At 46.5% G+C, this 57,671-nt stretch carries 54 protein-coding genes (2 of these 54 cut by a window edge); 7 read left to right on the top strand and 47 right to left on the bottom strand.

Annotation, left to right across the window (positions count from 1 at the left end):
- Window positions 1-2,146 carry the 3' portion of a DEAD/DEAH box helicase gene (locus AC6B99_RS16635; RefSeq protein WP_496663794.1) on the top strand. The gene continues 881 nt to the left of window position 1, outside the view, so the window shows 2,146 of its 3,027 coding nt (coding positions 882-3,027); its start codon lies off the left edge, out of view; its stop codon occupies window positions 2,144-2,146.
- Between the two features lie 218 nt (window positions 2,147-2,364).
- Window positions 2,365-3,237: a hypothetical protein gene (locus AC6B99_RS16630; RefSeq protein WP_056032272.1), complete on the top strand. Its 873-nt coding sequence runs from the start codon at window positions 2,365-2,367 to the stop codon at window positions 3,235-3,237.
- 97 nt (window positions 3,238-3,334) lie between these two features.
- On the opposite strand, the gene AC6B99_RS16625 is transcribed toward AC6B99_RS16630, so the two are convergent.
- Window positions 3,335-3,547 carry a TM2 domain-containing protein gene (locus tag AC6B99_RS16625; protein WP_056032274.1) on the bottom strand — a complete coding sequence of 71 codons (213 nt, stop codon included), beginning with the start codon at window positions 3,545-3,547 and terminating at the stop codon, window positions 3,335-3,337.
- A gap of 208 nt (window positions 3,548-3,755) precedes the next feature.
- Here AC6B99_RS16625 and AC6B99_RS16620 point away from each other — a divergent pair, with 208 nt between their 5' ends.
- Entirely contained in the window at window positions 3,756-4,367 is a 612-nt protein-coding gene (locus AC6B99_RS16620) for a TetR/AcrR family transcriptional regulator (RefSeq protein WP_056032277.1), read from the top strand.
- Window positions 4,368-4,407: 40 nt separating this feature from the next.
- A complete protein-coding gene (locus tag AC6B99_RS16615; protein WP_056032280.1) occupies window positions 4,408-5,637 on the top strand; it encodes an MFS transporter in 1,230 nt (409 codons plus the stop codon).
- Window positions 5,638-5,822: 185 nt separating this feature from the next.
- On the opposite strand, the gene AC6B99_RS16610 is transcribed toward AC6B99_RS16615, so the two are convergent.
- Window positions 5,823-6,770, bottom strand: coding sequence for an AraC family ligand binding domain-containing protein (locus AC6B99_RS16610; protein ID WP_496663793.1), 948 nt, complete (start codon window positions 6,768-6,770; stop codon window positions 5,823-5,825).
- 165 nt (window positions 6,771-6,935) lie between these two features.
- Between AC6B99_RS16610 and AC6B99_RS16605 the strand changes: the two genes are divergently transcribed.
- Window positions 6,936-8,234 (top strand): alpha-glucosidase/alpha-galactosidase, encoded by a 1,299-nt coding sequence (locus AC6B99_RS16605; RefSeq protein ID WP_496663792.1) that lies wholly within the window; start codon window positions 6,936-6,938, stop codon window positions 8,232-8,234.
- An 84-nt stretch (window positions 8,235-8,318) separates the two neighbouring features.
- Here AC6B99_RS16605 and AC6B99_RS16600 read toward each other — a convergent pair whose 3' ends face one another.
- The 6 genes from AC6B99_RS16600 to AC6B99_RS16575 all read right to left on the bottom strand — a co-directional run bounded on the left by AC6B99_RS16600 (window position 8,319) and on the right by AC6B99_RS16575 (window position 14,667).
- Window positions 8,319-9,176 carry a class II fructose-bisphosphate aldolase gene (locus AC6B99_RS16600; protein ID WP_056032285.1) on the bottom strand — a complete coding sequence of 286 codons (858 nt, stop codon included), beginning with the start codon at window positions 9,174-9,176 and terminating at the stop codon, window positions 8,319-8,321.
- A gap of 235 nt (window positions 9,177-9,411) precedes the next feature.
- Complete coding sequence (locus AC6B99_RS16595) at window positions 9,412-9,888, bottom strand: HPP family protein (RefSeq protein ID WP_056032287.1); 477 nt, start codon at window positions 9,886-9,888, stop codon at window positions 9,412-9,414.
- A gap of 261 nt (window positions 9,889-10,149) precedes the next feature.
- The gene (locus AC6B99_RS16590; protein ID WP_056032289.1) at window positions 10,150-10,941 is read right to left on the bottom strand and encodes a hypothetical protein; all 792 of its coding nucleotides are present in this window, start codon (window positions 10,939-10,941) and stop codon (window positions 10,150-10,152) included.
- Window positions 10,942-11,039: 98 nt separating this feature from the next.
- The gene (locus tag AC6B99_RS16585) at window positions 11,040-12,179 is read right to left on the bottom strand and encodes a toxic anion resistance protein (protein WP_056032291.1); all 1,140 of its coding nucleotides are present in this window, start codon (window positions 12,177-12,179) and stop codon (window positions 11,040-11,042) included.
- Window positions 12,180-12,218: 39 nt separating this feature from the next.
- On the bottom strand, window positions 12,219-13,907 hold the full coding sequence (locus AC6B99_RS16580; RefSeq protein WP_496663791.1) for a vWA domain-containing protein: 1,689 nt from the start codon (window positions 13,905-13,907) through the stop codon (window positions 12,219-12,221).
- 13 nt (window positions 13,908-13,920) lie between these two features.
- The gene (locus AC6B99_RS16575) at window positions 13,921-14,667 is read right to left on the bottom strand and encodes a hypothetical protein (protein WP_494882822.1); all 747 of its coding nucleotides are present in this window, start codon (window positions 14,665-14,667) and stop codon (window positions 13,921-13,923) included.
- Window positions 14,668-14,997: 330 nt separating this feature from the next.
- Here AC6B99_RS16575 and AC6B99_RS16570 point away from each other — a divergent pair, with 330 nt between their 5' ends.
- The gene (locus AC6B99_RS16570; RefSeq protein WP_056032300.1) at window positions 14,998-15,900 is read left to right on the top strand and encodes a class I SAM-dependent methyltransferase; all 903 of its coding nucleotides are present in this window, start codon (window positions 14,998-15,000) and stop codon (window positions 15,898-15,900) included.
- A 53-nt stretch (window positions 15,901-15,953) separates the two neighbouring features.
- On the opposite strand, the gene AC6B99_RS16565 is transcribed toward AC6B99_RS16570, so the two are convergent.
- From AC6B99_RS16565 to AC6B99_RS16390, 36 genes are all read right to left on the bottom strand, one after another.
- Window positions 15,954-17,105 (bottom strand): response regulator, encoded by a 1,152-nt coding sequence (locus tag AC6B99_RS16565; RefSeq protein ID WP_496663790.1) that lies wholly within the window; start codon window positions 17,103-17,105, stop codon window positions 15,954-15,956.
- Complete coding sequence (locus AC6B99_RS16560; RefSeq protein WP_496663789.1) at window positions 17,086-18,897, bottom strand: sensor histidine kinase; 1,812 nt, start codon at window positions 18,895-18,897, stop codon at window positions 17,086-17,088. Before AC6B99_RS16560 ends, AC6B99_RS16565 begins: the two co-directional genes overlap by 20 nt.
- 66 nt (window positions 18,898-18,963) lie before the next feature.
- Window positions 18,964-19,458, bottom strand: coding sequence for a phage holin family protein (locus tag AC6B99_RS16555; protein WP_496663788.1), 495 nt, complete (start codon window positions 19,456-19,458; stop codon window positions 18,964-18,966).
- A gap of 420 nt (window positions 19,459-19,878) precedes the next feature.
- The gene (locus tag AC6B99_RS16550; protein WP_496663787.1) at window positions 19,879-20,364 is read right to left on the bottom strand and encodes a hypothetical protein; all 486 of its coding nucleotides are present in this window, start codon (window positions 20,362-20,364) and stop codon (window positions 19,879-19,881) included.
- 32 nt (window positions 20,365-20,396) lie between these two features.
- A complete protein-coding gene (locus tag AC6B99_RS16545; RefSeq protein WP_496663786.1) occupies window positions 20,397-20,969 on the bottom strand; it encodes a hypothetical protein in 573 nt (190 codons plus the stop codon).
- Between the two features lie 209 nt (window positions 20,970-21,178).
- Window positions 21,179-22,312 (bottom strand): hypothetical protein, encoded by a 1,134-nt coding sequence (locus AC6B99_RS16540; protein ID WP_496663785.1) that lies wholly within the window; start codon window positions 22,310-22,312, stop codon window positions 21,179-21,181.
- A gap of 200 nt (window positions 22,313-22,512) precedes the next feature.
- On the bottom strand, window positions 22,513-22,758 hold the full coding sequence (locus AC6B99_RS16535) for a hypothetical protein (protein WP_496663784.1): 246 nt from the start codon (window positions 22,756-22,758) through the stop codon (window positions 22,513-22,515).
- Window positions 22,759-23,188: 430 nt separating this feature from the next.
- The gene (locus AC6B99_RS16530) at window positions 23,189-23,674 is read right to left on the bottom strand and encodes a hypothetical protein (protein ID WP_496663783.1); all 486 of its coding nucleotides are present in this window, start codon (window positions 23,672-23,674) and stop codon (window positions 23,189-23,191) included.
- Window positions 23,674-26,226 carry a hypothetical protein gene (locus AC6B99_RS16525; RefSeq protein ID WP_496663782.1) on the bottom strand — a complete coding sequence of 851 codons (2,553 nt, stop codon included), beginning with the start codon at window positions 26,224-26,226 and terminating at the stop codon, window positions 23,674-23,676. The genes AC6B99_RS16530 and AC6B99_RS16525 overlap by 1 nt, the downstream gene beginning before the upstream one ends.
- A gap of 458 nt (window positions 26,227-26,684) precedes the next feature.
- Window positions 26,685-26,954, bottom strand: coding sequence for a hypothetical protein (locus tag AC6B99_RS16520; protein ID WP_496663781.1), 270 nt, complete (start codon window positions 26,952-26,954; stop codon window positions 26,685-26,687).
- Between the two features lie 15 nt (window positions 26,955-26,969).
- On the bottom strand, window positions 26,970-29,504 hold the full coding sequence (locus AC6B99_RS16515; protein WP_496663780.1) for a hypothetical protein: 2,535 nt from the start codon (window positions 29,502-29,504) through the stop codon (window positions 26,970-26,972).
- Between the two features lie 463 nt (window positions 29,505-29,967).
- Window positions 29,968-30,258 carry a hypothetical protein gene (locus tag AC6B99_RS16510; RefSeq protein WP_496663779.1) on the bottom strand — a complete coding sequence of 97 codons (291 nt, stop codon included), beginning with the start codon at window positions 30,256-30,258 and terminating at the stop codon, window positions 29,968-29,970.
- A gap of 8 nt (window positions 30,259-30,266) precedes the next feature.
- Window positions 30,267-31,205, bottom strand: a complete 939-nt coding sequence (locus AC6B99_RS16505; protein WP_496663778.1) for a hypothetical protein — start codon at window positions 31,203-31,205, stop codon at window positions 30,267-30,269.
- A gap of 36 nt (window positions 31,206-31,241) precedes the next feature.
- Window positions 31,242-31,445, bottom strand: a complete 204-nt coding sequence (locus AC6B99_RS16500) for a hypothetical protein (protein ID WP_496663777.1) — start codon at window positions 31,443-31,445, stop codon at window positions 31,242-31,244.
- Window positions 31,445-31,603 (bottom strand): hypothetical protein, encoded by a 159-nt coding sequence (locus AC6B99_RS16495; protein ID WP_496663776.1) that lies wholly within the window; start codon window positions 31,601-31,603, stop codon window positions 31,445-31,447. The genes AC6B99_RS16500 and AC6B99_RS16495 overlap by 1 nt, the downstream gene beginning before the upstream one ends.
- Window positions 31,604-31,944: 341 nt before the next feature.
- Complete coding sequence (locus tag AC6B99_RS16490) at window positions 31,945-32,388, bottom strand: hypothetical protein (protein WP_496663775.1); 444 nt, start codon at window positions 32,386-32,388, stop codon at window positions 31,945-31,947.
- 259 nt (window positions 32,389-32,647) lie between these two features.
- Window positions 32,648-35,278: a hypothetical protein gene (locus AC6B99_RS16485; protein WP_496663774.1), complete on the bottom strand. Its 2,631-nt coding sequence runs from the start codon at window positions 35,276-35,278 to the stop codon at window positions 32,648-32,650.
- A gap of 2 nt (window positions 35,279-35,280) precedes the next feature.
- The gene (locus AC6B99_RS16480; RefSeq protein WP_496663773.1) at window positions 35,281-35,691 is read right to left on the bottom strand and encodes a lytic transglycosylase domain-containing protein; all 411 of its coding nucleotides are present in this window, start codon (window positions 35,689-35,691) and stop codon (window positions 35,281-35,283) included.
- A gap of 17 nt (window positions 35,692-35,708) precedes the next feature.
- A complete protein-coding gene (locus AC6B99_RS16475; RefSeq protein WP_496663772.1) occupies window positions 35,709-37,343 on the bottom strand; it encodes a hypothetical protein in 1,635 nt (544 codons plus the stop codon).
- A gap of 103 nt (window positions 37,344-37,446) precedes the next feature.
- Window positions 37,447-40,257, bottom strand: a complete 2,811-nt coding sequence (locus AC6B99_RS16470) for a hypothetical protein (protein WP_496663771.1) — start codon at window positions 40,255-40,257, stop codon at window positions 37,447-37,449.
- Window positions 40,257-41,153, bottom strand: a complete 897-nt coding sequence (locus AC6B99_RS16465) for a hypothetical protein (protein WP_496663770.1) — start codon at window positions 41,151-41,153, stop codon at window positions 40,257-40,259. Before AC6B99_RS16465 ends, AC6B99_RS16470 begins: the two co-directional genes overlap by 1 nt.
- A gap of 4 nt (window positions 41,154-41,157) precedes the next feature.
- The gene (locus AC6B99_RS16460; protein WP_056032329.1) at window positions 41,158-42,573 is read right to left on the bottom strand and encodes a hypothetical protein; all 1,416 of its coding nucleotides are present in this window, start codon (window positions 42,571-42,573) and stop codon (window positions 41,158-41,160) included.
- The gene (locus AC6B99_RS16455) at window positions 42,567-43,136 is read right to left on the bottom strand and encodes a phage adaptor protein (RefSeq protein WP_496663769.1); all 570 of its coding nucleotides are present in this window, start codon (window positions 43,134-43,136) and stop codon (window positions 42,567-42,569) included. Before AC6B99_RS16455 ends, AC6B99_RS16460 begins: the two co-directional genes overlap by 7 nt.
- On the bottom strand, window positions 43,133-43,519 hold the full coding sequence (locus tag AC6B99_RS16450; protein ID WP_056032335.1) for a hypothetical protein: 387 nt from the start codon (window positions 43,517-43,519) through the stop codon (window positions 43,133-43,135). The genes AC6B99_RS16455 and AC6B99_RS16450 overlap by 4 nt, the downstream gene beginning before the upstream one ends.
- A gap of 52 nt (window positions 43,520-43,571) precedes the next feature.
- Window positions 43,572-44,756 carry a phage major capsid protein gene (locus AC6B99_RS16445; RefSeq protein ID WP_056032338.1) on the bottom strand — a complete coding sequence of 395 codons (1,185 nt, stop codon included), beginning with the start codon at window positions 44,754-44,756 and terminating at the stop codon, window positions 43,572-43,574.
- Window positions 44,757-44,771: 15 nt separating this feature from the next.
- On the bottom strand, window positions 44,772-45,455 hold the full coding sequence (locus tag AC6B99_RS16440) for a hypothetical protein (protein ID WP_056032343.1): 684 nt from the start codon (window positions 45,453-45,455) through the stop codon (window positions 44,772-44,774).
- 204 nt (window positions 45,456-45,659) lie between these two features.
- The gene (locus AC6B99_RS16435) at window positions 45,660-45,782 is read right to left on the bottom strand and encodes a hypothetical protein (protein ID WP_268795410.1); all 123 of its coding nucleotides are present in this window, start codon (window positions 45,780-45,782) and stop codon (window positions 45,660-45,662) included.
- Between the two features lies 1 nt (window position 45,783).
- Window positions 45,784-46,374: a hypothetical protein gene (locus AC6B99_RS16430; protein ID WP_056032346.1), complete on the bottom strand. Its 591-nt coding sequence runs from the start codon at window positions 46,372-46,374 to the stop codon at window positions 45,784-45,786.
- On the bottom strand, window positions 46,374-46,601 hold the full coding sequence (locus AC6B99_RS16425; protein ID WP_056032349.1) for a spike base protein, RCAP_Rcc01079 family: 228 nt from the start codon (window positions 46,599-46,601) through the stop codon (window positions 46,374-46,376). The genes AC6B99_RS16430 and AC6B99_RS16425 overlap by 1 nt, the downstream gene beginning before the upstream one ends.
- A gap of 36 nt (window positions 46,602-46,637) precedes the next feature.
- The gene (locus tag AC6B99_RS16420; RefSeq protein ID WP_496663768.1) at window positions 46,638-48,683 is read right to left on the bottom strand and encodes a portal protein; all 2,046 of its coding nucleotides are present in this window, start codon (window positions 48,681-48,683) and stop codon (window positions 46,638-46,640) included.
- A 13-nt stretch (window positions 48,684-48,696) separates the two neighbouring features.
- Complete coding sequence (locus AC6B99_RS16415) at window positions 48,697-49,020, bottom strand: hypothetical protein (protein ID WP_496663767.1); 324 nt, start codon at window positions 49,018-49,020, stop codon at window positions 48,697-48,699.
- Window positions 49,021-49,035: 15 nt separating this feature from the next.
- Window positions 49,036-49,320 carry a hypothetical protein gene (locus AC6B99_RS16410; RefSeq protein ID WP_496663766.1) on the bottom strand — a complete coding sequence of 95 codons (285 nt, stop codon included), beginning with the start codon at window positions 49,318-49,320 and terminating at the stop codon, window positions 49,036-49,038.
- Window positions 49,317-50,801, bottom strand: a complete 1,485-nt coding sequence (terL, locus tag AC6B99_RS16405; protein WP_496663765.1) for a phage terminase large subunit — start codon at window positions 50,799-50,801, stop codon at window positions 49,317-49,319. Before terL ends, AC6B99_RS16410 begins: the two co-directional genes overlap by 4 nt.
- Window positions 50,764-51,315, bottom strand: coding sequence for a terminase small subunit (locus tag AC6B99_RS16400; protein WP_496663764.1), 552 nt, complete (start codon window positions 51,313-51,315; stop codon window positions 50,764-50,766). The genes terL and AC6B99_RS16400 overlap by 38 nt, the downstream gene beginning before the upstream one ends.
- 183 nt (window positions 51,316-51,498) lie before the next feature.
- Window positions 51,499-51,927, bottom strand: coding sequence for a DUF722 domain-containing protein (locus AC6B99_RS16395; protein WP_496663763.1), 429 nt, complete (start codon window positions 51,925-51,927; stop codon window positions 51,499-51,501).
- Between the two features lie 174 nt (window positions 51,928-52,101).
- Window positions 52,102-52,347, bottom strand: a complete 246-nt coding sequence (locus AC6B99_RS16390; protein ID WP_056032367.1) for a helix-turn-helix transcriptional regulator — start codon at window positions 52,345-52,347, stop codon at window positions 52,102-52,104.
- 108 nt (window positions 52,348-52,455) lie between these two features.
- Between AC6B99_RS16390 and AC6B99_RS16385 the strand changes: the two genes are divergently transcribed.
- Window positions 52,456-52,857, top strand: coding sequence for a helix-turn-helix domain-containing protein (locus AC6B99_RS16385; RefSeq protein WP_496663762.1), 402 nt, complete (start codon window positions 52,456-52,458; stop codon window positions 52,855-52,857).
- 133 nt (window positions 52,858-52,990) lie between these two features.
- Here AC6B99_RS16385 and AC6B99_RS16380 read toward each other — a convergent pair whose 3' ends face one another.
- From AC6B99_RS16380 to AC6B99_RS16370, 3 genes are all read right to left on the bottom strand, one after another.
- Complete coding sequence (locus tag AC6B99_RS16380) at window positions 52,991-55,789, bottom strand: glycoside hydrolase family 3 C-terminal domain-containing protein (protein WP_496663761.1); 2,799 nt, start codon at window positions 55,787-55,789, stop codon at window positions 52,991-52,993.
- 173 nt (window positions 55,790-55,962) lie between these two features.
- The gene (locus AC6B99_RS16375; RefSeq protein WP_496663760.1) at window positions 55,963-56,838 is read right to left on the bottom strand and encodes a sugar phosphate isomerase/epimerase family protein; all 876 of its coding nucleotides are present in this window, start codon (window positions 56,836-56,838) and stop codon (window positions 55,963-55,965) included.
- A gap of 3 nt (window positions 56,839-56,841) precedes the next feature.
- Window positions 56,842-57,671 carry the 3' portion of a glycoside hydrolase family 125 protein gene (locus AC6B99_RS16370; RefSeq protein ID WP_494863616.1) on the bottom strand. The gene runs 511 nt beyond the window's last position, so the window shows 830 of its 1,341 coding nt (coding positions 512-1,341); the start codon falls outside the window, past its right edge; its stop codon occupies window positions 56,842-56,844.

Here is a 57,671-nt window from a genome sequence, read left to right as displayed (position 1 = left end):
GCCTGACGAGCATTTGGCAGGCGAGAAATACGATGTGCTGAGAGTGCCGCTCAGCAGCGACTCCGTCTGGCGCTTCCTGACGGTGGGCAGCAACCGCCTGCTCGAAGCAGGCTGGCAGGTGCTGCTCCCCGCCTGGTGGGAAAGCGCCCGCCGCAAAAAGCCTAAACTGCGCGCCAAGGTCAAGGAAGAGGAAAATCCGGCGAAAGGCCGCTCCTTCTTCGGGCTGGACGCCATTATTGAATTCGATTGGCGCGTTTCCGTCGGCGATCTTACGCTCACGGAGGCGGAGTTTTCGGAGCTGCTCGCCCGTCAGGAGCGGCTGCTGCAATTCCGTGGGCAGTGGGTGACGCTCGATCCCGGCCTGCTGGAGCAAATCAGCAAGATGATGAAGGGCATGAACAGCGCCCAAGGACTCTCCTTCCAGGATGTGCTTCAGCTCCATCTGCTTTCGCGGAAAGACTACTTCGCCCGCAAGGATGAAGCAGCAGAAGACTCGGCGGATGAAGCTGAGGATGAAAATGAGCAGCTGCGGCTGGAAGTCGAGCTGAACAGCTATATGCAGGAGATGATGGACCAGCTCGTGCAGCAAAAAGAGGCGCCAGCGCTTCCCGTTCCTGCGGGCTTGCAGGCGACGCTGCGCGCTTATCAGCAGGAAGGCTACTCCTGGCTGGCTTTTATGCGCCAGCTGGGGCTTGGCGCTTGTCTTGCCGACGACATGGGCCTCGGCAAGACGGTGCAGCTCATCGCCTACCTGATGCAGATGAAGGAGACGGGAGGCACGGGCCGCGCCGCCGCTCTCATCATTTGCCCGACCTCGGTGCTCGGCAACTGGCAGAAGGAAATTAGCCGCTTCGCGCCATCACTGAACGTCATGCTGCATTACAGCAGCAAGCGGCTGACGGGCGACGCTTTCTACGAAGCCGCCAGTAAAGCGGATGTTATTCTCACTTCTTTCGCGACCTCCATGCTCGATCAGGAGCTGCTGCAAGGGCGCACATGGGAAGCGATTTGCCTCGACGAGGCGCAAAATATTAAAAATGCGCAAACGAAGCAGGCCGCTGCCATCCGCAGCTTGCCCGCCAAGCATCGCATTGCGCTGACCGGAACGCCGATTGAAAACCGGCTGAGCGAGCTGTGGTCGATCTATGATTTTATGAATCCCGGCTTTCTTGGCAGTGCGCAGGGCTTTCAGAAGCGCTTCGCAACGCCAATTGAGCAGGAGCAGGACCCGGAGCGCGTTATCGATTTGCAGCGGCTGGTCAAGCCGTTCATGCTGCGCCGCAAAAAGAAAGACCCGGCGATTCAGCTCGACCTGCCGGATAAGAACGAGATGAAAACGTACGTTCATCTCACCGCCGAGCAAGGCGCGCTTTATACGCAAACCGTCAATGAGCTGATGGCTAAGGTGCAGCGGGTAGAGGGCAACAAGCGCCGCGGCGCGATTTTGTCCGTGCTGACGCAGCTCAAGCAAATTTGCAACCATCCGGCTCTACTGGAGGATGGGATGCCGCTTGAGGTGATGGAAGCGGAAATTGCCAGCGGCACGACCGGCGCTGAGGCCGCAATGGAGTCGCTGATTAGCCGATCGTCCAAGCTGGAGCGGCTGATGGCGATGGTGAAGGAGCTGCGAGCCGAAGGCGAGCGCTGCCTTATTTTCACGCAATATATCGGTATGGGTCAGCTGCTGCAGGGCGTACTGGAGCGGGAGCTTCAGGAGCGTGTGCTTTATTTGAACGGCAGCACGACGAAGCTCACTCGCGACCGGATGATTGAACGGTTCCAGTCCAGCACGCTCCCGGCGTCTGAGCAGCCGAACGTCTTTATTTTGTCGATTAAAGCAGGCGGCGTCGGCCTGAATTTGACCGCAGCCAATCATGTATTCCATTTCGACCGCTGGTGGAATCCCGCCGTGGAAAATCAGGCGACCGACCGCGCCTACCGCATGGGGCAAACCCGCGACGTGCAGGTGCACAAGTTCATTGCGCTCGGCACGCTGGAGGAACGGATCGACGAAATGCTGGAATCCAAGCAGAAGCTGAGCGAAAATGTCATTTCCAGCAGCTCCGAGACGTGGATTACCGAGCTCGATAACGCGGCGCTCCAGCAGCTCGTCACGCTGAAGCAGGACTGGGCCGGTGAAGCTTAGGCGGCTTCGCGCCGCCAGCGCCATACGGACGGTGAATGGGAGGCGCCGCCTCACTCGCGCAAGACAGCGGAATGATGATCTCCTTCCTTATGCTAATGACCCTCCCAGCCTCACCACAAGTGCACGCACGGTCGCCAAGATGCTGGATGGGCCATTTTTATGCTAAACTGGTTGTACCTAAAACAATTTAGCCGGAATGACGGAAAGGCGGGAATATGATGGAGTATGCGTTTGTAATTGAACCGCAAAATTACCAGCTCTTTGAAAATGATGAGGAACAGGTGGAGAAATGCCAGGAGTGGGGCCTGCTTTCAGGGAAAGCCAGCAAAACAAAAACCTTTTATTATAAAGGCCACGGCCTGAATATCGTTTGCAGCATCGTCGGTTTCGTCGATAAAATGACCGCCGTCATACAGCTCGGCAACGATCAGCTGCACTGCATCCATCCTTCGTACCTGAAGGAAATGCAAGCGGCAAGCTATGGCGCGAAGCATGCGGCCGGCGTCGAGGCTGACGAGACTGGCGAGGAAGCTGCAATTAATGAAACAGAAGCCGTTGAAGCGCAAGCTGTAGAAAACGGCACTGACGTTAACAGCGATTTCGCAGCCGTGGGCGAGAGCGATGCGGGTTCGGCCAAGACGGTCGAGGAAATGCTTGCGGAAGCAGGCTTTGCTTTCGACTCGGTCGAAAGTGCAGCAGCGATTCCAGAAGCAGTAGAGGAAGCGGCGGACAAGGCGGAGCAAGCGGAAGAAAAACCGAAAAGCAAAGCCAAAAAAGAAAAAGCGCCGAAGCTGGAGCTGCCGGAGGACAAGGTTAAAATGATCGCGACCGTTAAGGAGTTTACGACGGTGCCGAACCATTTTTCCGATAATGATGATGAGGTTGTCATTTATGAGGCCGTGTCCATCACTGAACAAGGAACGCTCGTGGGCGAAGCCTGGTCCAGCCATAGCGCCACGCTCAAAAAACAGGAGCTGGAAGTAGGCGATGTTATCACCTTCGAGGCTAAAATTGTAGCCAAAAAGCTGACCAAGCATCCCGTTCCTTATAAAATCAACAACCCCGCGAAAATTAAAAAAGAAGAGGCTTGAATATAAGGGCAGCATCAGCACAGCCTACTTAAATACGCAGACGCAAAAAAGAGCTCCTTTGAGAGCTCTTTTTCCCTTTTTACCTATAAAATGATCGTTATGCTTTAATTTCACGGCCTTCTGAATCTTTAAATGCGCCGCAAATGATCATAATTAAGTCGATTAGTGTCCAGATACCAAAGCAACCCAATGTAATCAGCATCAAAATGCCTGTTCCCACTTTTCCCGCATAAAAACGATGAATGCCGAAAGATCCTAAAAAGAAACATAACAATATTGCTGCTACAAAAGATTTATCACTCTTTACCACTTGTAAATCCCTCCATTATATATTCTACTCTTCCATTATCGGCATATGGCCAGAAATTCTTTACATATAACATGAAAATGTTAATAAAATATTTGGTATTTCTTTAACTATATAACCCTCTTAACCTCTCATTTGCATTTCCCCTGATTATTTTGCTATTATTATAGAACGAACGTTCAGTATAATTAACAGAAAGGGGCAGCGCCTCATGAACAAGAAACAGCTGCAAAGCGAGCAAACGAAGAAGAAAGTCGCAAGTGCCGCGCGGGCGCTTTTCGCCCAGAAGGGCTATAAAGGGACTTCGATTGAAGACATTGTAGAGGCGACCGAAAGCAGTAAGGGCAATATTTATTACCATTTTAAAAGCAAGGAAGGCTTGTTTCTCTATCTTTTAGAGGAATGGGATTTGGAATGGGAGCAAAAATGGAATGAGCAGCAGGCGCTCTATGAGACGTCCACCGAAAAGCTGTACGCCATTGTCGAGCAAAGTGTAATGGATGATTTTAGCCATCCGCTTACGAAAGCGGCCGATGAATTTTTCAACCATGAGGAGAAAACCACTGAGGTTGAGAAACGGATGACGGTCATGATTGACCGGCATTTGGAATTCAACAAGCGCCTCATTCAGGAAGGCATTGATCGCGGCGAATTAGAGCCGATGCAGGTTGAGCATTTGGCGATTATATTGGAAAGCTTGTTTTTCGGCTTGAATCAATTGTCCAGACGCTCCTATGCGATGGATGAGGTTTTGACCATTTACAGAACCGCTATAAAGGTTGTTCTTTATGGCATCGCAACCTCTAAGCAGCACCAAACCTAATCATTAAAACAACCTAGATCAGGGTGAAAGGATTTTAACCATGTCATTATTACTACGGAACAGAGGAGCTATACTCCTTCTGATGGGCAATATTTTGCTCGTATTTACAGGCATTGGGCTCGTCATTCCCGTTATGCCTGCCTATATGCGAGAGCTGGATTTGAACGGAAGCATACTTGGCTTCATGGTAGCAGCCTTTTCCTTGGCCCAATTATTATTTTCCCCGCTTGCAGGCAGGCTCTCCGATTCTTTCGGCCGAAAAAAAATGATCGTCGCAGGCGTTACGCTGTTCGCGCTCTCAGAATGGATGTTTGGCGCGGTCAGCGAGCCGTGGCTGCTGTTTGTTTCACGCATACTTGGCGGAGTCGGGGCCGCGTTCAGCATGCCTTCGATTATGGCTTACGTCGCTGACGTTACTAGCAACGAAGAACGCGCCAAAGGCATGGGCTATATCAATGCCGCGATTACGACCGGATTTATTATTGGTCCCGGCATCGGAGGTTATTTAGCCGAATTTGGCGTTCGCGTCCCTTTTTATGTAGCGGGCATCGCCGGCGGGGTGGCCGCCATCGTTACGCTGCTTGTTTTGCCAGAATCCAAGGCGAAGGCCGCTCCAACGGCTGCCGCTTTAGCCCCCTCTAAGGCTAAGGCCTCAGCCTCGGCTTCGGCTGGCGAACCCAGCTTTATGTCCCAGCTGCTGACGTCTTATAAGCAGCCGTATTTTTTCAGCTTAATCATCGTGCTTGTCGCCTCGTTCGGACTTGCGAATTATGAGACGGTATTCGGCTTGTACGTTGACCATCGCTTCGGCTTTACAGCAACCGACATCGCTTTTATTATTACGTTCGGCTCGATCGCGGGCGCGGTTGTGCAGGTCACGATTTTCGGCTGGATTTTGAATCGGTTTGGCGAGCAGAACGTCATTACGTGGTCGTTGTTTATTGCGGGCCTATTCGTTCTGCTGATGTTATTGACCAACAACTACTGGATGGTGTTCGTGGTCACTTTCTTTCTGTTCCTGTCGGTCGATATTTTGCGCCCAGCCATCGGCACCCAAATTTCCAAAATGGCAAATGACCAGCAAGGCTACCTCGCTGGCTTGAACTCCGCTTTTACGAGTCTCGGAAACATTCTTGGCCCGATCACTGCGGGCGTGCTGTTTGATATGAATATCAACTTCCCGTATGCCTCCGCTGGCATCGTGCTCCTGCTGTGCTTCCTTCTGTCCATGCGGGCTGGGAAAAAGAAAGCTGTCCCCGCTCGCGGTTAGAGCCGCGCATCGTTTGCAGGCGGGAGCGATTCTGTTTAGCATCGCCTGTCATCAAAGCAAAGCAAGCTGCCGCATGCTGTGAAGCACGGCGCTTGCTATCTCGCATTCTATGGGTGAGTTTTGGCTTAATCGCCAAAGCCCACCCTTTTTTTATTAAGAGATGCGCTTTGACCAATCCCATTCTCTTACAGCTTGCCCTGCTGCTCCTCCAGCAGCTCTCGCGTTCGGCGCGGCGATTGGCCGATGACCTTTTTGAACATTTTGGAGAAAAGAAAGGGATCGGTGTAGCCCACCGAGCGGGAAATATCGCTCACCGACAGCTGCTTGCTGCTCAGCAGCTCCACTGCCCGATTCATTCGAAATTGCAGCAAAAACGCTTGCAGCGATAGGTCAAACTGCTGCTTGAACAAGCTGGACAAATAGGTACGATCCAAGCCAACAGCGTGAGCGATTTGCTCAACCGTTGTTTTCTGGCTGTAGTTATTTTCGATATAGGTAATCGCCTCATTGATATAGGTTTCCTTGGAGTTCGCACGGAGCGGCTGCGCATCCACTAATGCAGGGTCTGCACATTCCATCAACTCTCCAATTAGCCGGTACAAAATGCTCTGGTACAAAATGTCCCGACAGCCCGTTTCATGGGCATTCACAAGCTCCTGATGGCTAGTGTCAAACCAATTGGCACAATCACTATTCTCTCTATTGCTCTCCCCTCTCCTCTCACAGCTCTCACTCTCGCTCTCGCTCTGGCCCCGGCTATGGCCTTCCCCTGTCCTCTTGGCGCGAAATATCGGCTGCGATACACTGAGCCCCGCCCGCCGCATAAACGCCCTTGCGTGAAGCCCATCAAAGCCCACCCACGAGTAGACCCAAGGGTCAGCCTCATCCGCTGTATAATGGACAATCGCGCCCGGCGTTATGAGAAAGCCCTGACCTTGTGTCAGCCGGTACGTCTCTCCTCCGGTACTAAATTCACCTGAGCCGCTGATCACATAATGGATAATATACAAGTCGCGCAAGCCCGGGCCCCAGCTATGTCTAGGCTCACATTCTTCCTTGCCAAAAAAACGCAAAAACAGCTCCATCTGCCGCTGCGGCGTCTCCCGGTTATGTCTGACTTCGGTCAGAGGCATTCTACATCCCCCCTCATTATGACAGGTAATAGTATAATATGATGAATAAAATCATGAAATGTAAAGGCATTATGACAGGTTTAACAGGAATTACTCCATGTTCCTGCTTCCGCTTCGGGGCTATAGTTAAGGAGTCAAAGCTATTCATAAACGGAGGCGAATTCATTGGCAAAAATAACGTTCCTTGGTGCGGGCAGTACTGTTTTTGTGAAAAATGTATTGGGTGATGTCATGCTTACAGAAGCACTGCAAGGCTTCGAGCTAGCTTTGTTTGATATTGATGGCGGCCGGCTGCGTGAATCCGAGCAGCTGCTGCTGAACATGAAGGAGTCGCTCGGAAGCAGCTGCGTCATTAAAGCGTATACCGACCGCAAGGAGGCGCTTCGCGGCGCTAAATATGTCGTCAATGCGATTCAGGTCGGCGGTTACGATCCTTGCACGATAACCGATTTCGAAATTCCGAAAAAATACGGCTTGCGCCAGACGATTGCCGATACGGTTGGCATCGGCGGCATTTTCCGCAATCTGCGGACGATTCCGGTCGTGCTTGATTTTGCAGCAGATATTCAGGAGGTTTGTCCAGACGCCTTGTTCCTCAACTACACCAATCCAATGGCGGTATTGACGAATGTGCTCATTTCACAAGGCGGCTTGCAGGCTGTAGGACTGTGCCACAGCGTACAAGTATGTGTACCGGGTCTATTCGAACATCTGGGCATCGATACGGCAGGTGTCAAAACGAGGATTGCCGGCATTAACCATATGGCTTGGCTGCTGGAAGCAACGAAGGACGGCGTCGATTTGTACCCGGAAATTAAACGGCGCGCGGCGGAAAAACAAGCGGAGCAGCACCACGATATGGTACGCTACGAGCTCATGCTGAAATTCGGCTATTATGTTACAGAATCTTCCGAGCATAATGCTGAATACCACCCGTATTTTATTAAACGAAACTATCCAGATCTGATTGAACGCTTCAATATTCCGCTTGATGAGTACCCGCGCCGCTGCATTGAGCAAATCAAAGGCTGGGAAGAAAGACGCGATTCAATGCTTGCCAACAAGAAGATTGAGCATACGCGCAGCCGCGAATATGCTTCACATATTATGGAAGCAATCGAAACGAATAATCCTTATAAAATCGGCGGCAATGTGATGAACACTGGCCTTATTACGAACCTGCCGAAGGAAGCCTGCGTCGAGGTGCCTTGCTTGGTTGACCGTTCCGGCGTGACGCCAACCTATGTTGGCGACCTGCCGCCGCAGCTGGCCGCGTTAAACCGCACGAATATTAATACACAGCTGCTCACGATTGAAGCCGCCAAAACATTGAAGCGCGAGCATATTTATCACGCCGCTCTGCTGGACCCGCATACGTCGGCGGAATTGTCGATGGACGACATTGTCTCGCTTTGCGATGAGCTGATTGAAGCGCATGGCAGCTGGCTTCCGTCGTATCGTTAAGAAAAGAGTAAGGTATACAGCAAAAAAGGGTTAGTCCAACTGCATGCAGCAGCCGGACCAGCCCTTTTTCATTTATATATAGGCTTACGCTTTGTTGGAAGAACCGAACTCGCGAATTTTGCCCATAACGGTTTGTTTGATCGCTTCACGGCCTGGAGCCAAAAATTTACGTGGATCGAATACTTCGGAATCCGAAGTCAGGATTTCACGAGCAACTTTAGTGAACGCGATTTGGTTTTCAGTGTTAACGTTGATTTTAGCTGTTCCAAGGGAAATGGATTTTTTGATTTGCTCAGTAGGGATACCAGTACCACCGTGCAATACCAATGGCAGCTTGATTGTTTGGCAAATTTCTTCCATTTCTTTGAAGCCCAGGTTTGGTTCGCCTTTGTAAGGACCGTGAACGGAACCAAGTGCTGGAGCTAGGCAATCGATACCTGTAAGCTCAACGAGTTGTTTACACTCTTGTGGATCAGCGTAGATAACGCCATCAGCAATAACGTCATCCTCTTGTCCGCCAACTGTTCCCAGTTCTGCTTCAACAGAAATGCCGCGCTCGTGAGCATATTCAACAACTTGCTTCGTTGTTTTTACGTTTTCTTCAAATGGGGAATGGGAAGCATCGATCATAACGGAAGTGAAGCCTGCATCGATTGCTTCTTTACATTTTTCGAAGCTGGAACCGTGGTCCAAGTGAATCGCAACTGGAACTGTGATTTTCATTTCTTCGATTAGGGATTTAACGATTGCAGTAACAACCTTGAAACCGCCCATGTAACGTGCTGCGCCTTCAGAAACGCCCAAAATAACTGGGGATTTTTCTTCTTGAGCTGCGCCCAAAATTGCTTGCGTCCACTCCAGGTTGTTGATGTTGAATTGACCAACCGCGTAACCTTCTTTTAAACCTTTGTTCAACATGTCTTTCATCGAAACCAATGCCATGATAAATCCTCCTTCAGTGTAGTTGCAATTTAATGAATAGAACTTTCAATCATGCCCATTGATCTACAGCTTAAAACAACGCTTATAAACGACAGATCTATAAGCATGAACGGAATAATTTTATCCTTGTTCACATTCCTCATCTAATACTATATGTTATCACAAATTATATTATAAAACTACCTGCCCTGCGAGTGAATACTTTTCACACAATTGATAAGAATTTATAAATGAATTATTCCGGTTCAACAGATACACCATTTCTTTTGGTCAGGGAAAACAACGGGCTTAGCCGTTTCTCCGCCCATTCGGCAAGGAATAAAATCAGCATCAAGCCGAGCAGAGCCGCGCATACGGAAATCGGAATGAGCCAAAGATGCGTCGAGTGGGAAAAGAACGGTATGAGTGACACCGCCACAATAGGCGGAGCATTCCATTTAAATTTGGTAATCATCCAGATTGTGATCAACACATTCACGAATAAGGAAATCGCGCTTGGATAGATGAAGAAAAGCAGCGTACCGACGATTGACGAAATAAACGCGCCTAATGTAATTTTGCTGATCTCCGTATAACGGAATGACCGGGAAACGAACAGGAAGCTGAAAGCCCCCAAAGTAGGGAAAAATAAAGTATCGAGAAACGTAAAATGCAAGGAAAGCCAATAAATAAGCATAACGTAGGCGCCGATTGCGATCATTTTTAGATTCATTTTAAACCAATAAACCTCCAGTCAAAATTGCCAGCGGATTAGCTGAGTGTTCTGCATGGAATACTGGCAGTTTTGTTGTGCCTGCTTCATTCTATTAAGTTTCTCAAGAGGTGTCAATGCTGTGAACCGTCTGCCAAACGACAAAAGAGCACCTTTACGGTACTCTTCTCGTCTAACTGATTTTTTGTTTCTGAATCCGCCTAATCCGCTCGGGTCGATGCATGTATTTGCACCCAGACCGGGCGTCCAGCTATGCCGCTTTTAGGCTTCTCTTCCGAACACCTCAAACTGCGTTAAAGCCGGGAAAGGTGAAGGATCGGATGATTTTTTCAATTCGCTTAGCGTTACATGGTCAATCGCTCTGGATTCCAGCAGAATCGTTTGTGGTTTATGGGTTTTGATCAGGCTGGCCTGATGCGAGCTGCCATCCGAAAACGTCAGCGTCACATTTTCCCAATAATTATCATGTGGAAAATCGGCTCGCAGCGTTAAGACGACCTTGTCTACGACTACGGTGCGTCCGAAATCAATTGATATAGCCGCATCCGCTCTCTGGTTAATTCCCCATGATTCATAAGGCCATTCGCCATGCGAGTCATTCGCGGCATTCCCATTAATGGCGTTCCGTGCCGCAAATACGGCCTCTCCCCGCGTCTCGACATTAGCGGTAGCATGAGGGAAACAAGTGTCGTTGGCATGCTGGTCATATTCATTTTTCGCTACATTTTTGTAAGCGCCTATTTCCTCGTCGGTTGCCAGGCGAGCAGTCAGCACATGGATGTCGCCCGTAAACGATTTAGGTGAGTAAGATACTCTTTTTTCATCAAAAGGAATGATGTAGCGGTACTCCTCGCCCTTCAAATAAATGAAGGCCGGATTGATCGAATCCTCCAGCTGAATGACCAGATGCACATTGGCCCTCGAGCTTTTGAGAACGATTACATTTCCAGGCTCGTAAGCTTGCTTGTACACCAAATATACCTGTTCGCTGTCCGTACGGGTCTCAAGCACCGCTCCGTCGGCATTTTGAATCTCTAGGGATAAGTTAATCATCGCTTATTCTCCATTCTTTATGATAGTTCAGGAAATGATTACTTGAAAAAAAAGAGCAGGGGCTCTTCACACTTACTGCCCCTGCTCTCCATCCTCTTCTACAATCCCAGCCTCTGTCCCTTCTCCAGCCGCTGAATTTGCACCTCGCCGGTATCCGCCAGCTCTCTGAACTGCTGGATCGTTTGGCGCATTTTAGGCAGCGCCTCCTGCTTGTAGGTGCTGATCGAGTCCATCGCCGAAAGCACATCAGCGAAAGCCGTCTTTAGCGTATCGACGGAGATATTCGCTTCCATCGATTGCTTTTGGATCGCGGCTCCTTGGTTTTTCAGCATTTTGGAGGTGCCGCTGATCAGGCTATCGGTCGTCTGATTCAGCAGCTCGATTTTTTGCAGGACGATTCGTTGGTTGTAGAGCGCGCTGGCTACGGTAACGGAGATTTTCAGCGCCGAAACGGTGACGTTTCTCGCCCGATCTACCCCGCGGATCAGCTCCTTGTTGTTGCGCATGACAACCTCAATCGCCATAATGCCCTGCTGGTTCACGACGAGCATCTGCTGCAAATCCATGACGCGCTGGCGAAGCGGGAACAGTACCTCCTCGGTTATGAAACGGATTTTATCCTCCGACTCCTGACGTGACTTGGCTGCTGCAATCTGCGCTTCAATGCCTTCATCCATCAGCATGCCAAGCTGGATTTCCTTCTGCAGCTTCTTCGTCAGCTCGCGAAGCGCGTGCTGTTCCAGTTCCAGCGTAGTGTTGTCATTTTTAAGTATCGTACTGCCTTTGTCCAGCGATAAAATGATGCCCGAAATGACCGTATCCGCCTTCTGGTATTTCGCAAAATAACGCCGCAGCGGATTAAAAAACATGCCGAGCACGCCGCTTTTGGCAAAATCGACGACGCTAGGGTCCAAATCCTTGAGCTGGATGTGCAGCTCCGTCAAGCCTTTCGCCACTTGGCCGCCCTCATCGCCCGTTTGAGACAAATGGCCAACCGCCACCTGCAGCAGCGAATTTTTCTCCGAGGAAGATCTCATCGACTGAATGCCAAACTGGTCAATCGATTGCAAAATCGCCTTCCGTTTTTCGAGTGAATCCAAATCCAGCTCTAAAATCGTCGACACATTGCTCGTCGCCAGCTCCCGCAGCTGGGTGACTTCCTCAGGCTCAGGCTTTACCTGCTCTTCAATGACCGATTTCAGCTTCTCCTCACTGACCACTTCCATCGTAAATGACATGGCTACCCCTCCTCCTCAACATAAAACGGTACTGTAAAATTACATTTGAACGTTCAGCAGGTTTCCAATTTTATAGACGACATCGTCGGTATCGGCGTTAATGCTTGCCGCCTCGTTAATGCTCGAAATGCTTTGCAGCGCCTTAATATTCGCGTTGTAGCCAATGGTGTAAATCGGAATTTTGTACGTTTCGATAAGCCCTTTTATATCCTTCAGCGAATGCCCTTCATTCGTCTCCCCATCGCTTAGCACAAAAATGAGCGGCTTCACATCCGGGTTCACAGCAAGCTCATCTTGCAGCATTTTCATGGCAACGACGATGCCGTCGAAGGTCGCCGTTCCTCCGCTCGCCTGCAAGCTATTGATTGCGCCAACAAACATCGATTGATGGTTGGTGTCGTATTTTCCGATTGGCAGGTTGATTGCCACGTCACTGGAATACGAAACGAACCCGATGCTGTTGTTTCTGCCCAAAAATTTCTGCCCCTTAAGCAGCGATTCCTTCAAGCGATTAAGCGGCTCGCCGCCCATGCTGCCCGAAATATCGGCTACAAAAACAGCGGCAATCGGCTTGCTTCCATCCTTCTTTTCCTTCCAAAGCTTCTGCGCGGAAGCCAGCGTTTTGCCGTTCACAGCTTCCATCTCGGACTTGTAGTCATTCAGGCCATTAAAGCCTTTTTCCTCAGCAGCCTTCTGGTATTTATCCTGCGTAACAAAATCGGCGAACTTCTGGATAATGTCCTGCTTATCCTTCGGCAGCTTGCCGAGCGCATACAGCGGGCTGTCATGTCTGACGCCGAAAGGCGTAAACACGTAACCGCTCTGGAAATCCGCCGCATTCACATAGGTTTGATATTCCAGTACAAAAGCATCTAGCATCCCCGTCTTAGCAGCCTCACGCATTTGCAGTGTAGTCGAGGCAAGGAATGGAACATTGGCCTGGAACTTCTCAAAGCCTTGCACCGCCTTCTCGCCCAGCAGCTCTTGGCTGTCAAACGTCGCGAGGGACGTCACTAAAAAGTTGAGGCCCGTTGAGCTGGCAAAAGGGTCGGTATAGCCCATCGCCACCTGATTGCTTGCAATGGCATCGGTCAGCGTCTTCACATTAAGCGAGCCATATTCGGCAATCAATTCATCATATTTCGCTTGAGTGGATACGATTCCCGCTACATTGCCTACGAGCCGTTTAGACACGAGCTTCGTTTGAACGCCACTCGCTGCGACCATCTCGCCCCACAGCTCGTTGGAAGGGGTGAACGCATCTGGCACATATTTGCCTGAACGGATATAATCCGTTGCAGTGCCAGAAGCAATATTGCGGATTTTGACCGAAGCCGTTTTCCCATTCACTTTAATCTTCGCTTGATTAAAAGCGGTGGCGACATCGTTCAGCCAGCCATCCATTTCCGTACCTGATTTCTCGGTGGAGGAAAAAATTTCGACGAATTGGTCTGTCGTATTTTCAACCGATACGGGGAACTTCGAAATATCCGGCAAGGAGTCGCCGACATCGGCAGGATCAAGGTCGATCTGTCCTTTGACCGGCTCCGCAGTCGTAACTGAAATGCCTTGGTAAAGCTTATTCAGCTGCTTGCTGGCATCTTCCGACGAAATCTGCGTATCCGTCTTGCCTATGTTCGAGGTCAAGCTAATCCCAAAGTAAACGAGAGCAAAAACAACAATCGCAATAAGTGCCAAAACTACAAAAGCTTTTCCTTTACTCGCCATCTGCGTCACCTTCTCATTGTTGATATAATTTGGTTTGCTTTATTAATACATCGATCTCCTTCATGCAGGGCATTTCCTCGACCGTCCGATAATCTGTGCTCCCTAGCAGTGAAATTTCGAGAGCCAAGCGGTCCAGCTTCAGCAAAATCTCTTCATTCGCTCCCAGATAACCGGACACGTAGTCCAGGTATTGCTGGTAAAGCTCTATTTTTTCCTGCATCAGCTTATTCGAGAACTTCCCCGTGCTCCGCTGCCGTTCCAAGGAGGCAAACTCAGCAGCATCGAACACGCCGAGCTTATTCAGCATCCCTTTAATATTCAAGTAAAAAAGCTTCTCGACCTCAACGATGACGGAGTCGAATTTCTTGTAGCTGATTTCCGTCTGCTCAAATCTTTGACCAAGAATATCGGACAAGATCGCTCTCTTCTTCGCTATCCGTTCCAGTTGGTCGAGGGCCACGGCGATATCCTTGTGCAGCACTTTGACATTTTTGTAATAGGAAAGCGCCGCCATGAAATCCTCACGTGTTGCAATCGAACGGAGCTGCGGCACCGAAGCCGGCTTGAGCAGCAGCGTATAGCTTCCGTAAGTCAGAACCAGAAAGCTGCTGAACAATAAGGTTACGCCTGAAGCGGTTGCAAGAACACTTTCACCCCCTATAACCACCCCGACAAGCCCCGGTGACAAAATAACGATATTTAGGGCTACAACTCCGCCAATGAGTCCGAGCAGCTTCAAAAATTTCGAATTATTCCCCATAAATAATTCCTCCACGAATGCGGTAACTTGTCTCCATTTGTAAAAAAACAGCAGCATCATTCGTCTGCCTATTTAATTTTAACAGAGAATAACCGAACAAGCTCCTAAATGTTGCTAATCTTGCTTTAGATTCTATTTATACTCTAAGTACTTCCACGTTATTTGTCCGGTTCCATTTTATTTTTGAGTATGTCTTGAAACACGTCACTGTGCTTGAGGCGAAAAAAGAGAATTTGCTTTTCGTTCCGTTAAAGGTTATTGTAGATATACAGAGTCTTTAAAGTCTACGAAATGAAAACCATATTATAATTAAGGAAGGAATGACGAGATATGAGCAATGACTTGTTTAATGCAGCTGTGTGGGAGAAAGCTTGGACGGAGGACCCGAACGCGACGGGCAATAAAATGAAGAAGGCCGGCATTGGCCGTACATCCTTTGACCATAAAGCAAAGATCTTTAATGCAGAGGTATTCAGTGCAGAAGGAAGACATAGAAGCGAGCGAATTATTCGCTGGATAGAAGGGCAAGGTGTGGACTTCCAAGGGCTGTCCGTACTCGATATCGGAGCTGCCTCGGGCGGTTTTACGGTGCCCTTCGTTGACCGAGGAGCACGCGTGACAGCTGTGGAGCCTAATGTTCCGTTAAGCGAGCTGTTCAGGGAGAATACAGCAAGGTTTGATCAGGGGCAAGTAGAGCTAGTACATGATGTGTTTGAAGAGCTGGATATTGACGCAAGGGGCTGGAACAACGCCTATGATCTCGTATTTGTGTCCATGTGCCCAGTCATTGTCGATTGGGAAAGCGTGGAACGGGTGCTCAGTACCGCTCGCAAATATTGCTACATTAGTGTAGGTGCAGGGCCTAGAGAGCATAGCCTGCTCCAAGCCATTCTTCCTTTGCTGACGGGCCGCGAGGTTCATCCGGAAAGCTCGGATATGGCCTACTTGACCCACCTGCTCTATTTGAAGGGTTATTCGTTTGAATCCATTATTACGAAAGAAACCAAAACGACCGAGTCCACTTATGAAGAGGCCATAGAGGAAGTCATGCAAGCGCTGAAAACCCATAATCTGAATCCTGATGAGTCTACCCGCCAAACCGTTACCGAATATGTGCATCGTACTTATCCTGACGGCAAAGTGGTCATACATCAGAGCGGACGTTATGGCAAGGTGCTGATCCGGCTGCAGGAGCTGAATATGTATACAAGACCGGAAACTGTTAGAGCATAGGTCAGCGTGCGTCAACGTAGGCCGAGGTCATACCTTTCATTATATACCTTTCATTATTTTGCGTTATCAGATAATTCACTGACCAGAGAATCGTACAAAAGGAGCAACGCTTTGGATGGACGAATGCCGAGCTCTTTTTTGATCAATCTCACATAGTCGGTGTATTGGGCTGTAAGCCCCTTCTTGTTTCCGTCCTGCGCATGCTTGCGGAGCAGCAAGCTCAGGACGGATTCATCAAGGGGATTTTGTGCATAAAGCTTTAGCAGCAGCTTCGATGCTGCGGCCGTATTGGAGAGAACGAAGAGTGTCTCCACTACATTTTTGACGAACGAGGTGTAAAGCTCTGCCAGCCGCTCTGTCTCGTGTATAGCCCAGACGTAGGCTTTGCTGCCGAACAGCTCCCCCGTGTAGAGCCTTTCCACGTTCAGCGCGTCCTCCACAGTAGCGGCGTCAACCTGCTTAAACTTTACCGCATGACGCTCGAACTCTTCAAAATCAATTATGGCATCTGCTAGTTCCAGTGCGTAGCCGTCGTTTTCCGAGCGAATAGCATCCCGAAGCGCTAACGGCTCTAATGATTTGCGGAGCTGATAAACCGTCGTATTCAAATACTTTTCAGCATTTACACTCGTCATCCCGGCAAAAATATCTGCAACGAGCCTGGCACGCGAAATTCGCTGACCACGGTTCAGCAGCAGGTAGGCAAACAGCTCGGCGCTTTTGCTGGAAATCCATTTTACGCGTCCCCGTTCATTTCGCACGGAAAAGTCGCCTAAAGCTGTAATGCTGACACGGTTCACGTTCTGAATTTGGGCGCTTGCTGTAAGGGAATCCCCTACCATCCTTCTGCTTTCAAGCGCGCGATGAATCGTCCGCTCCAGCCGCTCCTGCGTGACGGGCTTCACCAAATAATCAAGCACTGACAGCTCAAATGCCTCAACCGCATAGTCTTTATGTGAGGTGACGAACACAATTTGCATATTGCTCCCCGCCTTGTCCAGCTTGGAAGCAAACGCAAGTCCGCTGTCGCCCGGCACAGAAATGTCAACGAACGCCAGCTCGACATCGGTATTTTCAGCGAGAAAATCGCCCGCCGCACGCGTATCCGCAAATGCCCCGACAACCTGCAGCTCTGCGTATTTCGCCAGCATTTTCCGCATAATTAAATGCATGACGGGCTCATCGTCAATTAAGATGACTTTCATAAACGTTCACCACCGTTTCCTCGCTGTCGCTTCCAGCCCCGCTGCTAACGGCCCCTCGCAATGTAAACTGGAAAGTCGTTCCTTGCCCGGGCGAGCTTTCGAACCGGAGCATGCCGCCATGCATGCGGAGAAACTCCCGGGTCAATACGAGACCAAATCTCATTTCGCTGCCGTCCTCCCCACTTGCAAAGCCAGGCTCCTTGAAAAAGAGTTCATCATGCCGCAGCAGCCGCGCCGTCTCCTCATCCATTCCGCTCCCGTTGTCGCTAACGGATACCGTTACCACATCATGCTCAATAGAAGCGCTGACCTCGATCTTCCCATTGATATCCGTATATTTAATCGCATTAGACAGCAAATTTCGAAAAATCAGATCCAGCATTTCCTTATCGGCATTCACCGTCAGCTTCCCATCGACAAGCTCGGAAATTTGAATGTTTTTCATCGCCGCTCTGGCCCCTGCCAGCGATAAAGCTTGGCGGACAACCTGCTGCAGGTTCCAGGCCTGCGGCCGGAACGCAACCTCGCCATTTTGACTGCGATACCAGTCCAGCAAATTGTCGACGAGATGGAAGGTGCCGCGTACCTGCCGTCTAATCTCTTGAAATACCTCGGCGCTGGCAATATCGGTATCCGTAGGCTCCTCGCCCAGCAGCTCGGTCAAGCTGACGAGAAGGGCAATGGGGTCGCGAATATCGTGAGCCATCACCGTAAACAGCTTATCTTTAAAGGCGTTCAGTTGGGACAGCTGCTGCGATTTTTCTCGCAGACGCTCCTCATTCTCCTTCAACTCCGTTATATCGCTGAACATCAGCATTTTGCCAATCGGGGTCGTCCCCGTGTCGTAAATATAAGTTAAGCTGCAAATGAAATACATCTGCCGATCGCCAAGCAACAGCTGGAGAGGAAAGCGCTCATCCTGAAAAACCGCTGCCGATATTCGCTGAAGCAATTCGGGACTAGTCGCTAGTATGTCCTTGCCGAAGGCAGGGAAGCTTTTCGTCTGCATTAGCTCGGGAAACACCTCTTCCGCCGCGCGATTATGGTTTACGATCTGATTGTCATAATCCAGCAGTACGACGCCGTCGCGAACGGTATCAAACATTTTGGCATAAGCAAGCGGTGTTAAACGAAGCAGTCCGAACCGAAAAATCCCCCAAGCATAGATGACGCCGGATACAGCGAACCCCAGCGGTGTAAAATCAATGATCGTATTAAACATATAGCCAATATTAAACAGCATCGGCGCGGCCGCTCCGAGAATTAGGAGGACAATCTGCTTCCGCACAATGGGCAACGCTCGTATATACATCGGAATAAACAACAAAATGCCCAGCAGCAAAATCGTATAATTATAAACGCCATGCACCGTATACCACGGGCCTTTTAATGTATTGTACAACGGAACGGTATCGTTCGGGTTCGGAAAATAGCCTTCGTACACAAGATGATGCCACTCATTAGTAAGATGCAGAAGAAATGTGGCCGACGGAATGAGAAAAAGCAGCAGCGCAAGCCACTTTCGGTAAGGGGCTGCAAGCCCGGTAAACTGGATCACCATCAGCAGCCAGAAGGTGGAGACGAAGGGGATGCCTAAATATTCGAACTGAAGTGACCATTTTACGCCGTCCAAGGTAACGCTCAAAATTTCGAAGGCATAGCCAAGCGCATAGCAGGATGCTGCTGCCATCATATAAACCATCGTCCTAGCCACCTGCAAATGGCGTTTGCGATAGGATAGGAACAACACAAACAGCATCAGCGCCGTCGCAAAGCATAGCAATACTGACATCCACAACCTCGTATCCACGACGGCACCTACCTTTCATTCGCTGTTTCGAACATCTCGTCTATTGATTTATTCCCTTTGTGTTTCATTTTCAGGGTTGTCCGTAACGTTTGCAATAGCGCCGCGCTCTGCTGCCCGATTAATTTTTTTATCCAACTCTGAGCTCACCCAGGATAATAGCGATTCAAATACATTCAAAGGCAACCACGCTCCCCACCCAGCACGAAGAGCGTTCGCAACCATCGACTGTATAACGTGATAGAGGAGCCCCGCAGTTAGCGCACCAAAAAAGAGACCTGGCAAATTAAACAACAGATCTAATAAATGGCCGCCAGCCGGCAAAGCCAGCATAAAAAATGTGCGAAATACACCATCAATTCCATACTTGCTCGCGTATGAAAAATCCTTTTTAGCTGCCCTTATGCCACTAATCCAATCCATTGCTACGAAAAATAGCAACGCCATCATTGCTGTTAACACTGCATCACCCGCTCCATACAAATATTCAAAAATAGGTACAACAAACGCACCCGCTGTTGAAATAAGGGCTTGCCCTTTGTTCATAATTTTTTCCTCCTAAAAGTAAAAGCTCCGCCGCGGCGGAGCTTTATTTTAATTTTTTATGATGAGACGATTTTATAAAACGAAGATAACAAAAAACAGGTTAATCATGGTGGGATCTGACCATAATCGACCTGTTTGATGCAACGGAATAGCTTTATTTAGGTTATAAAATTAAAGCAATTGATGTCGTACAACCGAAATGGTGAAATCTTTTTACGGGTATTACATGGGTTAACTATGTTATTGGTTGAATGATGGGTTCATTCGGCACTGGGTGGGGTCTATTTCATCAACCGCCACCATTCATATCAGACCACAACACGGCGGTTAGCTCGCATTGTGGCATTAGTTATATCATGGCATTTTAATTCTTATCCTTGCTCATACTTAAGCACATTTACCTTAATCATGTTCTTAAAGTCATTCATCCATGTTATCCAGGGTTTCATCGGTAATATCGACTGGTTCAATCTCTACTAAATTTGCCCAAATTGTAAAAGGAAACGATGATCCATTGACGTTAATTCCGCCCTCACCCCTATAAAAAAAACCTCCTCGTTCGTATAGTTTTATAACAGGTTCAAACAAATCTTTGTTATCTAAAGCGACTTGATTCCCCTCATCTATTAATGCATTTAATTCAAGATAACTTGTAACTAACGCTCTATGATAACTATTATCCACTTCATTCAATATTTGTATTTCCTCTATATTTATTTTTGGTGGTGTTATTGAATTAGATATCATAAGAAAAGGATATAGACATTTCCCAGGATAATTATTCGAAAATATAGAAGCTCTTCTAAGATATTCTCGAACCAATTGAATGTGGGAATTACGATATTTTTTTCCTACTTCATTCCAATTAATTAACGAAATCCGATCTATTGCCTTATTTAAATTCATAGTTCAGACCCTTTCTAAATGTTATTTCCAGCTTATTTATCATGATATTTCATAAAATAGCTAAAAGCTCCTTCGAATTCAATAGTTGGAGGTGGCGGGGCAAGATCATGAGCTCCTTTAGGATTTGACAAAAATTCAGTTCCATTGAATGAATCAGGATCTTTGTAAGGATGTCCCTTTTTCATAAGCTCACTCTCAGTAATTTCATGACGAGCTAATTGTTGAAAAAACTCTTTTTGTTTGGGTGTTAGTACCTGCTTTTGAGCCAACTCCCATGCATATCCAACCTCATAAATTGGTGAGAACTGTCCAAACCTGTAGCTTTTATTATCAAGTGGAATATGATGTGTGTCAAAAAACATATGTTGCTTGAAAATTCGCACTCCTTCTACAGATAACCCACTATTTTTAGCAACAGCTTCAATATCCTCCATCCCTCTACTTCTAATTCTATCATAATATTCCAATCCAACTTTATGTTCCAACTTAGAAAATTCATTTTCAAACTTCTCGACGTAATCATTAATTCGAGTATATTGACTCCAATCTATATTTATCCTAGGTTTACCCGTCCCCTCATTACTGGAACGACGCATACTCTCCATATTCGGCCCGCTTATTTCGGAACTTTGTAAAATTCCAAATTTTCGAATCTCGTACACCTTTTGATAGTTTTTCATCATGGGGAACAATTGGACTAGAGCGCTGATTTGTGTTTTGAAAGTATGGATCTCCTACTGTATTTGCTGCAGCTACTTCATCAAGATCGCTACCTTTATAACCCGCAATAACACCCGCATTCTCTTCTAGCCTCTCATTTATCAGAAGCAATCCCGCTCACATTATCGCTAGTAGTAAAAGCACGACTTCTCAACTCGTGCTGCATGTTTGAAGGTAGTTGACGGTTATGAAGCGCCTGCGTACGATTACCTCCATGCCCCTTCAGCCTTTCCAACGCTGCTCGGATGGGATGCAGGATTTTTAAAGACCCTCCTACCGCTTCGCTTAATCGCTCCGCCGCCTTCGTAATAGTGGCACGGGGAGCTTCAAACTTATTCAATGCTGAGCCTGCTCGGGGAGCATCGCCTGAGCTGACACCACTCTTTTTTCTCGGAAAAGTATGCTCTATTAGATCACTAAGGCTTCTCCCCTCTACCTCCGTCACTGGAGTCCGAGATGACTTTATCCCGTCTCCCCCCCGATTGGGAGTGAGGCGCCCTTCCTGCTTCATTTGTTGCCCGGTTTGCACGAAATCTTCCCATGCATTCGGGAAGGGTTCGGCCGATTTGCCTTTTGAAGTACTTGTACGCAGAGCGGCTTGTACATCCGGCAAACCATCTGAGATTTCTCGCCAGCCGCTCCTGTCTCCTGTTGGAGCCGCCAGTCCTACTTGCACTTCCCCTGTCGTATTATGAAGGCTGTCTACATTTTTTAGCGTGCTGGCAAGCACATCTCCTGGAGCGTTTCTAACCATCTGTACACCTTTGCCCAGCCCGTATAGAGCCAGATCTCCAGCACCTCCCAATACGGTATCTAAGGCTACATCTGCAGCACGACCGCTTAGTGACTGCTCATTCACCCCCAGCTGGTATTCGCCTACTTCGCGTGCGGTTCCCAGCATCGCACCGCCCATTGCCCCACGCGTTACGATTTGACCTGCTTTATTGGCTATTCCCTTTGTAGCAGCACCAGCTACTTTCCATGCTGCCGTGCCAGGTAACAGGTAACCTACAAACTGACCTGCTTGGCCTGCCGTTGTTTGCGTGGCACCCTCGGCACGTTCTGGCATGCCCATTTGACGATCCATATACGTGGATAATCCTAATGTCGCCGTATCCCCTATTCCGCGAATGAAGTTGGGGACAGGTTCCGTATCCGTCACGCCGGGAATGTCTGTCGCCCGTATGACGTCACCCAGTCGTTCTCCTCCCGTTTCCCCTTCCAGCAAACTCGAAAGCCCTTCATCCACTTCTTTCGGGACAATCCGATCTATTAGCTTTGCCGTCGGCCATTCCGCTGGCCGATACCACGACGTCAGCTTGGTTAGCGGGGAATTCAGAGCCCGTTCCTGCCGCTTGCTGCTCTTTTAAACGCTGCTTCTGTCCCATCTCCGTTCCCGAAACACCCGTTGCTGGCGAAAAATCGCGATTAAATAGCGTTCCTGGACGGTGTGGCTTGATCTACACTTCCACCCTGGGCAGCTCCCGCTATTTTATCCCAGACTGGCGTCGGTGACGCCACTGCAACAGCAGGCTGTTGCACTACGCGGTTGCGTACAACCTCATACTTATCTTGTACAGCTGCAGGACGGTTGTACATGCCGGAGAGGACGTTCTGCTTCGCTTCCTCTCCTTGCCGCTGTCGGTTCCGTACGACATCGTATTTATCTGACATCTGCTCCCCTCCCTCCATTTGTTTATTTGATTCTATTTTTACTTACTACTTAAGCTGAGTTTTTGTTTGTTAGTGTAAATAGCTCTTTCGACTCTTTAGGGTGCGCCCAATGCTTTTTTTGAAAGAAGAATTCATTTCACTGAATTCCTTTAAATCGCTTGTCTATTGCTCAATTCCATCTCCTTAAGCTGACCAAGAAAAAGAAGTCAACAAAAAACAGGTCAATTATGGTGGAATCTGCGACCATAATCAACCTGTTTGATGTATCGGAGTAGCGTTATTTAGGTTATAAAATTAAAGCATTTGATGTGCGTACAAACGAAATGGAGAAATCTTTATACGGGTATTACATGGGTTATATGTGTTATTGGTTGAATGATGGGTTCATTCGGCACTGGAGTAGCCCCACCAATCATTCAAGTAAGTTCTCTTACAAATCTATGGGATTCTTATAGCACCATTCATTATTATAGGGTCTATTTGATATTTTTTCTATATCATCCAAGGTGTAAAACCAATCTTCTTCTATCCATAGTTTGATTTCTGGATATCGCTTTAAAATTTCACAGGATAAAACCAATGTTATTTTTTCATTGTTATATACTTCATCAATAATTGCAATATTAAAAAAGTCAATTTCTTCATCATACCAAGAAAAGGAATGATATTGGTATTTATACGGCTCGTCATATAAATCTACCAAAACATCATTTGTAGGTGCTTCATATACGTCTGCTCGTTTAACTAAAGCAATTTCTACAGAAACATGATTTACTATGCTTTCACTTTGAGAATCATTTGAAATAGGACTCATGTAAAAATTATTTTCTATACAAATCTTTTTAACATCTGCAATAAGTTTTGTTAATTCAATTTTGCTATTTGCTTGGACTAAAAAATATGCTGATGTCCCCATTACTTAAGCACACTCCCTAATTCTTCTAATGAATTTACAATAGTTACACCTTGACTCTTAGCAAATTCTATTTTTTCTAAATTAAATTTATTTAGAGTTTTCAATGGCTCATCAATATACAAGATAACCTCTTTAAACTCATAGTTGAAAAAATCTATATTATTAGGATTTATTAATCTATCAATTTGATCTGTCTTAACTGCACTCACTGATTTTTTCACTTCAATAATTTGTGTATTTGTAGCGATATCTACATCTGTAGCTTTTTTATCCAGAGTTAAGTTTTTCACTTCTACTCCAAACCCAGTAACTTCAGTGTTTTGTTGAACAAAATTCCCTACCTTACCTTCAACGGATTTCCCTGCATTAGATCTATTTTTCGCACTTTCGATGGCATTTGGAATATTCTTGGGATTCTGTTCAACATACTTAATTGTATTGCCTGAAGGATTTGTAAATTCGACTTCAATCCCCTTATTTGTTTTAACTTTGTTAGGCTCGTTAAGTTTAACATCTTTACCCGTCCCCTCATTTCTGGAACTACGAATACTCTCCATATTCGGCCTGCTTATTTCGGAACTTTTTAGAACTCCAACAGTCGAATCTCGTACACCTTTTGATAGCGTTTCATCATGGGGGACAATTGGACTAGACCGCTGCTTTGTGTTTTGAAAGTATAGATCTCCTACTGTATTTGCTGCAGCTACTTCACCAGGATCGCTACCTTTATAACCAGCAATGACACCCGCATTCTCTTCTAGCCTCTCATTTACCCTAAATGTATCAGAGTTTACACCCTGCGCCAAGTCTTGAGTCAGCTTATCTCTTAAAATAGCAGCTCGCTGATGTTCTCCCGCTGCTTCTAGCTCTTGCATTAGCCTATACCCTGTACCCATTTGTTCTGCATTCATCGATTTGTTGGATAAAATATTCAATTCTGCTTGGCCTAATTCGTTTCCGGTATTAGAAGCAATCCCGCTCACATTATCGCTAGTAGTAAAAGCACGACTTCTCAGCTCGTGCTGCATGTTTGAAGGTAGTTGACCGTTATAAAGCGCCTGCGTGCGATTCACTCCAAGCTCCTTCAGCCTTTTCAATGCCGCTCGGATGGGATGCAGAGCTTTCCCAGCACCTCCCACCGCTTGGCTTAATCGCTCCGTCGCCTTCGTAATAGTGGCACGGGGAGTCTCCAACTTATTCAATGCTGAGCCTGCTCGGGGAGCATGGCCTGAGCTGACACCACTCTTTTTCCTCGAGAAAGTACGCTCTATTAGATCACTAAGGCTTCTCCCCTCTACCTCCGTCACCGGAGCTCGAGGTGACTTTATCCCGTCCTCCCCCCGATTGGGAGTGAGGCGCCCTTCCTGCTTCATTTGTTGCCCGGTTTGTACGAAGTCTTCCCATGCATTCGGGAAGGGTTCAGCCGATTCACCTTTTGAAGTACTTGTACGCAGAGCGGCTTGTACATCCGGCAAACCATCTGAGATTTCTCGCCAGCCGCTCCTGTCTCCTGTTGGAGCCGCCAGTCCTACTTGCACTTCCCCTGTCGTATTATGAAGGCTGTCTACATTTTTTAGCGTGCTGGCAAGCACATCTCCCGGCGCCTGTCTAACCATCTGCACACCTTTGCCCAGCCCGTATAGAGCCAGATCTCCAGCACCTCCCAATACGGTATCTAAGGCTACATCTGCAGCACGACCGCTTAGAGACTGCTCATTCACCCCCAGCTGGTATTCGCCCATTTCGCGTGCGGTACCCAGCATCGCACCACCCATTGCCCCACGCGTTACGGTTTGACCTGCTTTATTGGCCATTCCCTTTGTAGCAGCACCAGCTACTTTCCATGCTGCCGTGCCAGGTAACAGGTAACCTACAAACTGACCTGCTTGGCCTGCCGTTGTTTGCGTGGCACCCTCGGCACGTTCTGGCATGCCCATTTGACGATCCATATACGAGGATAATCCTAAGGTCGCTGTATCTCCTATTCCTCGAATGAAGTTGGGGATTGGTCCCGTGTCCGTCACGCCGGGAATATCTGTCGCCCGTATGGCATCCCCCAGTCGTTCTCCTCCTGTTTTCCCTTCTAACAGGCTCGAAAGTCCTTCATCCACTTCTTTCGGGACAATCCGATCTATTAGCTTTGCAGTCGGCCATTCCGCTGGCCGATACCACGACGTCAGCTTGGATAATGGGGAATTCAAGGCCTGTTCCTGCCGCTCTGCGGCTTGCTGCTCCTGCAAACGCTGCTTCTGGCCCTTCACCGTTCCCGAAACACCCGTTGCCGGCGAAAGATCACGATTAAATAGCGTTCCTGGTATTTGCTCCGGTTTGGCTTGAACTGCACTTCCACCCTGGGCAGCTCCCGCTAGTTTATCCCAGGCTGGCGTCGGTGATGCCACTTGAACAGCAGGCTGTTGCACTGCGCGGTTGCGTACAACCTCATACTTATCTGGTACAGCTGCAGGACGGTTGTACATGCCGGAGAGCACGTTCCGCCTCGCTTCCTCTCCTTGCCGCTGTCGGTTTCGCACGACATCGTATTTATCTGACATCCGCTCTCCTCCCTCCATTTGTTTATTTGATTCTATTTTTACTTACTGCTTAGGCTGAGTTGTTTGCCTGTTAGTGTGAATAGCTCTTTCCGCTCTTTAGGACTCGCCCATTGCTTTTTTGAATAAAGGATAAAACTCATTGGATGCCTTTGAATTGCTTGTCTATTGCGCAATTCTATCTCCTTAAGCTGACCAAGAAAAAGAAGTCAACAAAAAACAGGTTGATTATGGCGGTATCAAACCATAATCAACCTGTTTTTTTGTAACGCTTTAGCGTTATTTAGGTTATGGAATTAAAGCATTTGATGTGCGTACAAACGAAATGAAGAAATCTTTATATGGGTATTACATGGGTTATATGTGTTATTGGTTGAATGATGGGTTCATTCGGCACTAGGTGACCCCCCGACCTCTTTACGAGAAACTAATGATTTATTACAATTCTACATTAACTTTGACTATGAAACTAGATATATCACCGACCCCAATTGTATATCTGTGGGTTTAATAGATTTACCAAGACATATGCCTACCATTTTTTTATCAGTTGGTGAATTAGAAATTTGAACTGAAACAACTTCCAATTCTAGCTCATTGTTTTCAGGTGTCTGAAGAACAATTTTGTCACCAATTTTATTTAATGATGCGAGAACAGGGTTAATTCCAACTATAATAGTTCCATTTTCTTTGGATTCAAACACATCTCCAACTTCCATTAATCTTTCCATGTGATACCTTCCTTTTTATCTATTTTGGATATATAGCTCATCCTTAACGTCTCGAATACGGAGTCCACCGTTTTTCAATCTTGTAATTGCATCCCTAAGTAATGTCATTCTTTCAGTTGATGTTAAATCCGGGGTAAATCTAGCCGCCCTAATACTAGCCTGCGCTTCATCTAAAGCAAAGTTTCTTGCATATGTTGCAGGATCAACATCATAAAGACTAAATGCTTTTCCATTTACATACGACTCATAATGACCAACAATTTCATGGGCTATGGTTGCCTTACCTGAGACACGACTATTCGCATTTAAAGTTCCGACTCCGGGGGATTTAGCAGGTAACACGTCAGTATTTATATACAGCCTGTCATACATCATTCCCGTATTCCAACTATCCCTAAATACAATATTTTCTTCAGGAAAACCTAACTTTTTCGCATAATTAACCAATTCACTTCTTTGTGCATTGGTTAATTCTATTTCATTTCTCAATCCTCCTGAAGAAATTAGACGAAGATCCCCCTTCCCCTCAACACTGGCGCTCGATTCATTCTCAATGTGCGGGCTTCTCAATTCAGAACTTTTCAAAGCTCCAGCAGTCGAACTGCCTTCTTCTTTTGCTACCGTTCGACCAATCGGTTCAGTTACACTAGACAGATGATTCGTGTTTTGAAAGTGTAGACTTCCTACTGGATTCGCTGCAGCTACTTCAACAGGATCGCTACCTATATAACCAGCAGCGAAATCCGCATTCTCTTCTAGCATCCCATTTATCCTAAATGTATCAGAGTTTATATCCTGCGCCAAGTCTTGGGTTAGCTTATCCCTTAAGGCAGCAGCTTGTTGATGTTCTCCCGCTGCTTCTAGCTCTTGCATTAGCCTATACCCTGTACCCATTTGCTCTGCGTTTTTCGATTCGTTGGATAATAGATTTAATTCCGCTGGAGTTAAACCACTTCCGTCGTTAGAGGCAGTCCTACTCCTGTTATTCGCAGTAGTAGAAGCTCGGGTTCCCAACTGGTGCTGCATTTCTGAAGGTAGTTGACGGTTATGAAGCGCCTGCGTACGAGTCCCTCCAAGCCCCTTCAGCCTTTCCAATACCGCTCGAATGGGATGCAGGACTTTCCCAGGCCCTCCTACCGCTTGGCTTAATCGCTCTGCGGCCTTCGTAATAGTGGCACGGGGAGCTTCAAACTTGCTAAGTGATGAGCCTGCTTGAGGAGCATCGCCTGATCTGACACGGCTCTTTTTCCCTGGAAATGTACGTTCTATGAGATCACTGAGACTTCTCCCTTCTCCCTCCGTCACTGGAGTCCGAGGTGACTTTATCCCTTCCGACCCCCGATCGGGAGTGAAGTGCCCTTCCTGTTTCATTTGTTGCCTGGTTTGCACGAAATCCTCCCATGAATTCGGAGACGGATCGGCCGATTTGCCTTTTGAAGTACTTGTAGGCAGAGCGGCCTGTACATCCGGCAAACCATCTGCGATTTCTCGCCAGCCACTCCTCTCTCCTGTTGGAGCCGTCAGCCCTACTTGTACTTCCCCTGCCGTATTATGAAGGCTGTCTACATTTCTTAGCGTGCTGGCAAGCACATCTCCTGGTGCGTTTCTAACCATCTGCACACCCTTACCCAGCCCGTATAGAGCCAGATCTCCAGCACCTCCCAATACGGTATCTAAGGCCACATCTGCAGCACGACCGCTTAAAGACTGCTCATTCACCCCCAGCTGGTATTCGCCCACTTCGCGTGCGGTACCCAGCATCGCACCACCCATTGTACCACGCGTTACGGTTTGACCTGCTTTATTGGCCATTCCCTTTGTAGCAGCACCAGCTACTTTCCATGCTGCCGTGCCGGGTAATAGGTAACCTACAAACTGACCTGTTTTGCCTGCCGTTGTTTGCGTGGCACCCTCGGCACGTTCTGGCATGCCCATTTGTCGATCCATATACGAGGATAATCCTAATGTCGCCGTATCCCCTATTCCTCGAATGAAGTTGGGGATTGGTCCCGTGTCCGTCACTCCAGGGATATCCGTCTCCCGTATGGCCTCCCCCAGTCGTTCTCCTCCCGTTTTCCCATCCAGCAGGCTCGAAAGTCCTTCATCCACTGCTTTCGGGACAATCCGATCAATTAGCTTAGCCGTCGGCCATTCCGCTGGCCGATACCACGATGTCAGCTTGGAGAGCGGGGAATTCAAGGCCCGTTCCTGCCGCTCTGCCGCTTGCTGCTCCTTCAAACGCTGCTTCTGTCCCATCACCGTTCCCGAAACACCCGTTGCTGGCGAAAAATCACGATTAAATAGCGTTCCTGGAATTTGCTCTGGTTTGGCTTGATCTGCGCTTCCACCCTGGGCAGCCCCCGCTATTTTATCCCAAGCTGGCGTCGGCGATGCCAATTGAACGGCAGGCTGTTGCAATACGTGGTTGCGTACAACCTCATACTTATCTTGTACAGCTGCAGGACGGTTGTACATGCCAGAGAGAACGTTCTGCTTCGCTTCCTCTCCTTGCCGCTGTCGGTTTCGCACGACATCGAATTTATCTGACATCCGCTCCCCTCCCTCCATTTGTTTATTTGATTCTATTTTTACTTACTACTTAAGCTGAGTTTTTGTTTGTTAGTGTAAATAGCTCTTTCGACTCTTTAGGATGCGCCCAATGCTTTTTTTGAAAGAAGAATACATTTCACTGAATTCCTTTAAATCGCTTGTCTATTGCTCAATTCCATCTCCTTAAGCTGACCAAGAAAAAGAAGTCAACAAAAAACAGGTCAATTATGGTGGAATCTGTGACCATAATCAACCTGTTTTTTGTAACGCTTTATCGTTATTTAGAGTATAAAATTAAAACATGGATATTCACAAACAAAGCGATGAAAACTTTATACTACATTTCGGCTGTTGGATGTGTTATTTCATTAATTTTAAATTTATACGCTACTGGGTAGTCCCCCCACCGTTCTCAATGAATTTAGTTCTATATGAATAGGCAACAATAAACTAAACAAAAAACTCAATCCAATACTTTATAAACTATATCGCCTACTTTTATTTTATTAAAATCATCTGAATCATAAATAATAATTCCGATACTAAGATCTCCAAACATAGAAGTTGAAATATCTACCTTCTTGACTTTAAACCTCAATTCTTCCAGAGTTGCTTTAACCATTATATATTTATCAACGATATTTAGTCCGCTTGTATTATCTAGGGTGAACTTAGGATCAGCTCCTATAATAATATGCCCCATTTTTTTATCATTAACGGTTAGGCCTATTTGCATAAAATGTTCATACTGCATTTTTCACCCTACCTTTCTTGTATATCAAGTAAATGCTTAACATCTTTTAGCTTCAAATTTGTATTCCTTAATCTTTGAATACCGTCTCTTAGAAGCATAATTTTCTCGGCCTGACTTAGTTCTGATGCAAATCGCGCCGCCCTAATGCTAGCTTGGGCTTCATCTAAAGCATAATTTATTGGATTTATCACTGGTACATTGTCAATGAGATCATATTGATTAAAAGCAGTCCCTTTTTTAACTGTCTCGTAGTGCCCAACCACTTCATGCGCTATAGTGCCCTTACCACTAATTAAAGAATTCTGATTTTTTGTTGGTATTTTGAATGGTAAAACATCATTATTTATTGTAAAAATCGTATCGTATATAATGCTTGTAGGGGTAAAGTTTACACTATCCGCAATGTGAATGTTATATTCTGAAAACTCTAACTTTTTTGCATAACTAATTAATTCATCTATTTGTTCTTTGGTAAGTGGTGTATCATTCCTATATCCTTTAGTATCAAAGAAATTCTTACCTTCACCCATCCTCTCAGCATCATTCTTCAAACGATCAGCTAATTCCTTCTTACCCGCTTCAGATTCCTTAAAGAAATCCTTATGATGCTGTGACGGACTGAAAGGCTTCGAATCAGGACTATCATGAAGTTTAACATTTCCTCCAGGACCCGCGGGTACAAGATTGTCACCCATCTTCTTAATCGTCATGGCATTCTGAAGCTTTTTCCAACCCGTGGCTGCTGCATCCTTGATATCCAATGCATCACGTATCAGTTTCTTTTTAACCTTGTCTGCGGCCTTTCCAATCCAACCCGTCATTTTATTCAGCGAATCGCCAAATGCGTTGCCTAAGGTCTTCACGATTTTCGCATCTGCAATCTTGTTGCCGACTGCCTTCGCCAATCGCGAATCCATCACACCGCCGGTTAAGGCACCGATTCCCATATCCAGAGCCATCTCACTGAAGCTAAAACCGTCGCCTTACATCGTCTGGCGAATGACGCTTTCAAACCCATTCTGCACCGCACCAAATGCCATTCGTCCACCTAATGAGGCAAATGCTCCGAACGGACCAAATACCGCCCCAGATATCGCCCCGATGATCGTCTCTCGAAAGGCCGTTGAAACATACGTGCCCATATCGCTGACCTCGCCGCGGGCGATATCCGATACCGCTTGGCTCACTACCGCGCTGCCGTTCCCGCAATGGCTGCTCTAGCTAGCACCGCACCGACAACAACTGCACCTGCTCCCAGCGTCGCTACCGTAAACGCCGCTGCTACCGCGACTACTGCGACGACGGCAAGTCCCGCCAGTACATTCCTCGTTAGAGTTGCCGCCAAATCAGCCTTACACAATAAAAATCGTTACTTTGGTCGAATTCGTTGCGGACATAACTCAGATTCATTCTGACAATATAGTGCTCGAAATATTCTGCAATTTAGGTGCAATGTCTCTAGCACTATATCCATCAGGGCGACATACTCTACAGTTGCGAATGATTTTAAAAAAACGCAAGATAACGAGGATAACAAAAACAAGTCAATCATGGTGGTATCTGACCATAATCGACCTGTTATATGTAACGCTTTAGCGTTATTTAAGCTATCCTTTTTAAGCATTATTGCGCGTACAAAAGAAATGGATATTTCTCCATAAATCCATTTTTATCCATGCTTACACTTTATTTATTTTTTTCTATCATTTCCATCCCAGTTATAAATTTCTTAATAGAATCCTCATTTTTCAATAATTCACTTAAGTATAACAATACATCAAACTCTTCAGGATCTGCATCATAATAAATCATCCCAGGATCGATAAAAGGCTCATAAACTATGTTACAGGTATCTTGCCCCCTTATTGTTATACTGAAACATCGTTCCAATTTGGAAACATAATTATTTGTACAGTTCAAATCATCTACGGGCGCTTCAAATGATTGTCCATTATAGAAAAAGAATAGTTTTTTATCTTTAACATAAATACCAACTATCTGTCCACCTTCAGTTATTCCCCCAACCCCTTGTATTGTTTTATTTCTATCCTCAGCTTCTTCGATTGAATAATTATTATTATTAATTAAAATGTACGATCCCATTTTTGGATAATTACGTAATGTTATCATTATGATTATACTCCTTTCAGACAGAGTTTTTATCCCACCGCTACACACTAATCCTGAATGATCCTGAATCCGTGATAGTTTTTTTAAAAAACAAGAGACTTGTAGAGATATATGAAGATATCTAATGACTTTCTCAAGAAAATAGGATTTTAAATAATTCCCCAATGGGTGAATTATTTAAAAGGTGAGAAATCATATAGAACCTTATGTTTCCACCGACATTCTCTTGTTTTCAATTTCCCCCGTTACGGATTCAGGACTAATGCTTTAATCCCAGTAATGTATTCAGTACATCATCTTTTTTCATAGAGCTTTTAATTATTGATTGCCAAATATCCTCATCCGTCGGATTTAAACCTTGCTCCAGCATTTTTTGTTTTTTACTATCAAAAAGCCATTTTGCATCAGGCCCTATAGAATTACCATATAGTTCCATATTCCTTTCCTCTATTGGAGCCAATTCTTCAGGTGCCATTTTTGCTCTTGCTGAAACCTTATCTTGATTTCGCATATCAACAACCCTATTTGCTATTTCATTAGTTGGGGTACCTTCTTGCACCATCCTATCAATTTCTTCTTGAATTTTTTTGGATTGTTCTAAGTACTCTTCTCTAATAGCCCGATTCTGCTTAACTTTTTCGATATCCGTAAAATCATATTTTGCATATGGCGTTCCTTCTTTTGGCAAATATCCATATACACCCATATCATCTCGGTGAATCTGCTCAAGTACATGTGGTTTTACTTCTTCAATTGGTATTCCTTGACCAGTTTTCCCAACACCAGTATTACCCGTCCCCTCATTACTGGAACTACGAATACTCTCCATATTCGGCATGCTTATTTCGGAACTTTTTAGAACTCCAACAGTCGAATCTCGTACACCTTTTGATAGCTTTTCATCATGGGGAACAATTGGACTAGACCGCTGCTTTGTGTTTTGAAAGTATAGATCTCCTACTGTATTTGCTGCAGCTACTTCACCAGGATCGCTACCTTTATAACCAGCAATGACACCCGCATTCTCTTCTAGCCTCTCATTTACCCTAAATGTATCAGAGTTTACACCCTGCGCCAAGTCTTGGGTCAGCTTATCTCTTAAAATAGCAGCTCGCTGATGTTCTCCCGCTGCTTCTAGCTCTTGCATTAGCCTATACCCTGTACCCATTTGCTCTGCATTCATCGATTTGTTGGATAAAATATTCAATTCTGCTTGGCCTAATTCGTTTCCGGTATTAGAAGCAATCCCGCTCACATTATCGCTAGTAGTAAAAGCACGACTTCTCAACTCGTGCTGCATGTCTGAAGGTAGTTGACGGTTATGAAGCGCCTGCGTACGATTACCTCCATGCCCCTTCAGCCTTTCCAACGCTGCTCGGATGGGATGCAGGATTTTTAAAGACCCTCCTACCGCTTCGCTTAATCGCTCCGCCGCCTTCGTAATAGTGGCACGGGGAGCTTCAAACTTATTCAATGCTGAGCCTGCTCGGGGAGCATCGCCTGAGCTGACACCACTCTTTTTTCTCGGAAAAGTATGCTCTATTAGATCACTAAGGCTTCTCCCCTCTACCTCCGTCACTGGAGTCCGAGATGACTTTATCCCGTCTCCCCCCCGATTGGGAGTGAGGCGCCCTTCCTGCTTCATTTGTTGCCCGGTTTGCACGAAATCTTCCCATGCATTCGGGAAGGGTTTGGCCGATTTACCTTTTGAAGTACTTGTACGCAGAGCGGCTTGTACATTCGGCAAACCATCATCTGCGATTTCTCGCCAGCCACTCCTTTCTCCTGTTGGAGCCGTCAGTCCTACTTGCACTTCCCCTGCCGTATTATGAAGGCTGTCTACATTTTTTAGCGTGCTGGCAAGCACCTCTCCCGGCGCCTGTCTAACCATCTGCACACCTTTGCCCAGCCCGTATAGAGCCAGATCTCCAGCACCGCCGAATGCGGCACCTAAAGCTGCATTTTTAGCAACTTGATCCAAGTCGGACTGGCCAGAAACTAGCGATAGGGCGCCGCCCTCTATGCCACCTGCTGCCGCGCCTGTTAAGCCGCGTTCGACTAGATTACCTGTTGAATGAATGCCAATCTTGCTAGTTGCGTTATTCAGAGCGCTTTGACCAGTGTTAGATAACCATCTGCCCGCTTTATTGCCTTGCACCAATTTATTCGCAATACTATAACCGCCTGTGAGCAGGCTTTGATCCAATGCTGCTGGGTTAGCAATGGCACCCCCAAGGTTACCAAGCAGCAAAGCCCCTTTATCTGCACGCTCAGATCCAGATGATAGGAGCGGCGCCGCCCCTGCTTCGTTCAAATTTACGCCCTGAACCGCACCAATGCCGTAAGTAACGGTGTTCAGCAGCCTGCCGTATTCATTGTTTACAAGCATCCTGTCCATTAGGCCAGCTGCGGCGTCAATAGTATTGTCTTTCAACCATTTAAGCGTGGGGTTATTGGGATCTTGCGCATCCCTTTTACGCGCTTGCTTTGCAATGTAAGACGCTGCATCTCCATGGATGCCCGGTAAACCAGTTGCTGGCGTAAGATCTCTATGAAACAACGTACCGGGTACTTGCTGAGCAGGAGTTTCCGCAGAGGAATTCGCCTCTGCAGCTATCCTGTTCCATAGTAATGGAACTGCCGGCTTGTGGTACTGTGTTGTTTTGGCTGATGGTGTCGCAGCAGCCGACAATGCGTTGCCAATATTCTGCGTTTGCTGGATGGGGTTAAACAATTCAGGAGCAAGCGATCGTACGCCGCTCCGGGTTCCATCCACATCTGAATTGTTGAGCAACTGCTGCTTTCTTTTTTCAATCCAACTATCAGCCGATTTAGATGACTGCTGGCCTGAAAGCTCACGCTTTCTTTGTTCTATCCACGATTCCGCCAAAATTATCCCCTCCAGTTACCCATTACTTTAGGCACGTAATCCTGTGTTTCTTTTGGTAAGTATGACTGTATGGCGCTAAAACTATTGCCGTATTTTTTAATCAATCCGTCAACCCTGCCCGGACCCGCGTTATATGCTGCGAGAGCAAGTTGATAATCACCATTATATTTGGAGATCATTTGGCTTAGGTACTTCGTACCGCCATCAATATTCTGAGCTGGATCATACACATTTTTGATACCCAAACCTTGGGCGGTTGCTGGCATAATTTGCATTAAACCGCCTGCTCCTTTTTTAGACACTGCTTTAACATCTCCTCCGCTTTCTTTACTAATTACAGCCTCCACTAGCCCGGTTGGAACATTGCTGTATCTACTTACCGCAGAATCAATAAGGCTCTGATAGGCAGACATCGCACCACCAGAGCCTGCTACTTTCCCGATGTCTTTTCGGGAACTGTCCCGCCCCACTTAAGGCCATATTTTAGATACATTTGATATTTGTCGTAATCAGAAAGTTCGGAGTTAAGGATTGAATTCTCAAGAATTTCAGGGTTAGTGATTGCTTTTGTTTTTTCGTCTCGTTGAACAATGCTATCAAGGTATGTTCTCATATCAGTCAAAGAGGGATTTTGTGCTGCTGCAGCCCCTGCGCTATATGGGGTTCCTGGGATAACACCAGGTATGCCCTGAGGTGCAACACCTGTCGCTTCCCAAACAGCCATCGCTTGGTTAAACGCTTGGTTATTTGCACTATTGTTGACTTGTTGCTGGTTGAGGTTGTTAGCAGCCCAAGCAAGAGCATTATTAATGCCGTTTTGCTTAATCTGCTGATCAAACTGATCCATCCATTGCTTATCAGCCACAGCATCGCGTCCAGCTGTGTAAGTAAACGTTTGGTCGCGGTATGCATTATCCTGCGCGCGCTGGTCCTCATTGGCCGCAAACTGTTTTCCTGCCAGGGTCTGACCTCCAGCGTTTGCATTGGCAGCAAGGCTGCCCCATGTCTGCGTTGGGCCAGAGCCTAAATTACCCGTTTGCCCGACCATATCCATATAAGCATTCCAGTTACTTTGTTTATTGGCCAAATCCATTTCTTGACCAGCCAGCGTTCTTGTACCTGCATAAGGATTAGCTGTTACATTTGCTGCTGAAACATTTGCCCCAAGGGTCGACGTATTCACCCCCATCGCTTGAAGCTGCGAACGGATAACATCCGCCTGCCCACTAAGCTGCGCACGATCTGTCGCCGTAATACCCTTTGTCTCCGCTTGCTGTTTTAAACCGATGAGCTGCTGGATAAGCTGCTGTGAACCGGCTGGCATATAGTTTCCCGTTAAGCCCGCCTCCGTTACGGATTCATTGAACTGATCCCCACGAAGTGCTCGCGCTGTATTGAGTAGATTGGCGGCATTAGCCAATCGATCTTGATATTGCGCATAAGCCTGTTGGCGATATTCAGGAATATATGCTGCCGCTTCCTGCTCAGCTCGCTGTTGAATTTGACCTAGCTGCGACGAAGTCAGACTGCTATTTAAAATACCCTTTTCGTTAGCCGTCTCCATAGCGCTTTTACTTGCATCGCCTGCACGAATTTGTGCCAGCTGCCGCTGTGCCTGATAGCCGGCATCAGTCTCAGGATCGTAGCTAAAGGGTGTCCCCGTAAGACTTTCAAGCGCCGCATACTGCTCCGCACTCTTGGCTTGCCAATCATTATATTGCGGTGTTGAAAAAGAGGGGGTTGGCTGAGTGGTCGTCGGAGCTGGTACGGGAGTTACTTTGGGCACAACCGGAGTAAAGATTCCTGTCCCCGGATTTTGAGATGCTGACGAACCAGATTTAGCCCTTAAATCAGGCAATATTGGATCTGCTTTCTTCTTTTCTAGAGTGTTAGTCTGCAACGTCGCATTTGTTGTATTAGCCGCCGTGGTTGAACTAGGAACACTGCTTTTAGCTAATTGGGCCTTTGCCCAAGCTTGCTGGCCCGCATTAGCCGTTCCACCCGCAGCCGTCTTGCCCGCTGCCATATTTGTCAAATATTGATTTTGATTTGTGTTTACTGTCACTACTCTCACCTCCAAAAATAATAAAAAAAAGCCGTTTATTTAACGGCTGGCTTTACGGTTCCTCTTTGCTTCAATGAATACTGCTCTAAGAACTATTGCTAAATCAACTATCTCTAATCGCCTTCACTCCTGATCGGGTGTAGACCCTAATTGGGCTAGCCTTCGCATCACTTGTTGCCAACAGCTCAAATGCGCCAACGCGTGTTGGAGTTGTTATTCGCATGGAGGAGCTTCCAGATTCCAGAATACTTGGATGATAGATGGGCAGTCTATGCACACGAGAGGTTCCCTTCACATTCAAAAACTCTAGCGTGTGGTTTAAAAGCAAGGACAATGCGCTTAATATTTCCCCGCCCCAATAGGTATACCAAATATCATTACTAGGATCGACAGACCATGTCCCGCCTACTTGGCTGGTCGGTGTATTGGGGTCAACATAAAACCTGTCCAAATACCTTAAGCTTCTGGTAATAATGGTAATAATGACAGAATCATCTCCTCCTGCCAGATGGGCATACAGCGCTGTGCGCAGTAATAAACCCGCCATATGTGTCTCATCATAGTTTCCATAAGGAGCTCCATTTGCAGGAAAATCGGTTAAAATTTTATTCTGACTGCTGGTCCAGTACCTATTAATCATATGGAGAAAATCCAGTGTCAAGGTTGCGGCCACTTGATTATCGGGGTCCAAATACCATGTCCTAGCTACCGTGTCAGCTGTCCGATATTGAAAGCCTGCCCAGGTTGTATTTGGATCTGGCCCGTCCCATGTGAACGTATTTTTAGCTCCGTAATCCTTCGAATCCCATCTATCCCATAAATAAACGGGGGCAAAACCGCCTCTTACCCCTGTAGCTGCATAATAAGCATCTGCCGCATCTGATAAAAAGTCCAAGACGACATTTACCCCCGTTGACTCATTAAGCTTCTCCCAAATGTACGGAGCCTGGTAACCGGAATATGGCATTCCTCTCCAATTCATAATTTGATTGTTTTCTGTTCCAAAACCGAAAGGTGCCACCCATGGCGTATAGTTCAGAACCGGAAGGGGATACGGTCTTACGTATTCAATCGTCAATTTATGGGCTGCTGGTTCATTATCATTAATGCAAAAGGTAGATATATTGGTTTGAAGCGGCATCTTCTGCAGCACTCCGATATAGACAATCTCACACCAGGCCTGAATATTTAATCCATTCAGTGCGTAATTCCGCACACGCCCACCCGCCGGCCTTGTCACACCTGATATATCCACCTCCTGATAATCTGCCAGCACAAAATCACTCCAGGAGAGAGCCACCGTGCCAAAAGATGATCGATCTGGCAGATTGGCAACCCAGCCTACGCCATTGGCATCTGTTACGACCATGCCCATTCCATTTCCACGATATTGCATCGGTAAAATCGTACTAGGCATCCCTTCGGCAAAGGTTAGAAAATACTGCGCCCAGCCGGTGTAGGTATATACAATCTCTTTAGGAATCGGTGTTCCATCTTCATCCGTTTCCGAGTAGTCTATGATGGTGCCTTTCTCTTCACCCCGAAAAAACTGAAATCGCCGCGCAGTCGCTCCCAATGATGTAGAAACATCCGTGTAGCTCACTGTGCTATGCGAACTTTTTACGATAAAGCCACTCTGGCTATCCGGTCTATAATACGCGCTCCATCTAACCTGACTAGCATTATAAAAATCTGTATACCGCAGCGATACGGTTTGAAGGTTATTCCCGCCAATAAGCTGCAATCGAGCCTCCCAATATTGGTCATAATGCTCTATATTAGGTATGATGACGGCTTTAGCCGTTAAGGGAATATCCGAAGCTAATCGCACATCTATATACTTGTTAGCATTATCCCATTTTTCCTGTATATTCCCTTTGCCAATTTCCACAGATTTATAATTGCCGTCCGCTTTTACCTCTAGCACAATATGTCCACTTGGCTTTCGATAAGACCTTGTTTTATTGGCTCGCATATCATAAATATAAGTACCTGCTGAGTTGAGAGCATCGGTACTGCTCGTATCCAAGGCCAAATAATCATTATTCACAGTAATTTGATGTGACATATAAATCATATTTTTAGTTGCTTCTCTTGCCTTATACCATTTTGTGTTTCCTGTAAAACGGTATAACAGTTCATAACAGTCATAAGACCAAAAGAGGGAATCAACCGCTGCACCTTTTTCACCATCTTTATATTTACGCCAAATCGGATACGCGTCGAAAACTTCATTTTTATGGATAATCGGCCCGGTAAGTGTTGATAGTGCCACATATAAATCGCCTGTAAAGTTTGAACGAAGCCTAATTAATGTTCCAGACGATACAGGTTCAAAATAATAAACATCATATTTCGTGCCGATAATATCTGCTGTTGGGCTATCCCAGCTCAATCGGCTGTCTAATGAACGGGCAGAAAATACTCGGTTTACATCTTTAGAGGTATAGCCTACACCGCCAGCAAAATGAATAACATCATCCAAAACGAATTCCTCAGAGGTTGCTTGACTCTGCTTAGCATTAACAAGCCAGTAAGGAACCCATAATTGGTTGGTTACATTGGGCTCAGGAAGAGACATGCCGCTGTAATAAACCCAATCCAGTGAAGAGGCAAGATGAAGAGCCTTATCCAGCCACTCTCGTTCATGAGTCGTTCCATACATATCCAAATAACCCCGCAAAGCTAAAAATTGTCCTTCTGAGGTTCCTGCATAGGCTGGAAAATAACCGCCACGCCCTACTTCATTATGAAAATGCGCTACGGTAACTCCCTCTGAGTTCGTAATATTAGGCAAAGCATCCCTTGTATACTTCGTTAAAAATTGACTGTAGCCTTTTATCCATTTTCCAATCTTGGGGATGGAGAAAGCGATGGATTGAGAAGTAAATAATCTGCTTTTATCAACCGCCATTACAAGTCACTCCTAAACCACATCTGACCGACAGCCGGACTAGCCGGATCGGAGGTGCGCACGTCTATGCCAACCCCTACACCACTCTCTCCCACCTTTAGCTCAACCAATTCTCCATTTGACTCACGGTAATATTGAATAGCAATACCGTCTGTCAGCTTACGAATGAAACTTTTCCCTCTATTGCCGTTGCCATTTCCTGATCCCAACTGAAACTCAGGCAAATACTGCCCATCCTTCAGTTGAAAGCTAATCGCGGATTTCACCAACTCATTATAAACGTACTGCATAACCCCCCAGCTTGTTGGCTGAGCGGTAACAGCAGTTTTAGCTGAGTTGGTCCAATATAGTAAGTTGCCATAGCGGTCTCTAGCCTGTTCTATTGAACTCCCCGACCGGCTGGCAGTTACCCACTCGGCCGTCTGCCCTCTTATACGAATATAATTAACATCCGAAGTATCGCCATTTAAATACTTTTTCACCTTGTCACTTGTTTCCAGCTGATCCACCGTAAGCTCGGCGATATACCCCTTATCCGCAGCTAATACATTCGTTATCGTTACATTAGATACAACAAAATCAATTTCCGCCTCTACTGCCGCAAGAAGCTCCGTTATTTTTATTTTATCTACTGTGATAGAGCCAGCAGCAATATTGTCTGAGGTGATGGTTCCCGCTGCAATCTGGTCTGAAGTAATCGTCCCTGCTGCAATCTCATTAGCTGTTATAGAACCAGCCTCAATATTGTCGGCTTTAATTCCCCTTGCACGGATATTTTCAAAATCTAAATTGCCGTTTACTAGATATTTCACGGTTTTTTGCAGCTTAGCGAGCTGCTCAAAGGAATCCTCTATTGTACCAACCTCTGCCGCAACACGTATGCTTTGCGTGGGCATACCATCACCTCCTTGTAGGCAACTGACGGAGCTGCCTTGTAATTTCGTGAATCGTCACTCTTCCCGTTGCTACAATTTTAAGCCTTACACTATTGGCAGCAGCAATACTGTTAATAGGAACTAAAATCTCCTTATATCTAATGCCTGTGTCGGTTGATATGATAGGCAATGGTATCCAACTGTTTCCTGTTGGTTGTCCGCTAATAAGTATTTGAAGTGTACTTCCGGCTGCTAAAGTAGCGACAACCCAAAGCCTAAACCAGTGCTGCTTCCGCGCCAGACTGTCTGCCGTGAATGGCTTTGTCACCGCCGTCGCTGTAATAACTCCTCCTGCATCTGTATCTGCTCCTAAACGCAATATTCTTCCTGTTGCATCGCCAACATACATATAATCGCCAACGCGAAGCATCTGCATTGCAGAAATGCCGTCCCATGTATACCATGCCTGATGAATAGGATCAAGCTGCAGGATACAGTTGATTTGAGAGGAGGTGTCTAAAGGCACACCAAAGTACAGGCTTGCCCCATCGTTTCCAGCAACACTTTTGTGAATATTTGCTTTATTGGCATTGTTTATGATGGTCTGTATAGGCATAGAGTAATCCTTACGAGGACGAATCCCTCCGCTATACCGATAGATCCCATCCCTCGATATGAAAGGAAGTGTCTCATCATAAGCAATAATTGCCTTATTGCTTACGGCTCCAATATCAGAAGCTACCTTATCCATGCTGTAGCTTTGCGGGCCCTTGCCATATAGCTCATGCATACTGGAGGGCTTAAAGACGGTCAAGTGTCCATTGCCTGCATTCAGCCCATTAATCGTCTCGCCATCTGGCGTATCAACCGCAATCTCGCCCGCATCATCTACGGTTGTCCAGTCGTCGGCTTCATTAAGTGCTGAGAACCGAATAGAATTGCCGATTGCACAATATAGTCGATTAGAGTGAGTCGTAATAAAATTGCCTCCTGCTGGAGCATTTGCAAGGTTTTGAACAGTTACTCCGTCATATCTTTTTATAGCATCAATGCCATTTGACCCAATTAAATTAATTCCTGACAAGTTGCCTTTAAAGTTGCAGAAGGTCCATTCCGCAGCCGTATTAAGTCCTGATGCAAGAATAGTCCATACTACTGTATCCCACTTGCGCCAAGTTCCATCTGAAAATACGGCATGCAGCTCCTTCCCTTTCCAAGCCCCCATACCCAGCACAGAGCCAGAACCATATGCCCCAATTACCGTGTATCCCTTACGAGTTGTAATAGCTGGATATTTGTTGGCGCTAAAATTAGTAAGCTCAGTGAAAACGTCATCTGGCAAGTTAAAGCCCTCATCATCGGGTTTGAATATCCCGTTAAACGCTCTCACAGGTATTGGATCGGAAACGCCCCGTATGCCTTGCCACATGCGATCTACCACAATGTCGTCTCCTTTACTCTCCTAATTCCCATAGTCTTAATATCCCTCTGTGCATCCTGCAAAAGGGATAAAAATTCAGCGCGGAAGTTATTGAGCATATCCACATCTTTCTGCAGTCCGGCAATCCATGCGGCCGCATCATAAATGTAAAGCCCATGGTAATCTTCAGGAAGCCCTGGCGTATCAGTCAGGCGACCTGCACTTAGTGCAGGAGGACGCTGTCTATACAACAGAACAACCTCTGATTGAATAGGGTTCGGCTCTAAATAAAGCTTGCCGCCAATCATTTTTGCATGTAAATTTGGCGCCCCTTGCAAATTAGGCGATATTTTTGTATAGCTCATTCCCCCAACCGTAATCATCTGAATACGATCTTCCGGACAATCTGCGGGCAGCACATATCCATTAACTGCAGTTGTTACAAAAATATGTTCCTTATTAGGTAAAGGAAATGATCGAAAAAGCCGTCGAGAGAGTTCATTGAACCTGCCGACTATTTCAGCATCGGTAAGGTCATTGAATATCTCTAGCCGGACACGTTCGATTAACTCTCCTACGTTCATGTACTTGCACCGCCAATCGATACGGAATATTTATCGCCGTTATACATATCCTTGGCAAAATCCTTTGCCAGCTGTTCCTTGCGCTGTTCCATATGATGCTCCCTCATTTCGTCAGCCTTCTCGATTACAGCCGAAGCGCTAAAACCGTTAGCGGTATGGATTTTACGAATGTGCGTGACAACGCGGCTCGACAGCTCGGGAAAACCACTCTGTGGCAGCTTCATAACCGCAAGCTCCGTCCAGCCATCTATAATTAAATGTTCTCCTGTATGAGGATTCCACATTAAATATAGATGCTCATCATAGGCTTGCAATTGTGGCTCAACGTCATATAAATCATTAATCATCACTCTGGTAAAACCGTCTTTATAGTGTCTATTCATTGATCCTCCTATAAAAAAGGGGCCCGAGGGCCCCTTCATTTTGATGCTTAAATTAATAGCCAGTCGGTTCGTTAAGATCTCCCAATTCGCCAAACGAACGACGATTATGGCAAACCATCGTCTCGTAGCAAAATGCTGTTGCCTCGTAGGCAGCTTTGTTAGGGACTCTGCTAAACATACTGCCGTCTTCATCCATAAAGGCAAGCTGCGATGTATAGTATAGGCCCAGATCATCCCAGTTTCCAGCCCAAATACGTTTTGCTGGCATATAGCGATCAACGATCAGCGGCATACCGTCAAACTCAATCGCTTTATAGCCGCCTTCCAGCTCCATGGGATTAACAAAACGCTTCATAGAAGTAAGAGACGCCTCATAAGCTGCACGAACACCATGGGAGCAAGCAAGCCATTCCACTTTTTTGCCACTCACAATATCCAGCCGATCGAGCAGTGAACGAATAAGCGTATCGGATACCGCTCTGCCTGTACCGCCGTTCGCCATTACAGTGGACTGCCACCATGTATATGTGGCTGGATCAAGCGTTTGCAGTGCTTTAGTCTTGCTGATGATACCCGCCAGCCCCATTGGCTCCAAGTTAAATGCGCCAGTAGATACCGCAATTTGACCAGCCGTCGTTGCAACTGCTGCTCCGCTGATTGTAATTGTTTTAGCATCGTAATCAACCGAGGTGATCGTACGACCCGTTGCAGCTGCAGTATTTGGCAATGTATAAATATCGATAACCTGGCCGACAAAAAACAAACGGACATCATCTACGTTAAGTGTCGTTGATGCCGACTGAGCTGGAAATGCCGCCAATTTACCACTTCCGTCACCTAGGGAAACACGACGCATGTAGTTTTGAAGGTCTGTTGTTAAACCTTTGACCTCGCTTGTCAATGCACGAATATATGACGTTTCGTCACGTTTGGAGGCTTGAATGGTAGCGTTGGATACTTGAAGTCGGCCATGAACATAGGCAACGTTACCAGAAGAGCCTTTGTAGCCTTGTTGACCCGCGCTTGGCAGATCACCCATTTCTGTACCGGCCCCTACACCGCTATTACGGCCAAAGTGATGGGCGATATAAAAGTTTTTGCCATCACCATCAATTTTCTCGGCCTTATCCTTCAATTTTTTAATAAAGTAGTTGGAACCGTTATTGACCTGCTCCTGCACCTCAGGCAAATAATCAATTTTTAGAGCTTCTTCAATAGTGGACAATGTAGCTGGCATATATAATTCCTCCTCTTATTCTGCATTCCGAGATGCTTTGATTCGCTCAATCGCTCGAGCTTCTGCCCCTTTGAATCCTCCACCTATTTTGGTGTTGGATAGAGCGGCTGCACCTGGTGCGCTGTCTGTTTTTACTCCACGTTTGGAGTTAAGATAATCTTTAATGGCATCCTCTTTAGCTGAGGAAAGCTTAGACTCTAGAGCATCTGCTTTCATAGCTTTGAAAGCAAACTCAGGCTTTGCAATTTCATTCTCATGCATATACTTCCAAAGCTCCTCATGGTGAAGGGAATTGCCATCGATTTTCTTATCGATACAAAATTCCTTCAGCATGTTTTCGAAGTCCTGAACCGCTTGCTTTTGACTCTGTTCCGCCTCCATTTCATCCGCTCGTGCAGCCTTTGCCTCAAGCTCCTCGATACGGCGCTTCACTTGTGGAGAAACATTTTCCTCTTCTGCGCGATCCTGCAGTTCAATCAGCTCAATTTGCTCCTTAAGGGTCATAATATCGTTTATACCGCTGGCCCGCTGGAGATACTCGGCAGCCTGTCGATACATGTCATGATCCTTGTATTCCTTGCGAATTTGCTCAATTTCATCCTCCTTTTCCAGCCGCCATTTCTCTTGAGCGGCTGCGAGTCTTTTAGCAAAAGCAATATCCTCCTTGCCCTGACCTTCAGTAACCTTTTGAATATTCACTTAACCTACCTCCTCCTTCTTCATACTCCCCGGCGTCAGGAGCTAATTTAACGCCCGATTTTTCTGTCTTTGTTCCTCAAATAAATGAAGCTTTAAATTGAAAAACAGTTTTGACATAGTCATTACTCGAGTTATGCGGCGGCCATAACCTATTAACGCCCGCAGATATAGTGAACGGGCTACAAGACTGTCACTTGTAGCCCGTTACAGGGTTTCGATTACAAATTCAGTTTCACGTTCCTCAACTAACTGCCAATCGCCATTATAGTCAGGACGGTATGGGTCATCGTCAGTGCCGGTACCAATCTTACTTACCGTAATAATCATTTTATAAGGCCTCCACTTTAAAATTATCAAGACGACAAACCGAACCCGCAGACTCCAAACCAACACGTGTTGGCGTCTGAAAAGTGGTGTCTGTCACAGTCACCTTGAGCTCGTTATTGTAATAGCCTTGAAACTGGTTTCCGTTAACTATAATTTTCAAAGTATCTCCATCCGTAGGCGTAACGGAAAATGAAGAGAGTGACGTGGTTGATCCAGCTAATCGTCGCTGCATAAATACAGTGTTCGAGCTCAGCACAAACCTATACCAGTTAGCGGAATCAGTAAATCTGAAAACCAGGCCCGAACGATTGACCCGTACCGCGAGAGAAATTTCCGCCTTATAATCCGTAAAGCCTGCATCTACTGTAGCGTAATTTTCCGTACCTGTAGGCGTATACGCACGTTGAGATTGAATCCCCCATGTGCCTGTGTGGCTTGTCCACGGCTGTCCCGTATCTGTAAAACCTAAAACAGAGCTATTATCATCACGGTCAAAGCTATCTGTGGCAATAAGCTTGCTGGATCTGCCGCCCGCTAAGCTATTTGATCCGTTAAGGCTAATATTAAGTCCCAGCCCCAGCCAGACCCCCATTAGTAAAATCCTCTTATTCCTGCTGCTGTCGTAGATGTTGCTAGTACCTTTACTACAGAAATAGGATACATGCCGGTGGGCAAGGCGGGAATAATCGCTGTAGTACCGTCGAACATCTGCACATTTAGATCGCCTCCAGTTCCTACATAAATAGCACGGGTAGCCTCAAAAAGATTGCTGTCGCTAGGTGCAATAACCTTAATGCCTACCGCTGGTCCATCATGCATATGGATATCCCCTTTCACTTTTGATATTATTTTCCACTATACTCTCTGTCCATTCTGCTGCTGTTGAGCTTCAGCCAAAGCTTGCTTTTCCAATAAAGGTGCATTCAGCCGGCTTACGTGCTCCTCATAGTGCTGATCGACAAGTGAACGCAGCTCTGGCGGCATTTCACGATAACGGCCTGATTTTCTAAACGTATTATGGACGTAAATGTGTACCTCGTCGTCGTCGCTATCCCATAAGCTTGGTATATCCGGTGGCTTCGGAGGCATATATGGCGCCCACTGCTCATGCGGTATACCCGCTTGTTGAAGCTGCTGCTGAATAATCTGTGTCTGCTCGTTGTACATGTTAAGCATCCGCATAAACTCAACATTATCCTGCAAGTCTTCAAAAGCTTTATTTTCAAGCTTAGCGTTATTACTGTCGAGTGCTTCTTGCTCGAATAATGCTGTAGAATCTCCCATACCCATCAGACGCAATAATTTGGCCGGATCAGGTGTCCCGTCCTTCTTGATAATTGCCCCTGCTCCCCACATAGTCATCACCCGTTCCTGCTGCGCCGCCTTCATTTCTGGCAGGCTGGAACCTTGAACAATGTTGATGTCCTCAAAACCCGTTAAGTCAGAGCCACTAAAACTAATCAGTTCAATTTCATTATCCTCACCCAGCAGCCTTGACTGGCGCTCCTCCGTGTAATGGTCCTTAAGCAGCCTCAAAATACGCTGCATAACCTTTTTCATTCCTTGCTCATAATTCTGGGAAGCTACGGCTAGCTTTTCATTCTCCTGCTCTACCATAAGCTCTAAGCCGCCAAGCGTATCAAGTCCAGCAGGCAATCGCCCTTGTGATACTTCGCGAGCTCCGCTCATATCATCTAAATCAATAGCATTTTGGACCAGTTCCTGGCTGTAGAATGACGGAATGTCTGGAGCGTATATCCGTTCGGGCTTAGCATTATTAATTGGGTTATACGAAATAATACCTGCAATTTCATTGGTTAAGTCTTCTTCATCTACTCCACTGCCTATTGGGTTCAGCCACATCGAGTTACCCAGTCTCCTAGCATGAGTGGCGACCATTGATCTTAGAACATTAATTTCACGCTGCGGAGCCAGCATATCCGTTACAATGGCATCGTATTGAATAGACCCCGGTATTGGAATATAGCCAAATAGCTGATACGGCAATTCTCCGGAGTTTTCACTATAATCAAGCTCCTGGCCATTGCAAACCGTAATTTTTGCTCCTGCAGGGTATCGTTTGCAGGGCTTATACCAAAGCTCATAAACGATAGCCTGATTTTGCAATCCCCTATTGCTATAAGCGCCTCCCCCGTCCAATGACGTTTTAGCTATGTCATAGCGGTTGAGATAATCTATATTGGCATCAGGGCTGACCTGTACACCGTACTCTTCGTAGATTTCATCTACATCGCGAGCCTTTCGCTCAATGATCCAGCGTATCTCTTCTTCAGTGGTCGCTGCAGGATCTGCAAAAATAGTTAAAGGGTCACACACTCGAGCACGAATAGCTCCTTCATTCACGGACTTGCTTCCACCCTTTACCCACTCCTCGTAACCTGGCTCGCCTTCGTTTGGTGTGAGATCCATTCCCACTTCACTATCGAACCAGGTTTTGACCCAGCAGCGCTTCTGAATCAGCATATAGAGGAACATATCTTTCGTTTTCCTGCTTAAATCAAGCTCCTGCCAGAGAACATGCATATATTTGTCTGCTGCCTTGGCAGCATCAATGTCTGTCTGATCCTTGCTTCCAGGGATCACATCGAATTTAAGCTTGTTTTTTATATGCTTGGCGAGCAAAGCCATAATTCTTGGCCTGATTTTATTACGAGTCACTCTTATCTCGCCAGACGGCTGTGACATAGCCTGAACACGACGCTCTCCACTATTCCAGCCTATCCATTGATTGCCAAGATAATAATTTATATTGACAAGCTGTTGACGAATATCCGTCCAGTTTTCGGCGCTTTTAAATAATAGATCAACACGATCAGGAGTGAGCCGTTTGGGCTCTTGTCCTACTGCGTTCGCATTAGTAATGGCATTTTGTTTAGACACGGCTCACGCCCTCCTATTTTTGCATCTGAGCAGCTAACACTGCTTCTCGCAAACGCTGGTCGCCCCATTGTGGTACATAATGTACCTGGTTCGTCTTCAGCCACTCGATCAACTCTGAGCGCTCCATCGCCTGCATTTCCTCTACTTCAATTCCAGATTTATCATTATTATTAGGATTAATAGTAATTGTGTGATGAGGAACAATAACCTCTTCGATTTTCACTTCGACGTAGCCATAGGTAGGATCCACCTCTGCCCGGCGCTCATAAGCATCTCTAGCATCTGCGGCCGCCCCGTAACGCTCATCAAATCCACATGTATATTTAAATAAATTCATGCTCTATTAACCTCCTTAAACTGGCTCGAGCGGTGCTCGCTCTGTCATTCCCAGTTTTGTTTTTAATATCTTGACTTCCGCATGCTTAAATTCGCCAAATGATGGGGCTTGGATTCGATCAAGCAATTGCTGGCGCTCCAATAACCAAGCCTCCCGCTCATTAGTCCAGCGCTCAAACAAATCAGCATTTGTACGCTCATACATACTTCCCAATCTTTCCACATGCATCAGAAGCATTACGATTAGCCCGATTTGCGCCAGTGCACTAATCAAAATAACTAGCAGCAGTTCCTTATTCATAGTGGCTGAATTCCTTTCTTTTTCTTTTTCCCTTGATTCGCAATGTTTCGCCTAATACGAGCCTCTAAGCTATTATCGCTATCCTCTCCAAGCTTTAGGTTGCCGCCAAAATAAATAAAGCGATGGAGCGCTTGGCTCATCGCATCTACTTGATCATCATGTTTTCCGTTTGGAAAACTGGCAGCTTCTTCAACAAAATCATTTACCCATGTCTTTCGAGGCAAATAGACATTTCCCGATTCAATGTAAGCTGATACGGCATTCACCCTTGAAACCTTTCCACCTTCTGGATTAACGGCCACAATGCCTCCTATTTGCCCCTGCAGTGTCTGAATGATCGCCGAACCATTGGCCTTATCTTCAATCAGCTTAACGGCTGCATCAGGATACTTCATGCAAATATTCCGTATGCTTTGTATTGTGGCAGGAAAATTGAGCTTCGCTCTAATCTGATCGACCAAATACATGTTTGCCTGATTTTTTCCCCATACTTGTATAACCACATAATCACTATCGGCCTCATCCTTAAAGGCAGCATCCACAGAAATAAGAAGTGATGCAAAAGGTGGGGCATTTTCGTAGTATCTCCACCACTCACGCTTGAGAAAGCTGCCTTCCGCCGCACTTGGGCGCTGCTGATAGAGAGCGTTAAATACCCTTAAACCTACATCCATCCTGATCTGGTCCATACGATGCTTGTCGAAACCAAACTCAGGCCATAGAGGCTGCCCCTCCTCTCTGCCTAGATAATCATCTTTTTCTGCCAAAGCTGGAAAGTTAATGACTGTCCACTTTTCCCCGCGATGAGTTCCTTCAGCAATCGCATCGGCCTCTTTTTTGAGCAGCCTGCCGACAAGATCATCCTCATGCCAACGGGTCATGACGACAATGATGCGTCCATCTGGCGTTAAACGAGTGTAGAGGGTTGACGTATACCAATCCCAAATCTTGTCTCGCATGGTTTCGCTATCCGCTTCCTCCGCATTTTTTACTGGATCATCAATGATAGCAATTTTTGCGCCCTTGCCTGTAATTGCCCCGCCCACTCCAGCTGCTGTTACACCGCCCCGATAGCCTTCAATTCCCCAAGACTCCGCAGCTTTATTAATAGGGTCAACACTCACTTCAAAAACATGTTTATTAGCCATTAACGTATCGCGGGCAATTCTCGAAAAACCTCGGCTTAAATCTACAGAATAGGAGGCCAAAATAATTTCATCTACCGGATTTCGTCCAAGATGCCAAGCCGGAAATTTTTTACTGACCCGTTCGCTTTTGCCATGCCGTGGCGGCATCGTAATGATTACCCTTTTCAGCTCGCCTGATGAAACCTTAACAAGTGCCTCATCCAACACATCCAAATGTTTCCCTTCCTTGTCATGAAACTTGCTATCATAGTCAACAAAATAGCTAAAATCAATATAAGCCCGAGCACATTGAATTTCATCCAGTGTCGGCAGCTTTTCCAATGATTTGTTCAAGCTGTTCCAGCTCCTTTGCGCTAAGCTTCCGCAAGTCATGACTATGAGAATGGACCAGTTGCCCCTTTAGCTCGAATTTGTCCTTAAACATCCCAAGATGACGGCCTATCTTCTCAAGGGCACTTACCTTATCATGCAGCTTAAACTTCACACTGCCTCCAGAGCCAGTAACGGTCTGACTGACCTCGGCTATGCATGCTGCTTGATCAGATGTGAGCATCTCTGAATTAATAAGCGATACGCCGTTATTCCCCCATGTTGTAAACATTCGCATATCACTAAATCCGATCTTAGCTAACTCATGCAGAACTCTATCCTGTGTAATTTCAGTACGCTGCTCTCGTTCTTTCATCCGTTTTTGAAGCGTTTCTTGGATATTAGCATTAGCTAGTAGTCTTGATCCCTGATCTCCTGCTGTCTTCATGCTATAACCAGCACGTCTGGCCGCAGCAGCCGCATTTAAATCAACAAGATATTCATCTATAAACCGGGTCTGTCTAGCTGTAAGAGACACTACATATCACCTCACTCCTTGTTCATGTTTAGCCAAAACAGTATATAGAAAAATAAAAGGCCACTCGGTTAGGAGTGACCCCGTGATAATGTATATAAGACTTGCATGTGCCGCTTATATTTTATTACCACACTAACATAATAACACGGTTTATAAGGCCAAAAGTGCCATCATAGTGCCAACTCATCTCCAACCCAGTTTTTCTGCAACAGCATTTACGATTTCATCTCGCCAACGCAGCGCTTGCCTTCGGCTGACATGCAAATGATCAGCCGTCCCATCCCACGTTAAGGGTTGCGATCTCGTCCAGTAACGAAGCTTAATAAGCTCTCTCTTTTCGAAAGGCAGCCTTTCGACTACCGTTTCAATCGCATCAACAATATTTTGCAGCTGCTCTAGTTTCTTATGGCTGGTTAAAAGCAGCGCTGCACGTCCTGTTGGGTCACCAGGCAAATTACTTCGACCTCCACCAATGTTCTCATCGTCTCTATATCTTCCATGCAGAATTTCATTCCTCAGTCGAACAATTTCCTTTTGGGTATCCTGATAAGCATAAAATTCACTTTCCACATGCTGAAAAGTTCCCTTTTTAAGTTTAGGCTCTTTAATCATTGATCGTTCCTCCTGTTTTCTCAACTGTTGTTCTCTACTTTATGCACCACTGCTGTAATAGCAATTTAAAAGTCAATTTAATTGACGTACAAGTTAAAAAAATGAGTTTACTTAAAAAAACAATTTGCGTCAATTAAATTGACTGTGTATAATGAAGAAAATATTATGGCTGGTTTAATTGCCAGCAAACTCAATATCCTGGTCTGCTAAATCAGGAAATAGCGTTTCCGCATTTGTTCCAAAATATTTAACTAATTTAAATAGCAGCTTAGCATCGGGATTAGCTCTTCCATTCTCAATATGTCGAATATGGCTCTCAGTAACGCCTACTGCGAATGCAACTTCGCGCTGCGTTTTTTTAAAGCTTTTACGATAGTTGCTAAATACCATTCTTTTCACAGCACTACTCTTATTTTTCATCTGTTCACCCCACTTCAGTGACGTTTATTTAATTGACGTTAAGTTATACTACCACGTCAATTAAATTGGCGCAATATATTTAAAAATCATTTTTTGGAGTTGATTCATTTGGATGATATTCAAAAAAAAGAAATGGGCATGCGCATTAAGGCTCTTCGAGAGAAACGGGGGATCTCACAGGAAGAATTAGCAGAAATACTTGGCATGAAACGAACTAATATTTCGAACTATGAAGCTGGGCGAGCTGTACCCCCAGGCAATATTATAAGGGATTTAGCAACAGAACTTCGAAGCACATCCGATCATATACTTGGAATAGAATCTGACCATATACCTAGCTGGGCAAGCTCTAAAGATATTTTGGACTTTAAGAAGATGCTTGAAGAGGAACATGAAATTATGTTTGACGGTGTGTCAATGAATGCAGCGGATAAGAAGCGGGTAAATGATATTTTAACAGGCCTTTTCTGGGAGGCTAAAGAAATGAATAGAAAAGAGAAGAAGAAATAATATAACCAATGATATAAGAAAAAACCTGCTTATCTCCTTTATAAAAAGAAAGAGATAAGCAAGTTCTTGAAAGCCGCGTTATTTTCATAAATATTTGAGCAGCAAAGCTTAGTCAGCTCAACCTCTATTTAACCTACACCTGTTTAAACTCAATCCACTCTATCTGCAAGCCCGGCTTGATGAATTCCAGCTTCAGCTCATAGAAGCCGGCTTCGAGCTCGACTTTCACAAGCTTCTGTTTGATCCATTTGCCTTCGGTTCCATTCGTTTGAATGGTCGTCATCAGTTGATCGTTCAGCGTTACATTACAAGCACTTTGAGCCAGCTCCGTCTCTGGGGACATAATGCTGACAATGATCCGGTATTGCCCAGCTTGATCCACCTGCATATAGGTCGATTCGGCCGCGGAAGGCTTCACCTGTGCATTTTGGGAAAGTACTTGCACTTGCTCTGAGGAAGCTGCTGCTGCAAGCGAAGCATTTGCCTTGAACGCTTCAACCGTCTCTACGATTTCGTGTTTTCTCGAAAATACCGGCGCGTTCATGATGAACGTGCAAATATTTATGGCAGAGCGCTGCAATTCGCCGCGGGTCAACGTGCCATTTTCAAGCGATTCGATCGTATTGTCATCCCAGCCATTGATTTCCGCACCGTAGTTCGGCACCACCATATACAGATCGTTCTGCGCACGAACCATCCAGTTCGTTAGTTTGCGATCCGCTGGGCCGCCACTCACGACATCGTTCATGATCGCCCACCAATCCGTCATCACGATGCCTGTAAAGCCCCACTCGCCGCGAAGAAGCGTCGTATTCAGGTCATAGTTGGAAGCGGCCCAATGTCCGTTAATCGGATTGTAGGAGGTCATAATCGAATTCGCGCCGCCTTGCTTCACGGCGATTTCAAAGCCTTTCAAATAAATCTCCCGAAGAGCGCGTTCAGAGACGACCGCATCTACCTTGCTGCGATGCTTTTCCTGATTGTTGCAGGCAAAATGCTTCAGCGTCGCGTTAGAGCCGCCCTTCATAATTCCTTTCGTACATGCTGCCGCAAACATTCCGGAAATCAATGGATCCTCCGAAAAATATTCAAAGTTCCGTCCATTAAGCGGACTGCGGCGAATATTCAGACCCGGCCCGAGCAGCGTATCGATGTTGTTTCTTAATAGCTCCTGGCCTTCCATCACATACAGCTCTTCGACCAGCTCCGTATTCCACGTTGCCGCGAGCAAGGTGCCGATTGCGACCTGAGTCGCCTTCTGACCGCTATCCATCCGAATGCCAGACGGGCCGTCTGCTGTACAAGCAACAGGAATGCCATAGTTGAACAACTGGTCGCTGACTCCGCCGAAAGCCGAAGCCGTTCCCGATGTAACGAGCGGGCTGCTCATGCCCTCGCCCCTGACGATTGCCGCCAAATCCTGATCGCTAAGCTGCGCGATGAACGTTTCCATGCCGACTTTACCCTCAAAAACATCCCTTAACGCATGTCCCTGATTGCCCGTCTGCGCTAGCGTTGCAGGTAGATGGGTCTCAATCCGTTCCGCCATAGAAATCTTCCGCTGCGGCACCTCTACGGAGCTAAGCTCATAAGATCCGTCTTGCTTGCGAGCGCCCGGCTTCATTCTCGTAAAGCTTTCCGTCGGCGCCATCGCTTCTTGCAGCTGATCTACAACTTGAAGAGCCTCCACGACGTAGCCGTTTTGACCCTCGACAGCTACTTCTGCCACCTTTTTCACACTCGTTCCTACATAAAAACGGTAAGTGCCCGCTTCCAGCACATAAGCGGAAGGATTTCCCGTCACACCAGCGTCATCATAGGAAGCCATAGCAGCAACAGGGAAGCTCACCGTAAGACGCTGCGATTCGCCCGGCTGAAGCGATTTAGTTTTCCCGAATGTGACCAGCGCTTTAACAGGTTGGCCCAGCTTGCCTTGCGGCGCTTCGTAGTAAACCTGCACCACTTCTTTGCCCGCGTAGATAGTTCCCGTATTCGTTACATTGACGTCGATTTCAACGTATTTTTCGCCAGCATTGGTTGTCAGCTTGGCATCCTCCGACTTGATGTCGAATGAAGTATACGAGATACCGTAGCCGAACTCAAACTGAACCTTATCCGGACAAAACGTCTCAAAATAACGATATCCCACATAGATATCTTCCTCATAGACGTTTTTAAATTCATTTCCATAATTGCGAGTCGATGGATAATCGTTGATGGAATAAGCGATTGTATCCGTCAATTTGCCGCTTGGCGTTACATCACCAGCCAGAACATCGGCGATCGCATTGCCGCCTTCCATGCCGCCCTGCCAGGAGTAGATGACACCTGCAATAGGATGCACGTAGCTTTCCTCGTTCAGCCAGCTCATATCTATAATGTTCGATACATTGAGCACTACAACGGTTTGTTCAAAATAAGCCGTCACCTGCTTCAGCATCGCTTTCTCATCCACCGTTAATTGGTAGCTTCCTGCTTCATCGGCATTGTCTTGGTCTTCCCCTGCGGTACGCCCGATGACCACGATTGCCTTGTTCGACTTCCTTCTTGCTTCCGACACCAGTTCATCCGTTAAAGGCATTTCCTTCTGATGCCATGGCTCAGCTGCCCAGCCGCCACCGCCGTTGTCGAATGGATTTTCCTCAATCCATTTCTCATAAACAGCGGCTAGCGCTTCATTGACAGCAGCATTCTTCTTGCCGCGAAGCCCACCTAGCAGATTTGTTGTATAAGTAACATGAACACTGCCGCCCGAACCGGTACCGCTGCGATAATAGTTAACCTGGGTTCTGCCAAAAACAGCAACGTTGTCGCCATCCTTAAACGGAAGCACCTGTCCTTCATTTTTCAATAATACGGCGCCCTCTGCGGCTACCGTTCGGCTAAACTCTGCAAAACCTTCTAATGGAACTCCAATACTTTGTGTACTCAATTGATTTCCTCCTGTTTCTCTCAACCTCTATATCCACCCTCTTACTATACAAGCATCCCTTCTATAAAAGCAAAACCTCTTATTTATGAAAACAATCCTTCACACGCAAAAAAATCCCGCTATCATCTAGCAGGATTCATTCACTAAGCAATTATCTCTTTCCTCTCCCTCCCCTACCTGTATTTGCGAATAAAATCAACCGCTTTACGAATATCAAGCTCCGGCTGCGTGCCTACCTCGCGCTCAATCGTCAAATAACCGGTATACCCAATGTCCTGCAGCGCCTGAAAATAGCGATTAAAATCGACTCCGCCCTCTCCAAGCGGAACTTCGCGGAAAAACAAGCCAGAGGAAACCATCTCTGCGATTTTCTCATGATCCATAGGCGCATACCCGACCGCTCCGTAAACGTCTCTCGGATCAACCTCCTTAAGGCGAACGCCATCCTTCACATGGGTATGGACAATATAATCCTTTAATAGATGAACGCCTTGCACCGGATCATCGCCCGTCACCATGACCATATTTGCCGGGTCAAAATTAACCGATACGCCGTTCGTCGACAAGGTGTCGAGAAACGCTTTTAAGTCGGCCGCCGTTTCAGGGCCGGTTTCAATGGCGAAGTAGGCTCCGACGCTTTTGGCATATTGGCCTAGCTCCTCGCATGCGGTATGCATCGTATGAAAAGCAGCGGAGGACGAATCGTGCGGCGCGATGCCAATATGCGTCGTTACAATCGTCGTGCCGAGGTCCAGCGCCAAATCGACGATACGCTTCGATTTTTCCACTTTCCAGCGATTATCCTCCTTGACCCCGAAGCCATGACCGCCTAAATCGCCGACCAGTGCAGAAATTTCCAAGCCGAGCGATTCTATGTAGCTTCTTAACTCCTTGCGTGCCGCAGGCGACAAATTTTCCGGGTCCATTTCCCCCTTAACCGCATAAATCTGTACGCCTTCCGCGCCGACCTCCTTGGCTTTCACCAATCCCTCTCGCACGCCCAGCCCGAAGCTGTCTACGATTACGCCTATTTTATTCGTTAATTTCATCGATTAATTTTCCTCCTGTTTCGGTTCCAAAATCCCCTTTGCCATCGCCTTGTAAACAAGCTGTGAGAACAGGCTGTTCGACCATGCGAACCATGGACGGGTAAATTGGTGGGGATCGTCGGCATGAAAGCCCTCATGCATAAAGCCCGTATCAGCATCCGTCGCTTCCAGCACTTTAATGATAGCAAGCATTTCCTCATCGCTCGCGGCCGTCAGCCCCTGCATCGATAAAGCCATAGGCCATATGTATCCCGGCGGCGTATGGGGGCTTCCAATTCCTTTAGCAGCTGTTCCTTCATAATAATAAGGATTTTCTCGGCTCAGGATGAAGCGCCTTGTGTTTTGGTAAATAGGATCATGAACATCGGTGTAGCCAATGTACGGAATGGAGAGCAAGCTTGGCGTACCCGCATCATCCAATAGGCAGTAATTGCCGAAGCCATCCGTTTCATAAGCGTAGATTCTGCCATACACCGGGTGATTGTACATCCCATAAAGCTGTATGCCATGACGGATCTCTTCCTCCAAAATCGCCATTTCCCGCACAAACGCTTCGTCGCGGAATACCCATCTCGCCATTTCCTGCATTTGAGCGAGCGAGACAGCGGCGAACATATTCGCCGGAATATTGTAATGCAGCTCGCAAGCGTCGTCGCTTGGACGAAAGCCTGACCACACCATGCCCGTATAATTGACAGGCATTCCGAGCCCATCATTGCGCAGCGTGTCTATGGCCGGGCAGTTGGAGCGTTTGAACCGGTATGCCGATTGCTCGGCATGGCGCTGCTCTGTTTTCCATACGTTCACAATAGAACGCAGCGCTTGCTTGAACT

This window comes from Paenibacillus liaoningensis, from assembly GCF_059609455.1.
This window is presented reverse-complemented; position numbering and strand designations above follow the sequence as displayed.

Bases quoted from the DNA above. Each gene is read 5' to 3' on its own strand.
- AC6B99_RS16565 (WP_496663790.1), bottom strand. From the start codon at position 17,105: ATGAAAGTCATCTTAATTGACGATGAGCCCGTCATGCATTTAATTATG.
- AC6B99_RS16490 (WP_496663775.1), bottom strand. From the start codon at position 32,388: ATGATAACATTACGTAATTATCCAAAAATGGGATCGTACATTTTAATT.
- AC6B99_RS16520 (WP_496663781.1), bottom strand. From the start codon at position 26,954: ATGGAAAGATTAATGGAAGTTGGAGATGTGTTTGAATCCAAAGAAAAT.
- AC6B99_RS16465 (WP_496663770.1), bottom strand. From the start codon at position 41,153: ATGCCCACGCAAAGCATACGTGTTGCGGCAGAGGTTGGTACAATAGAG.
- AC6B99_RS16455 (WP_496663769.1), bottom strand. From the start codon at position 43,136: ATGAACGTAGGAGAGTTAATCGAACGTGTCCGGCTAGAGATATTCAAT.
- AC6B99_RS16570 (WP_056032300.1), top strand. From the start codon at position 14,998: ATGAGCAATGACTTGTTTAATGCAGCTGTGTGGGAGAAAGCTTGGACG.
- AC6B99_RS16580 (WP_496663791.1), bottom strand. From the start codon at position 13,907: ATGGCGAGTAAAGGAAAAGCTTTTGTAGTTTTGGCACTTATTGCGATT.
- AC6B99_RS16430 (WP_056032346.1), bottom strand. From the start codon at position 46,374: ATGGGGGTCTGGCTGGGGCTGGGACTTAATATTAGCCTTAACGGATCA.
- AC6B99_RS16425 (WP_056032349.1), bottom strand. From the start codon at position 46,601: ATGCATGATGGACCAGCGGTAGGCATTAAGGTTATTGCACCTAGCGAC.
- AC6B99_RS16615 (WP_056032280.1), top strand. From the start codon at position 4,408: ATGTCATTATTACTACGGAACAGAGGAGCTATACTCCTTCTGATGGGC.
- AC6B99_RS16630 (WP_056032272.1), top strand. From the start codon at position 2,365: ATGGAGTATGCGTTTGTAATTGAACCGCAAAATTACCAGCTCTTTGAA.
- AC6B99_RS16610 (WP_496663793.1), bottom strand. From the start codon at position 6,770: ATGCCTCTGACCGAAGTCAGACATAACCGGGAGACGCCGCAGCGGCAG.
- AC6B99_RS16535 (WP_496663784.1), bottom strand. From the start codon at position 22,758: ATGTCAGATAAATACGATGTCGTACGGAACCGACAGCGGCAAGGAGAG.
- AC6B99_RS16390 (WP_056032367.1), bottom strand. From the start codon at position 52,347: ATGAAAAATAAGAGTAGTGCTGTGAAAAGAATGGTATTTAGCAACTAT.
- AC6B99_RS16550 (WP_496663787.1), bottom strand. From the start codon at position 20,364: ATGAATTTAAATAAGGCAATAGATCGGATTTCGTTAATTAATTGGAAT.
- AC6B99_RS16505 (WP_496663778.1), bottom strand. From the start codon at position 31,205: ATGGGAATCGGTGCCTTAACCGGCGGTGTGATGGATTCGCGATTGGCG.
- AC6B99_RS16590 (WP_056032289.1), bottom strand. From the start codon at position 10,941: ATGATTAACTTATCCCTAGAGATTCAAAATGCCGACGGAGCGGTGCTT.
- AC6B99_RS16415 (WP_496663767.1), bottom strand. From the start codon at position 49,020: ATGAATTTATTTAAATATACATGTGGATTTGATGAGCGTTACGGGGCG.
- AC6B99_RS16515 (WP_496663780.1), bottom strand. From the start codon at position 29,504: ATGTCAGATAAATTCGATGTCGTGCGAAACCGACAGCGGCAAGGAGAG.
- AC6B99_RS16525 (WP_496663782.1), bottom strand. From the start codon at position 26,226: ATGTCAGATAAATACGATGTCGTGCGAAACCGACAGCGGCAAGGAGAG.
- AC6B99_RS16620 (WP_056032277.1), top strand. From the start codon at position 3,756: ATGAACAAGAAACAGCTGCAAAGCGAGCAAACGAAGAAGAAAGTCGCA.
- AC6B99_RS16375 (WP_496663760.1), bottom strand. From the start codon at position 56,838: ATGAAATTAACGAATAAAATAGGCGTAATCGTAGACAGCTTCGGGCTG.
- AC6B99_RS16595 (WP_056032287.1), bottom strand. From the start codon at position 9,888: ATGAATCTAAAAATGATCGCAATCGGCGCCTACGTTATGCTTATTTAT.
- AC6B99_RS16450 (WP_056032335.1), bottom strand. From the start codon at position 43,519: ATGAATAGACACTATAAAGACGGTTTTACCAGAGTGATGATTAATGAT.
- AC6B99_RS16545 (WP_496663786.1), bottom strand. From the start codon at position 20,969: ATGGAGAGTATGCGTCGTTCCAGTAATGAGGGGACGGGTAAACCTAGG.
- AC6B99_RS16480 (WP_496663773.1), bottom strand. From the start codon at position 35,691: ATGTCTGCCTATCAGAGCCTTATTGATTCTGCGGTAAGTAGATACAGC.
- AC6B99_RS16410 (WP_496663766.1), bottom strand. From the start codon at position 49,320: ATGAATAAGGAACTGCTGCTAGTTATTTTGATTAGTGCACTGGCGCAA.
- AC6B99_RS16575 (WP_494882822.1), bottom strand. From the start codon at position 14,667: ATGGGGAATAATTCGAAATTTTTGAAGCTGCTCGGACTCATTGGCGGA.
- AC6B99_RS16510 (WP_496663779.1), bottom strand. From the start codon at position 30,258: ATGCAGTATGAACATTTTATGCAAATAGGCCTAACCGTTAATGATAAA.
- AC6B99_RS16560 (WP_496663789.1), bottom strand. From the start codon at position 18,897: ATGTCAGTATTGCTATGCTTTGCGACGGCGCTGATGCTGTTTGTGTTG.
- AC6B99_RS16530 (WP_496663783.1), bottom strand. From the start codon at position 23,674: ATGGGGACATCAGCATATTTTTTAGTCCAAGCAAATAGCAAAATTGAA.
- AC6B99_RS16470 (WP_496663771.1), bottom strand. From the start codon at position 40,257: ATGGCGGTTGATAAAAGCAGATTATTTACTTCTCAATCCATCGCTTTC.
- AC6B99_RS16555 (WP_496663788.1), bottom strand. From the start codon at position 19,458: ATGAACAAAGGGCAAGCCCTTATTTCAACAGCGGGTGCGTTTGTTGTA.
- AC6B99_RS16600 (WP_056032285.1), bottom strand. From the start codon at position 9,176: ATGGCATTGGTTTCGATGAAAGACATGTTGAACAAAGGTTTAAAAGAA.
- AC6B99_RS16585 (WP_056032291.1), bottom strand. From the start codon at position 12,179: ATGTCATTTACGATGGAAGTGGTCAGTGAGGAGAAGCTGAAATCGGTC.
- AC6B99_RS16445 (WP_056032338.1), bottom strand. From the start codon at position 44,756: ATGCCAGCTACATTGTCCACTATTGAAGAAGCTCTAAAAATTGATTAT.
- AC6B99_RS16435 (WP_268795410.1), bottom strand. From the start codon at position 45,782: ATGATTATTACGGTAAGTAAGATTGGTACCGGCACTGACGATGACCCA.
- AC6B99_RS16395 (WP_496663763.1), bottom strand. From the start codon at position 51,927: ATGATTAAAGAGCCTAAACTTAAAAAGGGAACTTTTCAGCATGTGGAA.